General features: G+C 49.9%; 55 protein-coding genes and 1 tRNA gene (1 of these 56 running past the window's edge). 27 read left to right on the plus strand and 29 right to left on the minus strand.

Annotation, left to right across the window (positions count from 1 at the left end; genetic code table 11):
* Window positions 1-190 precede the first annotated feature (190 nt).
* Window positions 191-1417 (minus strand): hypothetical protein, encoded by a 1227-nt coding sequence (locus AX755_RS23345; protein ID WP_040117035.1) that lies wholly within the window; start codon window positions 1415-1417, stop codon window positions 191-193.
* 365 nt (window positions 1418-1782) lie between these two features.
* Between AX755_RS23345 and AX755_RS23350 the strand changes: the two genes are divergently transcribed.
* From AX755_RS23350 to AX755_RS23400, 11 genes are all read left to right on the plus strand, one after another.
* Window positions 1783-1986, plus strand: a complete 204-nt coding sequence (locus AX755_RS23350; RefSeq protein WP_023305185.1) for a helix-turn-helix transcriptional regulator — start codon at window positions 1783-1785, stop codon at window positions 1984-1986.
* Between the two features lie 349 nt (window positions 1987-2335).
* A complete protein-coding gene (locus AX755_RS23355; protein ID WP_040117036.1) occupies window positions 2336-3358 on the plus strand; it encodes a YagK/YfjJ domain-containing protein in 1023 nt (340 codons plus the stop codon).
* Window positions 3359-4330: 972 nt separating this feature from the next.
* Window positions 4331-5809 carry a SulP family inorganic anion transporter gene (locus tag AX755_RS23360; protein ID WP_032620715.1) on the plus strand — a complete coding sequence of 493 codons (1479 nt, stop codon included), beginning with the start codon at window positions 4331-4333 and terminating at the stop codon, window positions 5807-5809.
* 18 nt (window positions 5810-5827) lie between these two features.
* The gene (locus AX755_RS23365) at window positions 5828-6655 is read left to right on the plus strand and encodes a universal stress protein (protein WP_040117037.1); all 828 of its coding nucleotides are present in this window, start codon (window positions 5828-5830) and stop codon (window positions 6653-6655) included.
* A 182-nt stretch (window positions 6656-6837) separates the two neighbouring features.
* The gene (locus tag AX755_RS23370; protein ID WP_040117038.1) at window positions 6838-8043 is read left to right on the plus strand and encodes an MFS transporter; all 1206 of its coding nucleotides are present in this window, start codon (window positions 6838-6840) and stop codon (window positions 8041-8043) included.
* A gap of 451 nt (window positions 8044-8494) precedes the next feature.
* The gene (locus tag AX755_RS23375; RefSeq protein ID WP_032620711.1) at window positions 8495-8818 is read left to right on the plus strand and encodes an ArsR/SmtB family transcription factor; all 324 of its coding nucleotides are present in this window, start codon (window positions 8495-8497) and stop codon (window positions 8816-8818) included.
* Between the two features lies 1 nt (window position 8819).
* Window positions 8820-9533, plus strand: coding sequence for an arsenical resistance protein ArsH (arsH, locus tag AX755_RS23380; RefSeq protein WP_040117039.1), 714 nt, complete (start codon window positions 8820-8822; stop codon window positions 9531-9533).
* An 8-nt stretch (window positions 9534-9541) separates the two neighbouring features.
* A complete protein-coding gene (locus AX755_RS23385) occupies window positions 9542-10087 on the plus strand; it encodes a sigma-70 family RNA polymerase sigma factor (RefSeq protein WP_040117040.1) in 546 nt (181 codons plus the stop codon).
* Window positions 10088-10162: 75 nt separating this feature from the next.
* Window positions 10163-10525 carry an arsenic metallochaperone ArsD family protein gene (locus AX755_RS23390; RefSeq protein WP_032620707.1) on the plus strand — a complete coding sequence of 121 codons (363 nt, stop codon included), beginning with the start codon at window positions 10163-10165 and terminating at the stop codon, window positions 10523-10525.
* Between the two features lie 20 nt (window positions 10526-10545).
* The gene (gene arsA, locus AX755_RS23395) at window positions 10546-12303 is read left to right on the plus strand and encodes an arsenical pump-driving ATPase (protein WP_032620704.1); all 1758 of its coding nucleotides are present in this window, start codon (window positions 10546-10548) and stop codon (window positions 12301-12303) included.
* 124 nt (window positions 12304-12427) lie between these two features.
* Complete coding sequence (locus AX755_RS23400; RefSeq protein ID WP_032620703.1) at window positions 12428-12964, plus strand: GNAT family N-acetyltransferase; 537 nt, start codon at window positions 12428-12430, stop codon at window positions 12962-12964.
* A 34-nt stretch (window positions 12965-12998) separates the two neighbouring features.
* On the opposite strand, the gene arsC is transcribed toward AX755_RS23400, so the two are convergent.
* From arsC to arsR, 5 genes are read right to left on the minus strand one after another with little or no spacing between them, the layout of a single operon-like run.
* A complete protein-coding gene (gene arsC, locus AX755_RS23405) occupies window positions 12999-13424 on the minus strand; it encodes a glutaredoxin-dependent arsenate reductase (RefSeq protein ID WP_032620702.1) in 426 nt (141 codons plus the stop codon).
* A gap of 12 nt (window positions 13425-13436) precedes the next feature.
* Window positions 13437-14726 carry an arsenite efflux transporter membrane subunit ArsB gene (arsB, locus tag AX755_RS23410; protein ID WP_045614486.1) on the minus strand — a complete coding sequence of 430 codons (1290 nt, stop codon included), beginning with the start codon at window positions 14724-14726 and terminating at the stop codon, window positions 13437-13439.
* A gap of 47 nt (window positions 14727-14773) precedes the next feature.
* Entirely contained in the window at window positions 14774-16525 is a 1752-nt protein-coding gene (gene arsA / locus AX755_RS23415; RefSeq protein WP_040117042.1) for an arsenite efflux transporter ATPase subunit ArsA, read from the minus strand.
* 17 nt (window positions 16526-16542) lie between these two features.
* Window positions 16543-16908 carry an arsenite efflux transporter metallochaperone ArsD gene (gene arsD, locus AX755_RS23420; protein ID WP_040117043.1) on the minus strand — a complete coding sequence of 122 codons (366 nt, stop codon included), beginning with the start codon at window positions 16906-16908 and terminating at the stop codon, window positions 16543-16545.
* Between the two features lie 47 nt (window positions 16909-16955).
* Window positions 16956-17306, minus strand: a complete 351-nt coding sequence (gene arsR / locus AX755_RS23425) for an As(III)-sensing metalloregulatory transcriptional repressor ArsR (protein WP_040117044.1) — start codon at window positions 17304-17306, stop codon at window positions 16956-16958.
* A 205-nt stretch (window positions 17307-17511) separates the two neighbouring features.
* Between arsR and AX755_RS23430 the strand changes: the two genes are divergently transcribed.
* Window positions 17512-19212: an ATP-dependent nuclease gene (locus AX755_RS23430; protein ID WP_040117045.1), complete on the plus strand. Its 1701-nt coding sequence runs from the start codon at window positions 17512-17514 to the stop codon at window positions 19210-19212.
* A gap of 1 nt (window position 19213) precedes the next feature.
* Entirely contained in the window at window positions 19214-20839 is a 1626-nt protein-coding gene (locus AX755_RS23435; RefSeq protein WP_040117046.1) for a UvrD-helicase domain-containing protein, read from the plus strand.
* 95 nt (window positions 20840-20934) lie between these two features.
* On the opposite strand, the gene AX755_RS23440 is transcribed toward AX755_RS23435, so the two are convergent.
* Together AX755_RS23440 and AX755_RS23445 are read right to left on the minus strand one after the other, a co-directional pair.
* Window positions 20935-22158 carry a tyrosine-type recombinase/integrase gene (locus AX755_RS23440; protein WP_040117047.1) on the minus strand — a complete coding sequence of 408 codons (1224 nt, stop codon included), beginning with the start codon at window positions 22156-22158 and terminating at the stop codon, window positions 20935-20937.
* A gap of 162 nt (window positions 22159-22320) precedes the next feature.
* Window positions 22321-22415 (minus strand) — tRNA-Sec (locus AX755_RS23445).
* Between the two features lie 328 nt (window positions 22416-22743).
* On the opposite strand from AX755_RS23445, the gene yicI reads away from it, so the two are divergent.
* Window positions 22744-25062 (plus strand): alpha-xylosidase, encoded by a 2319-nt coding sequence (gene yicI / locus AX755_RS23450; RefSeq protein WP_062857557.1) that lies wholly within the window; start codon window positions 22744-22746, stop codon window positions 25060-25062.
* 60 nt (window positions 25063-25122) lie between these two features.
* On the opposite strand, the gene AX755_RS23455 is transcribed toward yicI, so the two are convergent.
* Both AX755_RS23455 and xanP read right to left on the minus strand, forming a co-directional pair.
* A complete protein-coding gene (locus tag AX755_RS23455; protein WP_029881892.1) occupies window positions 25123-26826 on the minus strand; it encodes an AsmA family protein in 1704 nt (567 codons plus the stop codon).
* Between the two features lie 119 nt (window positions 26827-26945).
* Window positions 26946-28337: a xanthine/proton symporter XanP gene (gene xanP / locus AX755_RS23460; protein ID WP_014830139.1), complete on the minus strand. Its 1392-nt coding sequence runs from the start codon at window positions 28335-28337 to the stop codon at window positions 26946-26948.
* A 225-nt stretch (window positions 28338-28562) separates the two neighbouring features.
* Between xanP and gltS the strand changes: the two genes are divergently transcribed.
* On the plus strand, window positions 28563-29765 hold the full coding sequence (gene gltS, locus AX755_RS23465) for a sodium/glutamate symporter (protein WP_013094878.1): 1203 nt from the start codon (window positions 28563-28565) through the stop codon (window positions 29763-29765).
* Between the two features lie 2 nt (window positions 29766-29767).
* Here gltS and recG read toward each other — a convergent pair whose 3' ends face one another.
* The 5 genes from recG to gmk are packed head-to-tail and all read right to left on the minus strand — an operon-like array spanning window position 29768 to window position 35634.
* Window positions 29768-31849, minus strand: a complete 2082-nt coding sequence (recG, locus tag AX755_RS23470; RefSeq protein ID WP_062857558.1) for an ATP-dependent DNA helicase RecG — start codon at window positions 31847-31849, stop codon at window positions 29768-29770.
* Window positions 31850-31852: 3 nt separating this feature from the next.
* Complete coding sequence (gene trmH / locus AX755_RS25635; protein WP_020686483.1) at window positions 31853-32542, minus strand: tRNA (guanosine(18)-2'-O)-methyltransferase TrmH; 690 nt, start codon at window positions 32540-32542, stop codon at window positions 31853-31855.
* Between the two features lie 4 nt (window positions 32543-32546).
* Window positions 32547-34661, minus strand: a complete 2115-nt coding sequence (gene spoT, locus AX755_RS23480) for a bifunctional GTP diphosphokinase/guanosine-3',5'-bis pyrophosphate 3'-pyrophosphohydrolase (protein WP_013094882.1) — start codon at window positions 34659-34661, stop codon at window positions 32547-32549.
* A gap of 19 nt (window positions 34662-34680) precedes the next feature.
* On the minus strand, window positions 34681-34956 hold the full coding sequence (rpoZ, locus tag AX755_RS23485; RefSeq protein ID WP_000135058.1) for a DNA-directed RNA polymerase subunit omega: 276 nt from the start codon (window positions 34954-34956) through the stop codon (window positions 34681-34683).
* Window positions 34957-35010: 54 nt separating this feature from the next.
* The gene (gene gmk, locus AX755_RS23490) at window positions 35011-35634 is read right to left on the minus strand and encodes a guanylate kinase (RefSeq protein WP_013094883.1); all 624 of its coding nucleotides are present in this window, start codon (window positions 35632-35634) and stop codon (window positions 35011-35013) included.
* Between the two features lie 251 nt (window positions 35635-35885).
* On the opposite strand from gmk, the gene ligB reads away from it, so the two are divergent.
* A complete protein-coding gene (ligB, locus tag AX755_RS23495; protein WP_062857559.1) occupies window positions 35886-37556 on the plus strand; it encodes an NAD-dependent DNA ligase LigB in 1671 nt (556 codons plus the stop codon).
* A 2-nt stretch (window positions 37557-37558) separates the two neighbouring features.
* On the opposite strand, the gene AX755_RS23500 is transcribed toward ligB, so the two are convergent.
* From AX755_RS23500 to AX755_RS25015, 3 genes are all read right to left on the minus strand, one after another.
* A complete protein-coding gene (locus AX755_RS23500; protein ID WP_013094886.1) occupies window positions 37559-38176 on the minus strand; it encodes a trimeric intracellular cation channel family protein in 618 nt (205 codons plus the stop codon).
* 269 nt (window positions 38177-38445) lie between these two features.
* Window positions 38446-39525: a hypothetical protein gene (locus AX755_RS23505; protein WP_062857560.1), complete on the minus strand. Its 1080-nt coding sequence runs from the start codon at window positions 39523-39525 to the stop codon at window positions 38446-38448.
* A 113-nt stretch (window positions 39526-39638) separates the two neighbouring features.
* Window positions 39639-39872: a helix-turn-helix transcriptional regulator gene (locus tag AX755_RS25015; RefSeq protein WP_072065282.1), complete on the minus strand. Its 234-nt coding sequence runs from the start codon at window positions 39870-39872 to the stop codon at window positions 39639-39641.
* A 283-nt stretch (window positions 39873-40155) separates the two neighbouring features.
* Here AX755_RS25015 and AX755_RS23510 point away from each other — a divergent pair, with 283 nt between their 5' ends.
* Window positions 40156-40782: a hypothetical protein gene (locus AX755_RS23510; protein ID WP_048253619.1), complete on the plus strand. Its 627-nt coding sequence runs from the start codon at window positions 40156-40158 to the stop codon at window positions 40780-40782.
* A gap of 52 nt (window positions 40783-40834) precedes the next feature.
* Here the strand turns inward: AX755_RS23510 and AX755_RS23515 are convergent, their stop codons facing one another.
* Entirely contained in the window at window positions 40835-41212 is a 378-nt protein-coding gene (locus tag AX755_RS23515; protein ID WP_048253620.1) for a helix-turn-helix domain-containing protein, read from the minus strand.
* A gap of 237 nt (window positions 41213-41449) precedes the next feature.
* Here AX755_RS23515 and AX755_RS25020 point away from each other — a divergent pair, with 237 nt between their 5' ends.
* The 4 genes from AX755_RS25020 to AX755_RS23525 all read left to right on the plus strand — a co-directional run bounded on the left by AX755_RS25020 (window position 41450) and on the right by AX755_RS23525 (window position 44069).
* Complete coding sequence (locus AX755_RS25020) at window positions 41450-42034, plus strand: hypothetical protein (RefSeq protein ID WP_072051492.1); 585 nt, start codon at window positions 41450-41452, stop codon at window positions 42032-42034.
* Window positions 42035-42056: 22 nt separating this feature from the next.
* Window positions 42057-42890 carry a lysozyme inhibitor LprI family protein gene (locus AX755_RS23520; RefSeq protein ID WP_062857561.1) on the plus strand — a complete coding sequence of 278 codons (834 nt, stop codon included), beginning with the start codon at window positions 42057-42059 and terminating at the stop codon, window positions 42888-42890.
* Window positions 42891-42901: 11 nt separating this feature from the next.
* Complete coding sequence (locus tag AX755_RS25025; protein ID WP_073971506.1) at window positions 42902-43261, plus strand: acyl-CoA dehydrogenase; 360 nt, start codon at window positions 42902-42904, stop codon at window positions 43259-43261.
* Window positions 43262-43547: 286 nt separating this feature from the next.
* The gene (locus AX755_RS23525; RefSeq protein WP_000429952.1) at window positions 43548-44069 is read left to right on the plus strand and encodes a hypothetical protein; all 522 of its coding nucleotides are present in this window, start codon (window positions 43548-43550) and stop codon (window positions 44067-44069) included.
* A 53-nt stretch (window positions 44070-44122) separates the two neighbouring features.
* Here AX755_RS23525 and AX755_RS23530 read toward each other — a convergent pair whose 3' ends face one another.
* From AX755_RS23530 to AX755_RS23545, 4 genes are all read right to left on the minus strand, one after another.
* A complete protein-coding gene (locus AX755_RS23530; protein WP_062857562.1) occupies window positions 44123-45445 on the minus strand; it encodes a DUF6575 domain-containing protein in 1323 nt (440 codons plus the stop codon).
* Complete coding sequence (locus AX755_RS23535; RefSeq protein WP_062857563.1) at window positions 45446-45871, minus strand: hypothetical protein; 426 nt, start codon at window positions 45869-45871, stop codon at window positions 45446-45448.
* A 176-nt stretch (window positions 45872-46047) separates the two neighbouring features.
* Window positions 46048-47310 (minus strand): tyrosine-type recombinase/integrase, encoded by a 1263-nt coding sequence (locus AX755_RS23540; RefSeq protein WP_012126240.1) that lies wholly within the window; start codon window positions 47308-47310, stop codon window positions 46048-46050.
* A 191-nt stretch (window positions 47311-47501) separates the two neighbouring features.
* Entirely contained in the window at window positions 47502-48365 is an 864-nt protein-coding gene (locus AX755_RS23545) for a YicC/YloC family endoribonuclease (protein WP_013094887.1), read from the minus strand.
* 125 nt (window positions 48366-48490) lie between these two features.
* Between AX755_RS23545 and rph the strand changes: the two genes are divergently transcribed.
* Together rph and pyrE are read left to right on the plus strand one after the other, a co-directional pair.
* Window positions 48491-49207, plus strand: a complete 717-nt coding sequence (gene rph, locus AX755_RS23550) for a ribonuclease PH (protein ID WP_013094888.1) — start codon at window positions 48491-48493, stop codon at window positions 49205-49207.
* 67 nt (window positions 49208-49274) lie between these two features.
* Window positions 49275-49916, plus strand: coding sequence for an orotate phosphoribosyltransferase (gene pyrE / locus AX755_RS23555; protein WP_013094889.1), 642 nt, complete (start codon window positions 49275-49277; stop codon window positions 49914-49916).
* Window positions 49917-49999: 83 nt separating this feature from the next.
* On the opposite strand, the gene slmA is transcribed toward pyrE, so the two are convergent.
* From slmA to coaBC, 3 genes are all read right to left on the minus strand, one after another.
* Window positions 50000-50596 carry a nucleoid occlusion factor SlmA gene (gene slmA, locus AX755_RS23560; RefSeq protein ID WP_013094890.1) on the minus strand — a complete coding sequence of 199 codons (597 nt, stop codon included), beginning with the start codon at window positions 50594-50596 and terminating at the stop codon, window positions 50000-50002.
* 120 nt (window positions 50597-50716) lie between these two features.
* Window positions 50717-51175, minus strand: a complete 459-nt coding sequence (dut, locus tag AX755_RS23565) for a dUTP diphosphatase (RefSeq protein ID WP_015570042.1) — start codon at window positions 51173-51175, stop codon at window positions 50717-50719.
* A complete protein-coding gene (gene coaBC, locus AX755_RS23570) occupies window positions 51153-52364 on the minus strand; it encodes a bifunctional phosphopantothenoylcysteine decarboxylase/phosphopantothenate--cysteine ligase CoaBC (protein ID WP_029881894.1) in 1212 nt (403 codons plus the stop codon). Before coaBC ends, dut begins: the two co-directional genes overlap by 23 nt.
* 172 nt (window positions 52365-52536) lie before the next feature.
* On the opposite strand from coaBC, the gene radC reads away from it, so the two are divergent.
* The 4 genes from radC to mutM all read left to right on the plus strand — a co-directional run bounded on the left by radC (window position 52537) and on the right by mutM (window position 54733).
* Window positions 52537-53205, plus strand: a complete 669-nt coding sequence (gene radC / locus AX755_RS23575; RefSeq protein WP_062857564.1) for a RadC family protein — start codon at window positions 52537-52539, stop codon at window positions 53203-53205.
* A gap of 217 nt (window positions 53206-53422) precedes the next feature.
* Window positions 53423-53659, plus strand: coding sequence for a 50S ribosomal protein L28 (rpmB, locus tag AX755_RS23580; RefSeq protein WP_002436699.1), 237 nt, complete (start codon window positions 53423-53425; stop codon window positions 53657-53659).
* A gap of 22 nt (window positions 53660-53681) precedes the next feature.
* On the plus strand, window positions 53682-53849 hold the full coding sequence (gene rpmG, locus AX755_RS23585) for a 50S ribosomal protein L33 (RefSeq protein WP_013094893.1): 168 nt from the start codon (window positions 53682-53684) through the stop codon (window positions 53847-53849).
* A 74-nt stretch (window positions 53850-53923) separates the two neighbouring features.
* Window positions 53924-54733: a bifunctional DNA-formamidopyrimidine glycosylase/DNA-(apurinic or apyrimidinic site) lyase gene (gene mutM, locus AX755_RS23590; RefSeq protein WP_062857565.1), complete on the plus strand. Its 810-nt coding sequence runs from the start codon at window positions 53924-53926 to the stop codon at window positions 54731-54733.
* A gap of 2 nt (window positions 54734-54735) precedes the next feature.
* On the opposite strand, the gene coaD is transcribed toward mutM, so the two are convergent.
* The 3 genes in view from coaD to waaA are tightly spaced (at most 3 nt apart) and all read right to left on the minus strand, a layout consistent with a single transcriptional unit that may run on beyond the window.
* Window positions 54736-55215 carry a pantetheine-phosphate adenylyltransferase gene (gene coaD, locus AX755_RS23595; RefSeq protein WP_013094895.1) on the minus strand — a complete coding sequence of 160 codons (480 nt, stop codon included), beginning with the start codon at window positions 55213-55215 and terminating at the stop codon, window positions 54736-54738.
* A 3-nt stretch (window positions 55216-55218) separates the two neighbouring features.
* Window positions 55219-55989, minus strand: coding sequence for a glycosyltransferase family 2 protein (locus AX755_RS23600; protein ID WP_014830152.1), 771 nt, complete (start codon window positions 55987-55989; stop codon window positions 55219-55221).
* On the minus strand, window positions 55989-56777 hold the 3' portion of the coding sequence (gene waaA, locus AX755_RS23605; protein WP_013094897.1) for a lipid IV(A) 3-deoxy-D-manno-octulosonic acid transferase. It continues 486 nt past the right edge of the window; 789 of the gene's 1275 nt are visible here — the last part of the coding sequence; its start codon lies off the right edge, out of view; it ends in the stop codon at window positions 55989-55991. Before waaA ends, AX755_RS23600 begins: the two co-directional genes overlap by 1 nt.

The raw sequence follows: 56777 nt of genomic DNA on the forward strand, positions 1-56777 counted from the left end.
ACGCTTCTTCATGGGGATGTCCTCATGTGGCTTATGAAGACATTACTAACATCGGGGTGTACTAATCAACGGGGAGCAGGTCAGCACGGCTTCATGTGGGTAATATAGATGTGAAATGATCTGGAATACTTTCAAGGAACTTTTATGGGGTAATTTATACTAAGTTATAAGTTCACCAGTTGCCCACAGACTAATTCATCTCCTGTAATTTATTTCTGATTATTTTTATTTTTTTTCTTTTACGGGTAAGGTATGTATCCCTGGCACGCTTAAACTGGTTATATAGTTCGGGTTCCAAGAAAGTTCCTCCAACATAGAAAATCCAGACTGCATGGATAGCTAAATATGTTTCTCTTGGTGTCGATGGCTGAATGATCTCAAATGCATCATGCCAGCCAATTCTGTTAATACTGGATAGAGAACTGCCGTTTTCCGGAGAAAGGTCTATGGTTTTGTAACTCACCTTTTTTATGCCACTTTCATGCTCTGAACTCTTGTCATTATCGGCGTCATTGTTAGCTGATTTATTGTAATCCTCCTGTGCCGTACTTTCTGACATATTCTTATTGCAGATGCCATCTTTGTCATCAGCAGAACGTATTGAGAGTGAATAATCTTCACCAGATAATTTAATGCCCCCCTCTGGCGCTTCTGTGCCTTGAATGTAAACACGCTTCCTCATGGATGGTTTATTTTTCATATAGTCCCAGGCCCACTGGCATAGACCTGTATTTTCCACGGGGATATTTAACTTACGTTTTGCTTTAAACTTAACATCCCATTGAGACCTTATGTTTTTTATAAATGATAATTTATCAATGAAGTATGATGGAACCAGATCCATGAAATACAGGATAGAGTTATAACGTTCTTTGTGTGATGCGGGATGTACATGCAGCGAGTTTATTTCTGAAAGAAAAGGTTCTGATGCAATTGCATGCTGAATATTTTGGCTAAAATTATCAAGACCTGACAGGCCAACCAGAGAATGGACATTGCTAAATTTTTGTGGCGCAACCTCCTGTTGAATATTGAGCATTTCAGAAGATAGTTGAGGGTAGTGTTTTTTAATACTTAGCCAAACAAAATAACAAGCATGCTCATTTTTCCTGAACCATTCAAACTCTGATTCTGGAAGAAGTGAGTCAAGAAAAATTTCTATTTTTCTTTCATAATGAAGTATCGCGTCAAGGACACCTGAATAATAGTCGCTGACAATTTCAGATAATAGTAAAGAGGCATCCCGTATATTCATTCGGTAAATTGAATTTATTCTTTTCATGTTTTTTAGAGGTGAGGAACGGTAGCGATCGATCATAGATTTATTTTCCATTACAAACCAATAAAAAACGGATAATTCTCTTTTCGTTTTTATTTTTAGCCTGTAATCCTCATTCTTTCCTTTGCTTAAATTCATCTTTTACCTCTTTGAGTGCCGGTCTCAACTTACAGCATATCCATTATTTTTATACTGATACTAGATGTAGTGTATCACGTAGTCAACAAGTAGATTTTTCGTAGTTTTTTTGTAGTGTTTTTTTTGATGAAACGTCCAGCAATACTGACAAATTACATAGAAAGTGGCTTTTTATAGACAGAGATGTAAGGAGAGTTTCCTTATCGCAATAGTGAAAGGCCGTAACCTGTCCCTGCATGCTTTCAGTAATGACTCTTCAACCACTATGGAGACTCTCCATAGAAATGTAAATCCATACATACCTGACCTATCCATTTGAAAGGATGCCCCCCAGCGTCCTCATGTTAAATTCTTTTGGAGAAGTCATGAAAGAGATTGATATTTATAAAGACCGGTTCGTTGATATGGTTTTCATTACCGAGCTGACCAATCTGTCTGATAAGTGGTTTTATAAAATGGCACAGCAAGGGAAATTTCCAAAACCTGTAAAGTTTGGCCGCAGTTCCCGCTGGATTGAACGTGAAGTAAAAGAATGGTTAGAAGCCCGCATTAATGACTCGAGAGTATAAAGAAAATTAAATATAGTGATAAGAAGGTCACTAACTTTACACCATGCTTTTATACTTCCGTGCCTTGTTGCACATGGGTTTTATGTGATTTATAAAGGCGGTTTATTTATTATTGTATTTAATTCATTATCAATTATTCATTAATACACTCAATCATCAAACAATATCACCCCATTTAAACACTTTATACCCATCTCATTGAGGTGTTATACACTTATACTTTGTTATTACACAGATGCTACCTCTGATATAACTATTCATACTGAATATTAGACAAAGACACTCATCCAATAACCACACTAATACATTGCCGGTCAGCAATGGCTGACCGGTCTCAGAGAAATACATTATGGCCTTACCAGAATCATTCCTGTTATCTCATGCTGAATATCACATTGAGAATAACACTCCCTATGTCACCATATCCGATGACAATGAATTCAGATTCAGATTAGAACAACTGGACAGTTGTCTTAAAACTATCAGCAGAGGACGTAAGTTACCTTTCGCTATTCTGTATAACCGTTCAGGATACAAAGAGAGTGCTGAGTCAGTCACCATTCTTGATGCCATCCGTTATCTCAATATGTTGCCACAAGATGCAATGAAAGTACGAATAGCTAATCCACGTATAGCTACCTTCCAGCGTTTATTTACTAGCGCCGATTTATACTCGCGTGTCCATAACGGGAAAATAGCAGGGGCAGACACTGTTACCACAGCAGAAATGCTGAATAAGCTGATACAGGATTACCGATTTACTGTGAGCCAGGCAGGATTTAAAAAAGCATGCAGAAAGTACCAGAGGGCTTCGGTTAAAAATCTGAAAGGAGTGATGAATTACATCAGACATCTGCAGGAGCGTCATTCCCGGCTGCTGGTCTTGCGGGTTGATTTATCATGGGCAAATGAGCACAAAGCTGATATCACTGCTGATGATGCCCGTAAGCACCGTCAGCAGCTGTTTCGCAATATGCAAAAGAATCCAATCTTTCGCCATGTCCTCGGGACGGTATGGAAACTGGAATATGGCTCACAACGTAAATTTCATTACCACATGCTATTTATCTTAAATGGTAATAAGGCACAACAGGATGGCGTGATTGCTCATGCTTTCGGGAGATACTGGAATGAAACTATTACTAAAGGTAAAGGCATGTTCTACAACTGCAACGCTTACAAAGAGCGTTATGAGGACTGCTGCCTCGGCAAACTGAAACGCGGTGACAGTAGTAAGGACAAAGGGTTACTTAAGGCGCTAAGTTACATCACCAAAATCGATGCCTGTGCACGTCTGGTTCTTCCGGGTAATGCCAGAACCTTTGGTCGCGGAGAAGTACGTTCATTGAAAAAAGGAAGAGAGCATAAATAGGCCGGTAAACCTAACCTGTTGTAATCGTCGATAATGCTGCCTTCCCCCCTTCTATCTACAAAGCCAGCTAACCATGCTGGCTTTTTTCATTTGTTACGGAGTTCATGATGAATTACTTCGTCTTAGCCACTCACGCCGTCACCGTAGATGGTGAATGGGTTATACCAGAATCTGTTCAACAGGTTGATTTTGATTCATTGCTTTGTATTTACTGCAAACTGCAGATCGGTGTTCAGTTTGATCCTCTGACATCTACAAGAACGTTTGTGCACATACCGAGGCATATCAACAATGTTGCTCGGCTTAAAACATGTCGATTTAGCAAGCTCCAAACAGTACCAGAACAAAACTCGCCAAAAACTATCCCGCCTTCAGAAATGCGCCTTCGACCTACTAGGGGTCGGTTTGGATATCGAAAATTATTGTACGTTAAGGGTGTTTTTTGGCCTTACTACTTTAGCTGGCCTTAGCCGACGAAACGTCCGTTGTGGGCTGTAAGTTCAATGGGTCAACGCAACACTAAACTTCAATTCCTGTATCTCTCATGTCAGGCATATTGAAATGACCGGCAATACCTGACAAAAGGAAGCGAAATGGTGCTGATTTATACCGGTTATAGCGTGCTTTGTGGGCATCCTTTATCTTCCGAACATTGACCCCGTTTACGTTTCGTGTAGAGTAAAAAGGCTTTTAGCCGGGGAATGTCTGATTTTTATCAGCCCGGCGGGCATTCGTGACCAGTGCTGAAAGCTCATGCAGCCGGTCTTTCTGGTTCCTTAAGGTGCATAAGCCCCCCGTAAAGGAGTTATAAAAAAACCATCATGCGTATTACGCCACCATAAGTCGTCCCCCTCTCTGTCGCACTGAGTGACCTCAGTCGCGCACTCAAAAGCATCCCGTCTGCGGATGTGCTTTTTCGTACATAAACTTTGCCTTCACGGGCTGACTGTCTTCAAAAACTGAGAAACTACTATGTTGCTGTCCTCGACGCGTAAGGACTGGCTGGGTAACGTCCGTGGTGACGTCCTCGCCGGTATTGTGGTCGCGCTCGCGCTTATTCCGGAAGCGATCGCCTTTTCCATCATCGCTGGCGTAGATCCGCAGGTCGGTCTCTACTCCGCCTTCTGTATTCCCCTGGTTATGGCCTTCTTTGGTGGCCGCCCGGCGATGATTTCGTCCGCCACCGGTGCGATGGCGCTGTTGATGATTACGCTGGTAAAAGACCACGGCCTGCAGTACCTGCTTGCCGCCTCGGCACTGACCGGCGTTCTTCAACTGATTGCCGGCTACCTGAAGCTCGGCAGCCTGATGCGCTACGTGTCCCGCTCGGTGGTCACCGGCTTTGTGAACGCGCTGGCGATACTGATATTTATGGCGCAGCTGCCGGAACTCACCAACGTAACCTGGCACGTATATGCTCTGACCGCTGCCGGTCTTGGTATAATCTATCTTTTCCCGTACCTGAATAAAACCATCCCCTCTCCCCTGGTCTGCATCATCGTGCTGACCGCCATTTCCATGTGGCTGCACCTCGACGTGCGCACCGTGGGCGATATGGGCAAACTGCCGGACAGCCTGCCGGTATTCCTCATTCCTGACATCCCGCTTAACCTTGACACGCTGCGGATTATTTTGCCGTATTCAGCCGGGCTTGCCGTGGTGGGGCTGCTGGAGTCGATGATGACCGCAACCATCGTGGACGACATGACCGACACGCCAAGCGACAAGAACCGTGAGTGCAAGGCGCAGGGTATTGCCAATATCTGCACCTCGTTCATCGGCGGCATGGCGGGCTGCGCCATGATTGGTCAGTCGGTGATTAACGTGAAGTCCGGCGGACGTGGGCGTCTTTCCACGCTCACGGCGGGCGTGGTGCTGCTGTTAATGGTGGTATTTCTGCGCCAGTGGGTGTCACAGATACCGATGGCGGCCTTGGTTGCGGTGATGATTATGGTTTCCATCGGCACCTTCTCCTGGCGCTCCATCAGCAACCTGCGCTCTCATCCGTTCTCAACCAGCGTGGTGATGCTGGCAACCGTGGTGGTGGTGGTGGCCACCGATAACCTGGCATTTGGCGTGCTGACCGGCGTGCTGATTGCCGCGCTGAACTTCGCCACCAAGGTCGCCCGCTTCATGGCAGTCTCCTCTGAGCTGAAGGGCGATACCCGGACCTACACCGTGACTGGCCAGGTCTTCTTTGCCTCGTCTGACCGGTTTACCAGCCACTTCGACTTCCGCGAGGCGCTGGAGCGCGTGGTGATCGACGTGACGCACGCCCACTTCTGGGACATTACATCGGTCAGTGCCCTGGACCGCATCGTGATCAAGTTCCGCCGCGAGGGCACGGAGGTGGAAATCAGGGGCATGAACGACGCAACCCGCACTATCGTTGACCGCTTTGGCGTGCATGACAAGCCCGAAGAAGTTGAAAAGCTGATGGGCGGCCATTAATCCACAGGAGAATTCATCATGAATAACACCGTTATTGCCTGCGTGGACGGTTCGCCGTCAACCCGTTCGGTCTGTGAGTATGCGGCCTGGGCGGCCGGGAAACTGGACGTGCCCCTTGCCCTGATGCACGTGCTGGAAAAAAATGACCCTCCCGCTGTGTCCGACCTGACCGGCACCATCGGTATCGACAGCCGGGAGCAGCTGACTGAAGAGCTGGTCCGCATCGAGGGCGAGCGCAGCCGCCTGATGATGGCACAGGGAAAGGCCGTGCTGACTGACTGTGCGGCGCTGCTGAAGCAGGCCGGACAGCCGGAGGTCCAGCTGATGCAAAAGAACGGCGCGCTGGATGAGATCCTGGCAGAGCTGGGCGATATCCGTCTGATGGTGCTGGGCCGCAGAGGCTCCCGGAATCCGGTTGGCAGCCACCTGGAAAGCGTCATCCGGCTGCAGAAGCGACCGGTGCTGGTCGTGCCGGAAACCTTTTCGACGCCGTCACGGGTCATGTTTGCGTATGACGGCAGTGAGGCGAGCCGGGAAAACCTGATGCGCCTGACCGTCAGCCCGCTCCTGAGCGGTCTGACCTGCCATCTTGTCATGGTTAACGGCGAAGCGTCGACGCTGCAGGATGCACAGGCGATCCTGCAGGAGGCTGGTATCGTCACGGCAGCCCAGCTACTGGAGGATAAATCTGTCACCGGCGCGTTATGCCGGTATGCCGATGAGAATGGCATCGACCTGACGGTGATGGGGGCTTATGGGCATTCACGGTTGCGGCGATTCTTTATCGGCAGCCACACCACTGAGATGCTCTCAGAAAGTCGCCAGGCTCTGCTGATGCTGCGATGAAGCGCACGGGCCTGTCTTTCAGGCCCGTCTTATGCCATCTGAAAGAAGTGCGGCGCAGCCCGCTGCGCCTGCGTTAGCTATCATTCAGGCTCTGTAAAAGCCGCAGTAATCAGGCTGGCTGGATCAGCGTGCCTGATTAATACGCGGGCTTTACGGGATAAGAGCCAGTACACAGGGAAAATATGCGTCAGCTATTTCGTTTTATGTTTCAGCACGGCAGCCATCTGATTTTTGGCGCGATCCTGATGGCCATGTCGAGCTTTGGACAGACCTACTTTATTTCGCTTTACGGTCAGGAATTCAGGCAGACTTTTGGACTCAGCGATGGCGGACTGGGCGGGCTGTACGCCATCGGCACCGTGATGAGCGCGGTGACGCTGACCTGGGCAGGCAGGCTGATTGACTACACGACCACCCGGCGTTTTACGCTGGCCGTTACTCTGCTGTTGACCATTGCCTGCCTGCTGATATCAGGTGCGCAGGCGGCATGGATGCTCGGCATTGGTTTTTATTTTCTTCGTTTTGGTGGTCAGGGCCTGATGGTGCATACCGCGCTTACGGCGACGGCGCGCCAGTTTCCACTCGATGCAGGCAAGGCGCTCGGGGCCATTGCGCTGGGATTATCGCTGGCGCAGGCTGTTTTCCCTGTCGTGGCGGTGCAGATAAGTAATCTGACAGGCTGGCGTCTCGCATGGAGCCTCAACGCCGCCATTCTTATCGCCGGCATCGCGATCGCGCTGATGTTCCTGCCGCGCGGTCGGGAAGCCCCGCTGCGAAACTTCAGAAATCGGGGCGAGGCGGTGATAAAGGAAGCGTCCATATGGAAAAACCGCAACCTCCTGCTGGCGCTGCCGGTCGTTCTCGCCTCGCCATTTATCACCACCGGCTTCTTTTTTCATCAGGCCAGGCTTGCAGAGGAAAAGGGCTGGGCACTGTCGTGGGTGGCAGTGTGGTTTATCGCCTACGCTCTGACTCAGGCCGTATCGCTGCTCTCTTTCGGACCTATGATCGACAGACTGACGCCGCGCCGGCTGCTCCCCTGGTTCCTGATGCCGCAGGCGGTCGCCATGTCTGCGCTCTGGCTCAGCAACGGCCAGTGGGTGACGCCTTTTTACCTCATCATGACCGGCATATCCTCGGCGATCGCCTCAACGCTCGCCACCGCGCTCTGGGTACAGCTCTTTGGTCCGGCGCAGCTGGCGAGGGTGCGATCGGCGGTTGAAGCCGGGATGGTAGTAGTCAGCGGGGCATCACCGGTAATTATGGGCGTGCTCATTGACCACCAAGTGACGCTGCGACTGCAGGCGATGCTCTGTCTGATTTACATTGTCAGTGCCAGCCTGCTCGCAACCCGCATCAAAGCAGATGTGCCGGATATAAACTTCTAGGCCGACGCGGTACATGAGACCAGTGAATTCAGTAAAATTCGATTCTGAATAAGGTGTAAATCGCATGGATAATCCAGGCACTCCAGAGCTTGATGGAATATCCGAACGTCCGCTTTTCGCGGTGAGTTTAACGTGATCAAGCCCCTACCACAGCTCAGGAGTACAAAAAATCACCTTAACGTACAATAATTTTCGATATCCAAACTGACCCCTACTAACACGACGATACGGCAATGGCGATGCTGCTGGTGAGATATTGGCTGGCATGGGGACAAGGTTTGTCCGAAATGTAGCGACTTGATTTATGTGTTAGACGTTTAAGAGACAGTTTCGGTCGGTAGAGTTCGTAGATTAAATCTGAGCGTGCCGACATCGACCATTGCCCCTCTTTTACCAGGGAAGGAAATTAGATATATTTCTACAATTCCGGAAATATAGAAATGAGATACAAATGGAGCTTTCAAAAGCAGCAGATACCCTGAAGGAGCTGGGGCATCCTACGCGCCTGAGCGTGTACAGAGAATTGGTTAAAGCCGGACATGAAGGGTTACCGGTTGGTGAACTGCAGAAGCGGCTCGAAATCCCAGCGTCTACGTTGAGCCATCATCTTTCCTCGTTGATATCAGTTTCTTTGGTACGCCAGGAACGTCAGGGCAGAACGCTTTTTTGCCACGCTCGATATGAAAACCTTGAAGCTCTGATTACCTTCCTGACAGAAGAATGCTGCTCAGGGACTGACAACTGCCTCACCATGCCCCAGAAAACGGAGAAGTAAAATGACAGGTGATCTTAAGAATGTTGATGCGGGTTTGTTCGACACCTCAATCACAGAAGCAAGATTCGGTGTTCCTGCCGTTCCTCATCCGCCGCGAATCCTCATGCTATACGGCTCTGTACGTGAACGCTCTTACAGCCGATTGGCAACGGAAGAAGCGGCAAGATTGCTGACAGCCATGGGCGCAGAGGTTCGGATCTTCAGTCCCTCAGGCTTGCCTCTTCCTGATGATGCGCCTGACTCGCATCCTAAAGTCATGGAACTGCGCGAGCTGGTTCGTTGGTCCGAAGGGATGGTGTGGTGTTCCCCTGAACGCCATGGTGCGATGACCGGCATCATGAAAGCCCAGATTGATTGGATACCGTTATCAGAAGGCGCTGTTCGCCCTTCGCAGGGTAAGACACTGGCCGTTATGCAGGTCTGCGGTGGCTCTCAGTCTTTCAATGCCGTAAACCAGATGCGAATTCTTGGCCGCTGGATGCGGATGATCACCATCCCGAATCAGTCCTCTGTGGCAAAAGCCTGGCAGGAATTTGATGAAGATGGACGAATGAAACCGTCGTCTTATTACGACAGGATCGTGGATGTGATGGAAGAACTGGTGAAATTTACTCTGCTGACCCGAGGTAACTCCGCCTATCTCGTTGATCGCTACAGCGAACGAAAAGAGTCTGCAGAAGAACTTTCACGGCGGGTTAATCAGAGCAAAATTTGAGGGCTGGTATGAGTGATGTAACGGCATTCAACAACTGCATGAGCGTGTTCTGGCGGCTACATGAAGCAGAACTATCTCGCTTTCTGACATCGAAGACAGGTGATAGCGAAAAAGCAGCAGACCTTCTGCAAGAGCTATTCCTGCGTGCCCGCGCTCATTCAGACAGTTTCTGCGAAATGGAGAATCCGCGAGCCTGGCTGTATCGGGCGGCGAGGAATCTGCTGATTGATGAGTACCGCACCACCAGGGAATTCGTTGAGCTGGAAGATGATGCCCCATTAACTGATGCATCCCCTGATGCAATCTCAACGCTGGATATTTGCCTGCCTGAAACATTGCAGGCATTACCTGAAGATGAGCGGTGGTTGATTGAAGAATCCGACCTTAACCGGCGTCCCCAGCAGTCCCTGGCCGATGAACTGGGAATCACGCTTACGGCGTTTAAATCCCGACTACTTCGGGCCAGAAAACACCTGAAAGAGACGATGACAGAACTTTGTCAGATTGAGGCGGATGACACGTCTTCCGTCTGCTGCCACAAAAAAATGAATTAATCGCGCATCTTTTCCCCACCACCTTCGTTTACCTCAGTGTAAAGCCAAATGACTAAACACTGAGGTAAACAGTCCATGTCAAAAATTGAGATCTTTGAAGCAGCAGGCTGCTGTGCAACCAGCAGCGTTGTAGTCAGTGACGAAGCCGTCAAATGGAACGCCAGCGCCGAATGGGCGAAAAAGAATGGCGTTGATATACAGCGCTACAGCCTTGCGAAGAACCCGCAGCAGTTCCTGAATTCGCCGGTCATTAAAGAGTTTCTGAACACATCAGGGATGGAGTCTCTCCCTGTCACATTGCTCGACGGCAAACTCGTGATGGCAGGCAAACTCCCGACTCGTGAAGATATCGCCCGTTGGGCAGGTATTCCGCTTAGTCAGGACTGGAGTGAAGACAGCACGCAACCACGCTGCTGCAGCATTCCACGTATGCCTTAATTCCAGAGGAGCAATCACTGATGAATATGCCATTTTTGAAAGACATTCCCCCGTTCATCTTCTTCACTGGCAAAGGTGGCGTGGGTAAAACATCCCTGGCCTGTGCTACTGCGGTATGGCTGGCCGATCAGGGTAAGAGAACGCTTCTGGTGAGTACCGATCCGGCTTCCAATGTCGGCCAAGTCTTTAGCCAGACTATCGGCCACCGAATCACAGATATCAGTACCGTAGAAAATCTTGCCGCGATGGAAGTTGATCCGATGGCTGCAGCACAGGCATATCGTGACCGAGTACTCGACCCGGTTCGCGGGCTGATGCCAGCCGATGTGGTCAGCAGCATTGAAGAACAGCTCTCCGGTTCATGCACTACGGAAATCGCGGCATTTGATGAGTTTACTGGTCTTCTTACCAACCATGAGTTGCGGGAAAAGTATGACCATATCGTATTTGATACTGCGCCAACCGGTCATACCATCCGTATGCTTGAGTTGCCGGGGGCCTGGAGCGGTTATCTCGAAGCGAACCCTGATGCCGCCGCTAACCTCGGGCCGCTGGTGGGGCTGGAGAAACAACAGCACCAGTACTCAGACGCGGTTAAGGCGCTGTCTGATGCAGCTCTCACGCGCTTGGTTCTGGTTGCCCGAGCCCAAGCTTCAACACTGAAAGAAGTCTCTCATACGCACGATGAGCTTTCTGCTATCGGTTTGCAGCATCAACACCTTGCCATTAATGGCGTGCTGCCGCCGTTTGCGGGTGAAAATGATCCACTGGCGCAAAGTATTCTGGCTCGAGAAGAAAAAGCATTACAGGCAATGCCAGAGAACCTGGCGAACCTTCCCCGCTCGCAGCTGTATCTGAAGCCATTTAATCTGGTCGGTCTGGAAGCCCTGCGTCAGTTATTTACGGAGAACAAAGCCTCGCTGCCGCTCCCTGCTACCACGCTGGATACTTTGGATTTACCGAAACTTGCCTCTCTGGTAGATGAACTCAGCCTGGCAGGTAAAGGTCTGGTAATGACGATGGGTAAAGGCGGTGTGGGCAAAACGACTGTTGCAGCATCGGTGGCTGTATCGCTGGCAAAACGAGGCCATAAAGTTCATCTGACCACGTCCGATCCGGCAGCACATCTGTCTTATACGCTGGATGGCTCGTTACCAAACCTTCAGGTCAGCCGTATTGACCCGAAAGTTGAGACAGAACGCTATCGTCGCTTTGTTCTGGAAAATCAGGGGAAAGGGTTAGATGCAGAAGGGCTGGCGGTGCTGGAGGAAGATCTCCGCTCGCCATGTACTGAAGAGATCGCGGTATTCCAGGCATTCTCGCGGATCATCAAAGAGGCAGACGATCATTTTGTCATTATGGACACTGCGCCAACAGGTCACACTCTTCTGCTACTGGATGCAACAGGAGCCTATCACCGGGAAATGGTGCGCCAGATGGGGCAAACGCATGACCATGTGTTGACGCCAATGACGCAATTGCAGGACCCGGAGAAGACGAAGGTGATTATCGTGACGCTTGCCGAAACGACACCTGTACTGGAAGCGGCAAATCTGCAGCAGGATTTGCGCCGGGCCGGAATTGAACCATGGGCATGGGTAATCAATAGCAGTCTGGCTGCTGCGAAACCGTCCTCACCGTTCCTTGTAACCCGAGCCAGTCGCGAACTGCCGCTGATAAATGAAGTTACAGAGCAGTATGCAAAGCGTATTGCATTAACGCCACTGCAGAATGAAGAGCCCGTGGGTACGGCTTTGCTGGCAGAAATGGCGGGCTAATAGATGGGGCTGCGGCCCCATTTACTGCAGCCAAACTTTTGCTTATACAGATTATAAGTTTAAGTGCTTAACCTGCTGTCGCGAATTCCGGTAGTTTGTAAAACACCATTACTGGAGCAATTCGATGCACATTATTAAAGCTGAAGAACAGCACATTACCGCGATACGCAATATCTATGCTCACCATGTTATGCATGGTACAGGTAGCTTCGAAACCGAACCTCCGGATACGCAGGAAATGCTTAACCGGCTGAGGAGCATTCAGTCTCGGGGATTCCCTTGGTATGTCGCTCTACAGGGCGATACGGTCATCGGCTACTGTTATATTTCCCGTTACCGCGAACGCCATGCCTATCGGTTTACTGTCGAAAATTCGATATATATTGATCCGGCTTATCAGCGACAGGGCGTCGGAAAAGCACTGCTCGATCATGCATTAAAATGGGCCGAATCTCAGGGATATCGTCAGATGATTGCTGTTGTGGGTGACAGCGCTAACGTCGCTTCTGTTGCGCTGCATATCCGCGCAGGATTTACTGAAATAGGCACATTAAAGGACATTGGTTTCAAACATGGCCGCTGGCTTGACACGGTTTTGCTGCAAATGAAACTTGGTGAAGGGAATGGTACTCTGCCAGAAGATTCAGATCTTATGCTCTGAGGCAGGAATAAGGGGGCGTCTGCCCCCTTTATGTTTATTTCAATCGCTTACCTGTTTCATCAACGACTTTCTCGCCGTCTTCCTTAGCAAATGCGCCTTTTTGCGCATCCGGAAGAATATCCAGTACCACTTCGGAAGGGCGGCAAAGGCGCGTTCCCAACGGTGTCACCACAATCGGGCGGTTAATCAGGATCGGATGCTGAAGCATAAAATCGATTAACTGATCGTCAGTAAACTTGTTTTCGGCAAGCCCCAGTTCTTCATAAGGCTCGACATTTTTACGCAGCAGCGCCCGTACTGTAATCCCCATATCTGCGATAAGTTTGACCAACTCATCGCGTGACGGTGGATTTTCAAGGTAATGAATGACGGTCGGTTCATTACCGCTGTTGCGGATCATCTCCAGCGTATTACGCGACGTGCCGCAGGCTGGGTTGTGATAAATGGTGATGTTGCTCATATCGGTATCTCATTACAAAGTGAAAGAGAGACGTAGCGCCAGCGCGGCTAGCGTTACAAACAGCACAGGCAGAGTCATGACGATCCCGGTGCGGAAATAGTATCCCCAGGTGATGGTCATATTCTTCTGTGAAAGAACATGCAGCCAGAGCAGCGTTGCCAGGCTACCAATAGGTGTAATTTTCGGGCCCAGATCGCAGCCAATCACGTTGGCGTAGATCATCGCTTCTTTGATAACTCCTGTTGCGGTGCTTCCATCGATAGAAAGAGCGCCAACCAGCACGGTAGGCATGTTGTTCATGATGGAAGACAGGAAAGCCGTCAGGAAGCCAGTACCCAGCGTCGCAGCCCAGAGCCCTTTATCCGCCAGTACGTTCAGCACACCGGAAAGGTATTCGGTTAGCCCGGCGTTGCGCAGACCGTAGACCACCAGGTACATCCCCAATGAGAAGATGACGATCTGCCATGGCGCACCGCGCAGCACTTTGCCGGTGTTAATGGCATGGCCTCGTTTAGCTACTGCAAACAGGATCACAGCTCCAACAGCCGCAATCGCGCTAACGGGAATACCGAGCGGCTCGAGGACAAAGAACCCAACCAGCAGTAAAATTAAAACTATCCAGCCGGTTCTGAAGGTTGCCAGATCTTTAATCGCCTTTTCCGGTGCTTTCAGGAGAGCCAGGTCGTAAGTCGGTGGAATATCTTTGCGGAAGAACAGATGCAGCATCACCAGCGTGGCGATAATAGCGGCAATATCCACCGGCACCATTACCGACGCATACTCAGTGAAGCCCAGTCCAAAGAAGTCCGCCGAGACTATATTCACCAGGTTCGACACGATAAGCGGCAGGCTGGCCGTATCGGCAATAAAACCGGCAGCCATGACGAATGCCAGCGTGGTGCCTTTGCTGAACCCTAATGCCAGCAGCATGGCGATGACTATCGGCGTCAGAATAAGTGCCGCACCATCGTTGGCAAACAGTGCCGCCACCGCCGCACCGAGCAGAACGATATACGTAAAGAGCAAACGTCCACGACCGTTACCCCAGCGGGAAACGTGCAGCGCTGCCCATTCGAAAAAACCGGACTCATCAAGCAGCAGGCTGATAATAATTACGGCAATAAAGGTCGCCGTCGCGTTCCAGACAATATTCCACACCACCGGAATATCGCCCACATGCACAACGCCTGATATCAGAGCCAGTCCCGCGCCCAGCATTGCACTCCAGCCGATCCCTAATCCCTTCGGTTGCCAGATAACCAAAACAATGGTCAGGACAAAAATAGCGCCTGCCAGTAACATAAAACCTCCTGACAGGGCGACTTTGCCGCCCTGTATATGCCAAAAAATTAATTCATCAACTCTCTAAGCTTTTCAATACCGGCGGGCTCTGACGCCAGCACCGGAACAAGCGCTATACGCTCAGCGTGCTGATTCTTAACAGCCTCAATCTGAGGCCATTCCTGCCGGGCGCGCTGGCAAAGCAACGGAGAACGCGTATCCGCAATGGAAAGGCTGTTATTGATAATCCAGCCCCACGGATCAATCCCCGCTCTTTCAAGGTCAACCTGCAGGTTTGCCGCTTCCAGAACCGGTGTGGTTTCAGGAAGCGTAACAAGCAGAACTTTGGTTCTATCCGGATCCTGAAGCTGCATCATTGGGGTAGTAAAATGACCTTTATTCCCCATTTTTTTGGCAATCTCTCGGTGGTAAGCCCCGGTCGCATCCAGCAGCAACAGCGTGTGTCCGGTAGGGGCGGTATCCATGACAACAAACCGTTTACCCGCTTCACGAATCACCCTGGAAAAGGCCTGAAACACGGCAATCTCTTCAGTACAGGGAGAGCGCAAATCCTCTTCCAGTAGCCGTTTCCCTGCTTCGTCCAGATCTCTTCCCTTCGTCTCAAGAACATGCTGGCGATAGCGTTCGGTTTCATCGTGAGGGTTGATGCGGCTGACCTGAAGGTTTTTGAGGCTGCCGTTCAGCGTTGTACTCAGGTGCGCAGCAGGATCAGAGGTCGTGAGATGCACGTCAAATCCCATGTCTGCCAGCCTTACGGCGATGGCAGCAGCCATTGTGGTTTTCCCTACGCCACCTTTGCCCATCAGCATAATCAGGCCGTGTTCACTGCGAGCGATATCATTGACCAGGCCAGAGAGCGATAAGTTTTCAGGCGTGTATTGGATGTTCGTTACCGGGATCGGTAATGCCTCAGAACCGGTATCCAGCAGTCCCTTCAATGCTGAAACACCAACCATATTGACTGGCTGTAGTAATAGGGTATCTGTCGGTAGCCCAGATAAACCGGCAGGAAGATTTGCCAGTGCCTCCTGCTCACGTTGCCATATCGCAGCTGCCAGGGCGTCATGTTCAGCTTCGGCTTTAGGCAGCACACCATTAATGACCAGATATTGGTTTTTCAGGCCAATTGCGGCGAGTTCTTCATGAGTGCGGGCGACTTCCTGCAGCGTAGATTTTTGTAGTCGCGCAACCAGAACCAGGCGGGTACGTTCAGGATCGGATAACGCCTCTACCGCATGAGCATACTGCTCACGCTGCTTTTCCAGCCCGGCCATTGGGCCAAGACAGGAAGCACCATCTGGATTGCTTTCAATGAAGCTACTCCAGGCACCGGGAAGCTGGAGAAGGCGAATCGTGTGGCCCGTCGGCGCTGTATCAAAAATGATGTGATCGAAGCGGGTCAGCAGGGAAGCGTCTGTTAGCAAGCCAGTGAATTCATCGAACGCTGCAATCTCAGTGGTACAGGCTCCTGAAAGCTGCTCGCTGATACTGTTAACAACGTCATCAGGCAAAAGACCTTTGATAGGATCAACGATTCTGGAGCGGTATTGTTTGGCGGCTTCCTGCGGGTCGATTTCCAGAGCGGAAAGTCCATGAACTGCTGCCACAGGGCGAATGGTGTTACCGATAGCCTGTTCGAATACCTGGCCGACATTGGAGGCTGGATCGGTACTGACCAGCAAAACCCGCTTACCCTGTTCAGCAAGGCGGATTGCCGTCGCGCAGGAAATAGAAGTTTTTCCTACGCCTCCCTTACCGGTAAAAAACAGGTAAGGCGGGATATTCTGTAAGAATTTCATATGTCCTCCTGACATACTCAGCAACAGGAAGTATTACCACCACTACAGCAGCTGGTGGGAGCTAACCCTACCTTCTCCAGCGGTATACCGAACCAGCGAGCCAGCTCAGCGCGTTTTGGGTATCGCCCTGCCATCACCGTTTCACCGTCCAACAGCAGTAGCGGAAGCCCTTCTGCTCCAGATGCTTCGAGGAATGCTTTCGCTTTCTCATTCTGAACAAAGCTCATGGGCTGCTGCGCCAGGTTGTAACGTTCAACCTGTACACCACGTCCTTTCAGCCACTGCACATCAGCAGAAAAATCAACCAGAACCTGATCGACATCTGAGCCACATACGCCGGTACTGCAGCACATTGCCGGGTCAAACACCTTTAACGTTTTCATTCTGAATACCTCACATTCGAAAAATCATATATATTCAGGCAAATTTTTTAGATGCAAACAGCCTTACCGCTACCTGAGCAGTTTGACGATGCCAGCTTACGGGCGATGGCCTGTACGTCGTCCTGTTGGCTTAACCAGGCCTGCTCAATCACCTGAGCGGCCCAGGAAGGAATATGCGGGGATAAGCGGTAGTGAACCCACTTGCCCTGTTTACGGTCCAGCAATAGACCACTTTCCCGGAGCATTGCAAGATGACGGGAGATCTTGGGCTGCGACTGCTCCAGCGCCGCGCAGAGATCGCACACGCACAGCTCTCCCATCTCCCTGAGCAGAAGCACAATGCCCAAGCGGGTTTCATCGGAGAGATTTTTGAACAGTTGTAATGCTATGATTTTCATTAAATTTAACGAGGCCTTGAAATTGTGTTGCTTAAAGAACAGAATCAATGCATATGGTAAATCATATATTTATAATCATAGTAGACCCTTCGTTTCACCAAATCAACTAATAGATCTGCTGCAAAAAATGAGCAAAATTAGGTTGCATACTTTACGTGAAACCTCATTATAAATATGATTTTTTACTTTAAAGAGGGATTTTAAGTTGGAAATATCATATCTGAAACTTAAAGGTTTTAGAAATTTTAAAGATGCACATATCAATTTTAATTCGAACACTCTGATTATCGGAGCTAATGATGTTGGCAAAAGTAATATGCTGCATTCGCTAAGAATGCTATTAGATAAAAGTGTATCAGATTCAGGAATTGAACCAAATGAGCTTGATTTCCATTTAGAAAATGGAAATTCATGTGAAGAGTTTGAGATTATTCTTCATTTTAAAGATATCAATGAAGATGCGGTCCTTTCAATTTTGAAAGGTAATGTCAGTGACTCTGGTGAATCTTTTATCAAGTATGTTGCACAAAAATCTGATCTCAGCTACAAACTTTTTATAGGTGACTCTTTAGAGTCTTTACAAGAAATTAACTCTCGTTATTATCTTAAGTTCGTTAATCTAAAATACATTCAGTCACAACGAGATTTAGAAAGATTTATCCGCAAAGAAAAAAGACAACTCTTAAAAATTGCCCAACAATCATTGAACTCTGATGAAAGAAAAGAAGATGAAGATTTATTAGGAGAGATAAGTACAGATTTGCAGTTGATCAATGATAAGATATCTCAGCTTGTATATGTAGAAAGAGCTACAAAAGAAATCAACGATGAGTTGAAAAAACTTGCACATCATTATTCAGAGTATTCTGTGCAACTAGATACTGGGGCAATTGGAATAAATGATTTTATTGATAATCTACAACTTGGAGCTAATACAAATGGTTCTAACGTAATGCTTGGAGGAGACGGACGGAACAATCAAATATTATTAGCATTATGGAAAGCGAAAAGTATTAAGGAACATGATATCGATAACGAAGTCATCTTCTATGTTATCGAAGAACCTGAAGCACACCTACACCCTCACCAACAAAGAAAATTGGCTGATTATTTGATAGCTGAAATCCCAGGTCAAACGATCATTTCATCACATTCTCCCCAAATAGCGGTAAACTTTGAGCCAGACTCTATAATAAGATTGCTTGACCGTGGGGGACACACTGTAGCCGCAAGTGAAGGATGCTCAAAAGGTATTTCAGATGGCTGGGAGGATATGAGCTATCGGATGAGTATATTACCAGCAGAATCATTTTTTTCAAATGGCGTTTTCTTAATCGAAGGGCCATCCGAAATTTTGTTTTATCATTCCTTAGCTAAAAGTTTGAATATTGACCTAGATTATTTGAATATTTCATTGATTTCAGTTGATGGAATATCATTTAAAATATACGCAGCAATTCTAGATGCTTTAGAAATTCCATGGGTAATGCGCACTGATAACGATGTATCAAAGCTAAAAGATAAAGAAAAGTGGCACTATGCAGGTATTAATCGATGTTTAGATATAGCTGGTATAGAAAAGTTTGAGCATAGCGACAAAAAAATATCTTCTCAAGATACTCTTGCTAACGGTGATTGGCAAAGAGTTTCTGATGAAGTGAATAGATCTGGAATATATTTATCAAAAATTGATTTGGAAACTGATCTTGTAGAAGAATTAGGTGCTTCAATATTAGATGCACTAGATAAAAAAAATAACCAAAGCGCAATAGAATATTTACAAAAGAAAAAAGCAATAAGAATGCGCATACTTCTTAAGAAAATTAAAAATGACCTTGATAAACTTAGTATGGGTGATTTGGTTAAACCGTTACACCATCTTGTAAAAATAGTTAAAGGTGAATGAAATGAGCGTTTTTTCACCAACCACTCAGCAAGCATTAGCCATTGATTACCCTAAAAGTATGGTAATAACAGCATGCCCTGGTAGCGGTAAAACTACAGTTATAAAAGAGAAAATTAGAAATATTACTGGTTGTCTTCCTGAGCATAAAGGAGTCATTGCTATTACTTTCACAAGGAAAGCAAGTGCAGAACTGGAGCGTAGATGTAAGGCCGATGGGCACGATATAAAACATAGTTTTTTTGGTACGATTGATAGCTTTTGCTTAAATGAAATAATCATTCCGTTTCTTCCCAAAATATGGGGTGGCAAACTAACAGAATGTAAAGTACTTAAGAAATTAGATTCTCCATATAAATATTACTTAAAGGAGGATTTTTTTGGAACACCATCAATTGTTAATGTCAATGAAGACGCTGGCTATAAGAGACTGTATGATGAGGGAATGCTGTGGATGAGTTCATTTGCTGCCTTATCTTTAAAAATACTTAATGAATCTCCTGCAGCACAACGATATATAAAAGCGAGATATAGCCATATATTTATAGATGAATATCAAGACTCATCCTTATCACAGCATCAATTATTTTTAAAAATAAATGAGATCGGTTTATGTTCTATTGCTGTTGGTGATGTTTGGCAATCAATTTATGAGTTTCGAGGTGGAAATGCAGAGTTGTTACTTGACTTGGTTAGAGATAAAAGTATTTTTGAACATTTTGAGATAAATTTAAATCATAGATGTCATTCATCAATAATTAATTATGCATCTCGACTACTAGATTCAAATTTCGTATTATTGCCAAGTGAAAGTATTAATGTTTATAGGAAGAGATTGCCTGGAAATCTTAAAGATGTTTCGATGACATTATCATCATGGATTTCAAAATGGTTAAATGTAGGTCAATGGGGCGTGGACCAAGCAAGCCAAATAGCTATTTTTGCAAGAAAAGAACAGTCATTACTATTGCTATGCTCGGGATTGACATCAAATTTTAGGGTTTATATTGATACGCCATTAGATAAATTGGGCACAGAATGTTCAGATTTATATAAAGATCTTCTAGCGTATAGATACAAGGCAATAGGTACTGCGCAAGAATTAATTAATAAAGTATTTGATGGCTTAATCATGAATGACAACCATCAGTTTTCATTAAGGAAAAAAATTAAAATTCTCAGGAGTAATCTAACAGATGAGGAACTAATTAATTACTTCCATGAAATCGCTGGAATGCTAAACATTCAGTTTACTGAATCTAATGATAATGCAGTTTTGGAAATTATATCAGATAGTATGTACTTAAAGCAGTTTATGCCATTAGATAAAAATGAAGTTCAAGTAATGACACTTCACAAGTCTAAAGGACTTGAATTTAAAATAGTATTACATTTGGATATGGATGAATGGTCTTTTCCATATAGATTAGTAAATGAGGTTGATAGAAATATAGCACTTTATCCCAGTCTTCCACAAGAAATAAACCTTCATTACGTTGGTATTACAAGAGCTGAGAAATGCTGCGTATTAATTAATGCAGAGTTACGCCAAAACTCGACTGGTGCATTTAAGAAGTCTGAAGCATCTTACTTTTTTAAATTGCCCCAACTAGAGGGTCTTTATCGTTAGGAAATACTGGTGCATATTTTAATATGCACCATATTTGTTCTTATCTGCTTTAAATACCCACAATGGCTTATACATTAATAAAGATAATTAACACATTACATATTAATGGTTTTTAGGTCTGGAAAGTATATTGAACTATCTCTATCAACAATAAGGTTGTCAAGATAGTTCCCATACCACTGCATCATCTCCCTACGTCCCTCCAAATACTGAGCATGGTTGTAAGTCCCACGTATCGCATTCTTATCCACATGCGCAAGCTGCGTTTCAATCCATGCCGAGTTAAAACCTTCTTCATGGAGGATGGTACTCATCGTGTGGCGGAAACCATGTCCTGTCAGCCTTCCTTTATATCCCAATAACTCAATAACCTGATTAACGCTTTCCTTTGAGATCGGCTTCGTTCGATCGTTACGTCCGACGAATACCAGTGGGTATAGCCCGGTAATAGGTTTAAGTGACTCAAAGAGCTCGACAACCTGATCCGACATCGGAACGATGTGTGGTCGTTTCATCTTCATCACTTCAGCAGGGATCTCCCAAAGCCGCTTTTCAAAATTGATATCCCCCCAGCGGGCAAAACGTAATTCCTGAGTTCGTACCCCTGTAAGCATGATGATTTGAGTCGCAGTCTTGGTAATAACGCTACCGGTGTAACCGGCAAGATCCCTAAGAAAGTGAGGGAGTTCTTCGGCTGTTAGGAATGGAAAATGTGTTTTCTTTGGTGTTGCGAGGGCTGTGGCGAGATCGGGTGCTGGATTGTATTCAGCGCGTCCGGTCACAATCGCATGACGGAATACTTCACCGCAGCGCTGTCTGACTTTGCGCATCTTTTCTAATGCACCACGCTTTTCCATACGACGAAGGGTTTCCAGCAATTCCATGGGCTTAATTTCAGCTATAGGGCGCTTACCGATGTAGGGGAAAATATCCTTTTCAAAGGTATCAATAATTTCATCGCGATAGCGTAATGACCAACGATCCGCTCTCAACTGATGCCATTCACGTGCAATAGCTTCGAAGGTATTTTCATAGTTAAGCTTTTGGGCAATTTTCTCTGCTTTCTTTACTTCACCGGGATCGCTTCCAGCAGACAGCAGCTTTTTCGCAGCATCACGCTTTTCGCGCGCTTGGGCGAGAGAAACCTCGGGATAAACGCCGAAAGCAAGACGCTTTTCTTTACCTGCGTAGCGATACTTTAAACGCCAGTAACGTGAGCCGTTGGTAGTTACTTCAAGGTAGAGGCCTCCACCATCAGATAGCTTATACGGCTTCTCTTTAGGCTTGGCTGTGTCGATTTGTCTGACTGTTAGCTTCATTGGGGGCATCTCAAAATGGGACTATAAATCATGCCCCCCATTATGCCCCCAGAATGCACTTGATTCTGGTAGAGACAGTAGACCTCGGGAGAACATAATCAGCTTTAATTGCGGGTATTATAGGGGATTTACTTGAGACAGTGGAGTTCAGTAGAGGCTAATTGGCGGAAGATCACAGGAGTCGAACCTGCCCGGGAACGCTGGCGTCCCCAACTGGATTTGAAGTCCAGCCACCTCACCGGAGATGACGATCTTCCGCGCCTGCATTGCTACATGGAGGCGGGGCGCATTATAGCTACTTTCAGACATTTACCACATACCCCGACACACTTTTTTCACCTCTCTTTTGACCTGAACACCCCCATTTCAGTTAATTCTTAAGAAAATCCTCAGGTTAGCATTTCGTGCTCCGCGACATTTACCCCGATCACAAAAAACAAGAAACGTAATTTGCTAACCAGAAAACGCAATACTCGCTCCTGAAACAATGGTTTAAAACCTCTGTAACCGGTCTCAGTGCCCGTATCGCCACACGGCAGGCACCTGACGGCCAGCAAAGGATTACAGAACCAGGAGGACGAAAGTATGAAAATCAGTGATGGAAACTGGCTTATTCAACCTGGCCTGACCGTGACGTATCCGGTCCAGGTGTTCGATGTGGAGCAGCAGGGCAATGACCTGGTGGTGTATGTGGCACCGCGCGACGTCCGCGAACGCGCGTGGCAGCTCGATACGTTAATGTTCACCGTCCGGCTCTTCGCACCGCAGGAAGGGATTGTCGGGGTGCGCATCGAGCACTTCCAGGGGGCGCAGGACAAAGGCCCGCACTATCCGCTCAACGTGCTGAAGGACGTAAGGGTCGAGACGGTAAATAACGCCGAATACGCCGAGCTGAAAAGCGGAAATCTCAGCGTGCGCGTCACCAAAGGCGAGTTCTGGGCGCTCGATTTTCTGCGTAACGGCCAGCGGATCACCGGCAGTGAACTGAAAAACAACGGCTACGTGCAGGACAGCAACACGAATCGCAACTATCTGTTCGAACGTCTGGATCTGGGCGTCGGGGAAACGGTTTATGGCCTCGGTGAGCGCTTTACCGCCCTGGTGCGCAACGGTCAGCAGGTCGATACCTGGAACCGCGACGGCGGCACCAGCACCGAGCAGTCCTACAAAAATATTCCGTTCTATCTCACTAACCGCGGCTACGGCGTGCTGGTCAACCATCCGGAAAATGTGTCGTTTGAAATCGGCTCGGAGAAGGTCTCCAAAGTACAGTTCAGCGTGGAGGGCGAATATCTGGAGTATTTTGTGATCGACGGCCCGACGCCAAAAGCGGTCCTGGACCGCTACACGCAGTTCACCGGACGGCCGGCGCTGCCGCCAGCGTGGTCCTTCGGCCTGTGGCTCACCACCTCGTTTACCACTAACTACGACGAAGCGACGGTGAACAGCTTCATCGACGGCATGGCCGAACGCGACCTGCCGCTGCACGTCTTCCATTTTGACTGCTTCTGGATGAAGGCCTTCCAGTGGTGTGATTTTGAGTGGGACCCGGTGACCTTCCCCGATCCAGAAGGGATGATCCGCCGCCTGAAAGAGAAAGGGCTGAAGGTCTGCGTGTGGATCAACCCGTACATCGGCCAGAAATCGCCGGTGTTTAACGAGCTGAAAGAGAAAGGCTATCTGCTGAAGCGCCCGGATGGCAGCGTGTGGCAGTGGGACAAATGGCAGCCCGGGCTGGCGATTTACGACTTCACTAACCCGGACGCGTGCCGGTGGTACGCTGACAAGCTGAAGGGCCTGGTGGAGATTGGCGTGGACTGCTTCAAAACCGATTTCGGCGAGCGTATCCCGACGGATGTGCAGTGGTTTGACGGTTCCGATCCGCAGAAGATGCACAACCATTACGCCTTCATCTATAACGCGCTGGTGTGGAACGTGCTGAAAGAGACGGTAGGCGAGGAGGAGGCGGTGCTGTTTGCGCGCTCGGCGTCCGTCGGCGCGCAGCAGTTCCCGGTGCACTGGGGCGGCGACTGCTATGCCAACTATGAATCCATGGCGGAAAGCTTGCGCGGCGGGCTGTCGATTGGTCTGTCCGGCTTCGGGTTCTGGAGCCACGATATCGGCGGGTTCGAAAACACCGCCCCGGCGCACGTCTACAAACGCTGGTGCGCGTTCGGGCTGTTCTCCAGCCACAGCCGCCTGCATGGCAGCAAATCCTACCGGGTGCCGTGGGCGTACGATGATGAGTCCTGTGACGTGGTGCGCCACTTTACGCAGCTGAAATGCCAGCTGATGCCGTACCTCTACCGTCAGGCGGCGCTGGCACGGGAGTGCGGCACGCCGATGCTGCGGGCGATGATGCTGGAGTTCCCGGACGATCCGGCGTGTGACTATCTCGACCGTCAGTACATGCTGGGGGATGCCTTGATGGTGGCGCCGGTGTTCTCCGAGGCAGGTGAGGTGCAGTTTTACCTGCCGGAAGGTCGCTGGACGCACTTGTGGCACAACGATGAGGTTCAGGGCTGTCGCTGGCATAAGCAGCAGCACGATTTCATGAGCCTGCCGGTTTATGTGCGCGACAATACCCTGCTGGCGCTGGGTAACAACAAGCACAAACCGGACTACGCCTGGAATGAGGGCACGGCCTTCCAGCTGTTTAACCTGGATGAGGGCGCAACGGCGGTGAGCGAGGTGCCTGCGGCTAACGGCTCCGTGGCGTTTACGCTGAAGGCGTCACGTAAGGGCGACACTGTGACCCTTACCGGCGCGGGTGACGCGCGGAACTGGTCGGTATGCTTGCGCAACGTGCAGAAGGTGAGTGGTGTGAAAGGTGGCTCATACGCGGGCAGCGAGTGGGGCGTGGTGGTGAACGCGGAGGGGGATGAGGTGGTGGTTCACCTTTAATTCCCCTCACCCTAACCCTCTCCCCAAAGGGGCGAGGGAATGGTTTACTCCCTCTCCCTTTCAGGGAGAGGGCTGGGGTGAGGGTGGTGTTGAAACCACACCACCCGTCATGGTCTGCTGAACCTGCTGTTTATCCATATTTACCGCGCTCAGCTTGCCATTTACCGTCGGCTTCAGCGGGGCATTCGCCTGCACACTCCCGCTGGCAGTCAGCTGAATATTGCCATCGCCGCTCACCGGCAGTGCGGGCCAGCCCCACTGCTGCAGGATGTTGAGCGGCACGCCGCGCCCGTTCAGGCTCACCGTGGTCTGTCGTTGCGCAAGCTGAGAAACCGTCGCGGTGGCTTCCAGAATGCCTTTCTCGGTAAAGGCGCTCAGATCGGTGATATTGACCGTGGCGGCGTTAGCGTTCAGCGCCAGCGACGGACGTCGCACGTCCACGCGGTTAAAGGTGGCTGCTGCGCCGTTTAGCGTGGCGCTGCCGCCCCATACGCCCCATTTGTGGTCCTGCGCCAGCTGCAGGTTAGCCCCATAGCCATCAAGAGAGGTGATCTGCCACGGGAATGCGGGATCAATGTCGATCACCAGGTTGCGGCTCAGGCCGAATTTCTTCAGCGTCACGCTGTTCAGCCATTCCGGCAGCGGATCCATCCACAGCGTTTTCCAGTTCTGCGGCAGGGTGTACTCCAGCCCGGCGACGGCGACATCGTCCAGTACCAGCGCTTTACCGTCGCGCAGCCAGTTGCCGGAGGTGCGCACCATGCCCCCTTCCCAGCGGGAGGTGAACTGGCGCAGCGCCACGCCCTGCGGAGAGAATTCCGCATTCAGGATCGGGTCGAACAGATGCAGCGAGCCGTAAATAAATTCGCTGGCATTCATGGATAAACGCCCGTCCTGGCTCTGCCAGTCTCCTTTGCTCAGCGTCAGGTTGCGCAGGCTGAGATCCAGATCGGTTACGGCCCAGTCTGGCCCCTGCAGGCGCGCATCGGTGACTTCCAGGCGGCCAATCTGCAAGGAAGGGATGGTATTGAGCGGCGCGAAGAAATCCAGCAGCGATTTATCGCTCTGCAGGCGGATCTCGTTCAGGCGCATGGTGTCGATGACCCAGCTTCCGTCGGCGTTGCGCAAGGCGGAGCCGGTAAGCGAGCCGCGCGCCATATCGGCGCCGATGGTGTTCAGCACCACCTCCTTGCCGTTCAGCTGGCCCTGGATTAGCACGTTAGTGGCCGGTACCCCGTTCAAGGTGAGCGAACCCGCGCTCATCTGGATCTGCGCATTTTTGCCCAGCACGTTACCCGCTTCTGGCTGCCACGGACTGACACCGCCCGTCACTTTTTGCGCGCTTAAATCCCACTCCGTGTTGGGGCTGTTGAAGGCCATGTTGTTTAGCTGCAGACGGTCTGCCTGGAAGGGCATCGGCGCGGTCTGCGGAGAGAGGTTCAGCGTGCCATCGACCAGGGTGATGGTGTCCATATGCAGTGGATCGGTGAGCTGTCGGCTGCCAAGACCAATATCGACTTTTTTAGCCACCAGCGTGGCGGGCTGACCGTCGCGGCCAAAGGTGACGTTTTCCAGAAGGATGTGGGAAGGCGACGAAAAGCGGTGGTCCATCAGGTCGAAACTGAGTTCGTAATCGGTGTTCACCGTTACCCAACTGCTGACCTGTGACGCACCCCAGCGGGTCTGAAGCAGAAAATAGAGTGCCAGCAGCACAAGGAGCAGGGCTACCAGAAGATAGACGAGCAGCTTTCCAATAAATTTCATGGTCTTCCTTCCCGCGAAACGTACATAAAGGAGTTATGCACGATTTATGCGCAATGCTCAAGGCGGGAATGGTGTAAAGAGATGTCACGGCAGGCATTGACAGCCTGCCGTGAGGACAATCAGTTTTTCTCTGGCGGGAAAACGAGGTTCAGCACGATAGCGGTGATACCGCCAGCGGCGATGCCGGAAGAGAGCAGGTTTTTCACCCAGTCCGGGGCAAACTGCAGGATCAGCGGCTGCTGAGAAACGCCCAGACCCACGGCCAGCGACAGGGCAATAATCATGATCGCGCGGCGGTTCAGTGGCTCGCGGGAGACGATTCGCACACCCGAGGCCGCGATAGTACCGAACATCACCAGCGTTGCTCCGCCCAGAACCGGCTCAGGGATGTGCTGTACAAAGCCACTCACGGCCGGGAACAGGCCAAGGACAATCAGCATCAGCGCCACCACAAACCCGACATAACGGCTGGCCACGCCGGTCAGCTGGATCACGCCGTTGTTCTGCCCGAAGCAGGAGTTCGGGAATGTATTAAACACGGCAGAGACAAAGGAGTTCAGACCGTTTGCCAGCACGCCGCCTTTCAGACGCTTCATGTACAGCGGGCCGGACACCGGCTGCTCCGAGACGTCGGAGGTGGCGGTGATATCGCCGATGGTCTCCAGGGAGGTGATCATAAAGACCAGCATCAGCGGCAGCAGCAGACCCCAGTCAATGCCCAGGCCGTAGTACAGTGGCGTTGGAACGGTAATCAGCGCGCTGTTGGTCGGCGCGGTGTTTTCCGGCAACATGCCCAGCGCCCACGCCAGCAGGTAACCGGCCGCCATGGCGATCACCAGCGAGGCCACGCGCAGATACGGGTTACGCTGACGGTTGAGCAGAATAATGATGGCCAGCACCACGCCAGCCAGCAGCAGGTTTTTTGGTGCGCCAAAGGTGTGGTCGCTCATTGCGGCATAACCCCCGCCGATGGAGGTCAGCCCCACCTGGATCAGCGACAGACCGATAATCATCACCACCACGCCCGAGACCAGCGGGGTGATGACGCGGCGAGCCAGATGCAGAACACGGGAGATCACCATCTCCGTGCAGCTGGCCAGCATCAGCGTGCCGAACAGCGCCGCCATCATGGTCGGGACATCCGCCCCGCCGGTTTTTAACGCCGTACCGCCCATGATCAGCGGTGCCACAAAGTTAAAACTGGTACCCTGGATCGACAGCAAGCCAGACCCCACCGGACCCCAGGCTTTAATTTGAATAATTGAGGCCACGCCGGAGGCGAAGAGGGACATGCTGATGATGTGCTGCGTATCCTGAGCCGGTAAACCCAGCGCCTGACAGATCAACAGTGCCGGGGTGATCACCGCAACAAACATGGCCAGAAGATGCTGGCAGGCAGCGAAGAGCGTCTGCGGAAGCGGTGGGCGGTCTTCAAGACGGTAAATCAGTTCGCTATTTTGCTTCTGCGCAATCGGTTGCGCATCAGGAGACTCTATGCTGTTAACGGACATCGACGGTAATCCCACGGTGGAAAAGCGGGCATTTTATCTGACCACCTGGTAAAAGCAAACGATTGCCAGCAAAAAAAAGAGAGAAAATCTGCCGGTATGAGCAGGTTTTCTACAACGTGGAGGAAAAAAAAATTACACTTTTCGCGCCGGTAGCTCATGACGAGCATAAGCCGGCCCAGGATAACGCCGCGTGTGTATGGAACACGCGCATAACAGGAGCCTCTTATGATTCATCTCGATACGTTGTCGACCCTTGTTGCCGCAACGCTGGTTCTTCTGCTTGGTCGCAAGCTGGTACACAGTGTTTCCTTTCTGAAAAAGTACACCATTCCTGAACCTGTCGCCGGGGGGTTGCTGGTGGCGCTGGCCCTGCTGGTGTTGAAAAAAAGCATGGGCTGGGAAATCGATTTCGATATGTCCCTCAAAGATCCGCTGATGCTGGCCTTCTTTGCCACTATCGGCCTGAACGCCAACCTGGCGAGCCTGCGCTCGGGCGGTAAGGTGCTGGGCGTGTTTCTGATTGTCGTGGTTGGTCTGCTGCTGATGCAAAACGCCATCGGCATCGGTATGGCGTCTCTGCTGGGGCTGGATCCGCTGATGGGTCTGCTGGCCGGATCCATCACCCTGTCCGGCGGGCACGGTACCGGGGCGGCGTGGAGTAAGCTGTTTATCGAGCGCTATGGCTTTGAAAACGCAACGGAAGTGGCGATGGCCTGCGCGACCTTTGGTCTGGTGCTTGGCGGTCTGATTGGCGGCCCGGTAGCGCGCTACCTGGTGAAGCACTCCACCACGCCAGACGGCAGACCGGACGATGAACTGGTCCCCACCGCGTTCGAAAAGCCGGACGTTGGCCGCACCATCACCTCGCTGGTGATGATTGAAACCATCGCCATGATCGCCATCTGTCTGACGCTGGGTAAAGTGGTTGCGCAATGGCTGGCGGGCACGGCCTTTGAACTGCCGACCTTTGTTTGTGTGCTGTTTATCGGGGTGATCCTGAGCAATGGTCTGGCCCTGATGGGCTTCTATCGCGTGTTTGAACGTGCGGTCTCGGTGCTGGGTAACGTCTGCCTGTCGCTGTTCCTGGCGATGGCCCTGATGAGCCTTAAGCTGTGGGAACTGGCGTCGCTGGCGCTGCCGATGGTAGCCATTCTGGCGGTGCAGGCGCTGTTTATGGCGCTCTATGCCATGTTTGTTACCTGGCGCATGATGGGCAAAAACTACGATGCCGCGGTGCTGGCGGCGGGGCACTGTGGGTTTGGTCTGGGTGCCACGCCAACGGCAATCGCCAATATGCAGGCAATTACCGAGCGTTTCGGGCCTTCGCACATGGCGTTTCTGGTGGTACCGATGGTTGGGGCATTCTTTATTGATATCGTCAACGCGCTGGTGATCAAGCTGTACCTGATGCTGCCGATGTTCGCCTGAGATCAGGCGTTGGAGTAGCGCTCAGTTTCCGGCATCCAGCGCTCAATTAACGCTGCCGCCTGTTCGGGGTAGCGTTCATGAATATGGCGGGCAAGGCGCTGAACTTCTGGGATCATGGCCTGATCGCGCAGCAAATCTGCCACTTTGAATTCAGCGTTCCCGGTCTGACGTGTGCCCAGGAGCTCGCCCGGGCCACGGATCTCCAGGTCTTTTTGCGCAATGACGAATCCGTCGTTGCTGTCACGCAGTACCTGCAAACGCATCTGCGCGGTTTTTGAGAGCGGGGCTTTGTAGAGCAGAACGCAATGTGAGGCCACCGCACCACGGCCCACACGGCCACGTAGCTGGTGCAACTGCGCAAGCCCCAGACGCTCCGGGTTTTCGATGATCATCAGGCTGGAGTTTGGCACATCCACGCCCACTTCAATCACCGTTGTGGCGACCAGCAAATGCAGCTCGCCCTGTTTTAAGGATTGCATGACGGCCTGTTTTTCTGCGGGCTTCATGCGCCCGTGCACCAGGCCCACCTTCAGTTCCGGTAGCGCCAGCTTCAGCTCTTCCCACGTTGCTTCTGCGGCCTGCGCTTCAAGCAGGTCAGACTCCTCAATCAGCGTGCAGACCCAGTACGCCTGACGTCCTTCATGGGTGCAGGCGTTGCGCACGCGATCGATGATGTCGCTGCGGCGGGTATCCGGGATGGCCACCGTCGTGACCGGCGTACGGCCCGGCGGCAGCTCGTCAATGGTGGAGGTGTCCAGATCGGCGTAGGCGGTCATCGCCAGGGTTCGCGGAATAGGCGTGGCGGTCATGATCAGCTGGTGCGGATGGAAGCCCTGCTGCAGCCCTTTTTCCCACAGCGCCAGGCGCTGATGCACGCCAAAGCGGTGCTGTTCATCGATGATCACCAGCGCGAGGCCGTTAAACTGCACCTGCTCCTGGAAGATGGCATGGGTGCCGACAATCATCTGCACCTCACCGCGAGCGATGGCGTCCTGTTGCGCAAGACGCGCTTTGCCCTTTTGTTTTCCGGCAAGCCAGCCCACCTCAATGCCCAGCGGGGCGAACCAGGCGCGGAAGTTATTCGCGTGCTGCTCTGCCAGCAGTTCCGTCGGCGCCATCAGCGCCACCTGCTTGCCGTGGGCAATGGCGCGCAAGGCTGCCAGGGCGGCAACCAGCGTTTTACCAGAGCCTACATCGCCCTGCACCAGGCGCATCATGGGCACATCAAGCGCCATATCGCGTTCGATCTCGGCGGTGACGCGCGCCTGGGCACCGGTAGGTTTAAACGGCAGGGAGGCCAGCAGCTTATCCTTGAGCTCATCACGCGGGCTTAAGGGCTGGGCATGAAAACGCTGCGCACCGGCGCGCAGCGCCAGCATGCTCAGGTTATGCGCCAGTAATTCTTCAAGGATAAGACGCCGTTGGGCAGGGTGTTTGCCGCTTTCTAAATCGCTGAGCTGCAGCGTGGGCGGCGGGCGATGCAGCGTACGCAGCGCTTCCGGCAGGCTCATCATTCCCTGCGCCAGCTCAGGCGGCAGCAGTTCGGTGATGGCGCAGGTATCGAGTAACTCCAGGGCCTGGTCGGTGAGCTTACGCAGCGTCGCCTGTTTGATACCTTCCGTTGTCGGGTAGACCGGGGTGAGCGTCTCCTGCAGCTCCGGCGTGCTGAGATCGCCCTGCACGCGGTACTCCGGGTGGATCATCTCTGCGCCATATTTCCCGCGTTTGGCTTCGCCATACGCCAGCACCCGGCGGCCCGTCGCAAGGCTGTTTTTCATCGCCGCGTTGAAGTTGAAAAAGCGCATGGTGAGAATGCCGGTGCCGTCGCTGATTTGACAGGTCATCATCCGGCGGCCGCCAAAGGTGATGTTGCAGTTCAGCACCTCGCCCTCAACGGTGGCGTAAATCGCGGGCAGCAGATCGCCAATCTTATAAAGTTGCGTGCGGTCTTCATAACGCAGGGGGAGGTGGAGCAGGAGATCCTGCACGGTGTGCAGGCCAATTTTGCCCAGTTTACTGCTTTGTGCCGCGCCCACGCCCGTCAGGCTATTGAGCGGGATGGCATCCAGCAGGCGGCCTTTCATCGGTTACCCTGCGTACTGCATGGTGGCCCACCACCCGGCATCGGCTTCAATTTCGCCCTGCGCGTTGACGTGGGGGTAAGGCAATTTTTTCTGCTTTGCAACACGAGCCAGCACCGGATAGCCGCCTTCAAACAGCAGGCGCTGCTGTTCGTCTTCCGGCAGCATGCTGTTGCTGCGCTCGTACATCCCGGCGTTCTGACGCTGGCGTTGGGCTTCATACAGAATGAGCGCGGAGGCCACAGAGACATTCAGGGACTGCACCATGCCGATCATGGGGATGATGATGTCCTGATCCGCCAGATCCAGCGCTTCCTGAGTGATCCCGGTTTTCTCCTGGCCCATCAAAATGCAGGTCGGACGGGTGTAGTCGATCTCGCGGAAATCGACCGCTTTGGCAGACAGGTTGGTGGCAAGAATTTGCATACCGCGACCTTTCAGGTGCGATACGGCTTCTCCGATGGTCTGATGGGTTTTGACGGACACCCAGCTGTTACTGCCTGCGGCTGTCGACGCCATGGTGCGCATGCGGGCACCGGGCCAGACGGCGTGCACTTCATGCACGCCGACGGCGTCTGCGGTACGGACAATGGCAGAGACGTTATGAGGTTTATGGACCTGCTCCATGCAGACCGTCAGATCAGGCTGACGCCTGGCGAGCATTTCGCAGATACGTGCATAACGTTGTGCATTCATAAAACTAGTTTCGGTTTCGGGTGACTTTAATGACGTCCGGCATGACGCGGATCTTGCGCATAATATTTGCCAGATGCACGCGGTCGCGGGCGGTCAGACGAATAAAGGCGCTGTACACGCGGCCATCTTTTTCTTCCGTATTCAGGCTCTGAATGTTGGAAGAGGCCGTGTTGATCGCTGCCGTCAGGTTCGCCAGGGCGCCCTGGTGGTTGAACATATCCACCTTAATTTCGGTGATAAATTCCTGCGCCGTCTCTTTATCCCACTCGACCGCCATAAACTTCTCCGCCTCTTTTTGATAGCCGCGGATGTTACGACAAGATTCATGGTGGATAACCAGCCCTTTGCCCGGGCTGACGTGCGCAATAATCGGATCGCCGGGAATTGGACGGCAACACTTCGCAAAGGTGATAAGTACCCCGTCCGCGCCTTTGATCGGCAGATGCGCGTGGCCGGATGCGCCAGGTGCGGAAGGTATTGCTTCGCCCTGCTGCAGGTTTTTGGCCACCACGACGCTCATGGCGTTACCCAGCCCAATTTCCGCCAGCAGATCGTCCAGAGAGGTGAGCTTCATCCGGTCGAGTTCACGCTGGATATGTTCTGGTGGGATCTCTGCCAGCTTACGGCTGCCACCCAACGCATGGTTGAGCAGACGACGCCCAAGGCTGACGGAGTCATCACGCTTGAGGTTTTTCAGCAGCTGACGGATTTTGGCGCGCGCTTTGGAGCTCACAACAAAGTTCAGCCAGGCCGCGTTTGGACGTGCGCCCGGTGCGGTGATGATTTCGACAGTCTGGCCGCTGGCGAGCGGTTGAGACAGCGGATAAGGCTGTCTGTCTACGCGTGCGCCTACGCAGGCGTGGCCGATATCGGTATGCACGGCATACGCGAAGTCGACCGGGGTCGCGCCCGCAGGCAGTTCGACAATACGCCCTTCAGGCGTGAAAACGTAAATCTCATCCGGGAAGAGATCGGATTTTACGCTCTCGATAAATTCAAACGAGCTACCCGCACTCTGCTGCAGCTCCAGCAGGCTCTGCATCCAGCGCTGGGCGCGAATTTGTGCCGTGGTGCTGCTTTCACCACCGTGCTCTTTATAGGCCCAGTGTGCGGCGACACCCATCTCCGCCATCTGGTCCATGTCTTCTGTGCGGATCTGCACTTCAACAGGGACGCCGTGCGGGCCGATCATCGAGGTATGCAAAGATTGATAGCCGTTCGCTTTTGGTATGGCGATGTAATCTTTCATGCGCCCTGGACGCGGCTTGTAGAGGCTGTGCATCTGCCCCAGCACGCGATAGCAGGTGTCGGCGTCGTGGACGATCACGCGGAACGCGTAGATATCCATGATCGAGTGAAAACGCTGCTCCTTGAGCACCATTTTGCAGTAAATGGAGTACAGGTGTTTTTCGCGACCGCTCACGCGGCAGGGAATGCCCGCTTCCTGTAAACGTCCTTCAATTTCCGAGAGGATCTTTTGAATCATCTCTTTACGGTTACCGCGGGCGGCTTTCACCACCTCTTTAATGACGCGATAGCGGTTCGGGTACAACGCTTCAAAACCCAGCTCTTCCAGCTCGGTTTTAATGTGATGGATACCTAAACGGTGCGCCAGCGGACTGTAGATTTCGAGGGTTTCACGGGCAATGCGGCGACGTTTGTCCGGGCGGAGTGAGCCCAGCGTGCGCATGTTGTGGGTACGGTCAGCGAGTTTGATGAGAATGACGCGGATATCCTGCACCATCGCCATAATCATCTTGCGAAAGTTTTCGGCTTGCGCCTCTTTCTTGTCGCGGAAGTTCAGCTTATCAAGCTTGGACACCCCTTCCACCAGTTCGGCAACGCTTTTGCCAAACAGCTGTTCCATATCCTGGTAAGTGGCAGGGGTATCTTCGATCACGTCGTGCAGCAGAGCGGCCATCAGCGTTTCATAGTCGAGTTTCATCTCGGCCAGAATACAGGCCACCGCTACCGGGTGCGTGATATAGGGTTCACCGCTTGAACGTGTCTGGCCCTCGTGAGCGTCACGTGCAACGAGATAAGCCTGCTGAAGACGCTTAATCTGGTCTTCAGGCAGGTAGGTTTGAATCAGTTGATTCAGGCTTTCAAACAGATACAAGGGCGACCCGCAGGTTTAATTAACGACGACCTTCAGCAATGGCGGTTACGGCCTGCAGTTCTGCGGCTTCCTGCTCTTGCTGCTCCTGGCGCTCACGCACGTCGAGGATCTGGTTGTTGATCAGACCTTCTTCGATTTCGCGAAGTGCAATTACGGTGGTTTTATCGTTTTCTTCCGGTACCAGCGGATCTTTTCCGCCTACCTGCATCTGACGAGCGCGACGCGCGGCGACCAGTACCAGGTCAAAACGGTTACCAATTTTCTCTACAGCGTCCTGAACAGTTACGCGTGCCATACTTAAAATGCTCCACAGGTGAAGAAATGACTGGGCATAATACTGAAAGTGGGTTCAGTCTGCCAACAGTTTGGTGATTAATGCGTCATGTCGCTGCTTCTGGCGGCTCATACGCAGACGTTCTGCGCGAAGGATGGTTTTGAGATCGCTCAGTGCGGCATCAAAATCATCATTCACAATAAGGTAATCATATTCGGCGTAATGGCTCATTTCTGCAACTGCCTGTTCCATACGCTTTGCAATGACCTCTTCGCTGTCCTGACCGCGGCCACGCAGGCGGCGATCCAGCTCATCTTTCGACGGCGGTAAAATAAAGATACTGCGCGAATCAGGCATTTTCTTGCGAATTTGCTGTGCGCCCTGCCAGTCGATATCCAGGAACACATTCACGCCGGTTGCCAGAACCTGCTCAATGGTTTCACGCGAAGTACCGTAGTAGTTCCCGAATACTTCTGCGTGTTCAAGAAACGCATCTCGGCCAATCATCGCTTTAAATTCGTCGTGATCGACAAAGAAATAGTGTTCACCGTGCACTTCACCCGGACGCGGTTTACGCGTGGTGTGTGAAACAGAAACCTGAGTGTCATACAACGGTTGGGTTTTTAACAGTGCCTGAATAAGGCTGGATTTACCCGCGCCACTAGGGGCAGAAACAATATAAAGCGTGCCTTGAGCCATGAGAGTCTTTTGTATGTGTTAACGAAGAAGTCCTACATACGGGCTTATTATACACGTCGCCGCTGTGTGACGTAGCCTTTGTCACACTTTTTCCCCTGGATTATTGCATTTTGCGTGTCGTTTTCAGGTTTTACCTGTGTTTTGCAGCAACATAAATTCACTCTGGATAGCGCCTCGCAAAGCCCAATGTTGCCATTAGCGTGGTTTTCGTCGCCGGGTTATACCTCCAGCAACGTAAAGGAGGGGTAGCGATGTGGCGATGGATAAGCGGCTTCATGCTGTTGTGGTGTGGTTCTGCGGCGGCGGTGTGCCCGGTGTGGTCTCAGGCGAGGGCGGAGAAAGAGATTGCGACGTTAAGTGCGCAAATCAAACGCTGGGATGACGCCTACTGGCAGCAGGGTATCAGCGAAGTGAACGATGAAGTGTATGACCAGCTCAACGGGCGGTTAAAACAGTGGCAGCACTGTTTTGGGCATGCATCACCTGACGCAGCACTTCCCGCCTTGACGGGACGTATCAAACACCCCGTCGCCCATACAGGGGTTCATAAGGTGAGCAGTAAAGAAGAGCTTGGCCAGTGGATGCATGCCCGGCGCAATCTCTGGATGCAACCCAAAGTTGACGGTGTAGCGGTAACGCTGGTGTATCGGGGGGGAACATTGGCTCAGGCCATTAGCCGTGGCGATGGGCTAAAAGGTGAAGACTGGACATCGCAGGTGCGTTTAATACCGTCGGTGCCACAACACCTTTCCGGCGCGCTGGCGAACAGCGTGTTACAGGGAGAGCTTTTTTGGCAGCGTGAAAACCACATTCAGCAGCAGATGGGCGGAATGAATGCACGCGCAAAAGTCGCAGGTGCGATGATACGCCAGCAGGATAACGCGTTTTTGAGAGAGGTTGGGGTATTCATCTGGGCCTGGCCAGACGGGCCAAAAGAGATGAAAACCGCACTGGCGGAACTGTCTGACGCGGGGTTTACCCTGACGGCGCGCTATACCTTGCCCGTAGAGCATATTGAGGCCGTCGAAAAGCAGCGCTCAGCGTGGCACACCGCAGCATTACCCTTTGCCACGGACGGCATTGTGGTTCGCTCGGCGGATGAACTGCCGGGTGAAAACTGGCTGCCTGGAGAAGGCAGTTGGGTTGTTGCATGGAAATATCCCCCTGTCGCGCAGGTTGCTGAAGTACGGGATATTCACTTCACTGTGGGCCGTACGGGTAAAATTGCCGTTGTGGCGGCGCTGGAGCCAGTACGGCTGGATGATAAACAGGTGCAGCGGGTTAGCCTCGGGTCCGTTGGCCGCTGGCAAAGGCTGGATATCGCGCCGGGCGATCAGATCCAGGTAAGCCTGGCCGGACAGGGGATCCCCCGATTCGACAAAGTCGTCTGGCGAGGGACCGACCGGCAAAAACCAGAACCTCCAGTCCCGCAGTACCATTCTCTCAGCTGTTTTTACGCTTCACCGGAATGTATGGAGCAGTTCTTTGCCCGGCTGACGTGGCTCAGTTCTAAGCAGGGGCTGGATATTACCGGTTTAGGCGAGTCAGGCTGGCGGTCGCTCTGGCAGGCACATCGCTTTGAACATATTTTCTCATGGCTGTTGTTAACCCAGGCGCAGCTGCAAACCACGCCGGGGTTTTCGGCTGCACGCGGACTGGCGCTCTGGCATCAGTTTAATCTGGTGCGCGAGCGTCCTTTTATTCGTTGGATCATGGCGATGGGTGTTCCGCTGGCTCAGGCGACCCTGAAAGCCGCCGGAGAGCTATCATGGCAGACCATGCACCAGCGTAGCGCTATGGACTGGCAGACCTTGCCGGGGAACGGAGAAGAGAAAGCGCGGCAAATCGTTAACTGGCTCCACGCGCCGGAGGTGGATGTGCTGGCAAAGTGGCTGGCTGAACAGCACATCAAGGGATTCTGAAATTAGTGAGCGCTGTGTTTGTAGTGAAACACTGGCAGGCCGAGCTTCAGTCGCAATGCCAGCATGCGGGCCGTAAAGCCGAACAGCAGCGTGGAGATGACCACCACATCATGGTTCGAAACATAATGCTGCAGGGCAATATAGAGCACCGCTGCGGCGAAGGAGATGCCGGCATACAGCTCTTTTTGAAAGACCAGAGGAATGCGCTTGCAGAACATATCGCGTAACACGCCTCCAAACACCCCGGTCACCACGGCGGCAATGGTGGCGATAACTGGCCCTTCGCCCATATCGAGTGCGATTTGTGCGCCAATGATAGAAAAGACAATCAGCCCGAGCGCATCAAGCACCAGAAACAGGCGACGCAGATGGGTCATAACGGGCGCGACAATGGTGGTTACTACGGCGGCGGTCGCCACAATAATCACGTACTCGGGATTTTTCACCCAGCCCAGTGGGTAATGGCCCAGCAGAATATCGCGCACGGAACCGCCGCCCAGCGCGGTCGCTGTGGCAATAATGATCACGCCGAAGGTATCCATTCGGCGACGACCGGCTGCAAGCGCGCCAGTCATGGCTTCTGCAGTAATGCCAATGAGATAAAGAGTGTGAAGCAGCATATAACCTCCGGTGTGAAGCCGGGAAGGTTAACGTTTTGTGCGCACGATCACGATTGAGATTTTCTAAAGTGAGTGGGTTTGCCCTATAAAATTTTATCAACCCATAGTGGAGAGGGTTGATTGGTGGCGGCACAGCGAGAAAAGATGGGTTAAAATGGATTAGAAATAGTAATGGGTGACGTCGGTCGACGCCACCCGAATAGTATTACTCAATATTGGATCTGAATGTTGAGTAGTGGTGTATGCTTCTTGATTACATTGATTTTTCTCTACTCAGGCTTTTCATTATGTACACGTCTATGTACACAGAAAACAGACGCTACACTGAAAATGCCACTTAATTGAGCAACGCAGCGTGACCACTGCGTCCAGACTGTATGTTTATCGAACAGCTCTATCTCGTACTCTGCAATGAGTCTATCGACTTTGCGAGGCAAGCGTGAGCATTGCATAGTTGCCAGCATGTAGCGCTTCATTTCAGCGATACTGGGAGCGTGTGGCAGCGTACAGAGAAACCCTCTTTCCAGTAGCTCATCCCCCAAATCTTTCGAGTAGACCCGGAGTCGCTCGAAGGGATTTTTCATCTCTAAAAGGTCTGCCAACTTCAAAGCATTACCATTTTTGCTGGTAGGTGTAGCGTTTGGCCTGTACCGGGCCTCAATACGCAAGAATTGTTGATACTCATCAAAATTGATGTTAATGAATTTGGTTCTTTCCCTGTATACAAGCTTTCCACCACTCGGAGCATTCACCTTCCCATAAAAAAGGATATGTAATAGGGAACGGCAACTACCAATCCTTAACCCCGGCAAACCATTTTCTTTATCGAAGTATGCTGTTTTGCCTGCACGGTCTAAGCCCCATAAGTAATCATCTAACTTGCAGTTGTAGACATCGAGAGCTACATCTATTTGCGTAATCCAGGCTCGTTCTAGGAGTTGGTAAAATATTCCTCCTAATCGACAACTTATCCACGATAACAAATGATCTATTTTTTGCGGGGGCATATGTTGGGGGCGAAAATCTAAACGTATCCCTCCTGTATTGCGATTTATTGGCGAGTAATCGATACGTAACAGCACTGGTGAGTTTTTCTTCTTTCCTCTAATCAATAATGCTTTTCTGTAGGGTTTTTTTTCTTTGTTTCGGATATATTGAACACGGTATTTTTTAAATTCCTTTTGTCTCATTTTTTTTAGTCTTTTATAAGTAATCTTTTTTTCTTCACTGTTATGGAAACTGCTTACAACACTGAGTTTATCAGCTCTCATTTTTAACTTTTGATCTCTAGTATTCCTCCCAATATCCAGTGAACAACAAAAATCTATGTTGCGTTTGTTGAGTTTCATTTATATCCCTTAGATAAATAACTATTGGTATGGGATAGTGAGTACTGAATGAGATAATCACTATCCATATAGATGCGCATATAACGTGCTATTAGAGCGATGAACTTTTTCGCTCAATTTCTTTTTGTTTCCGATAGAGGTACTTTCTGACGGCTGGCTATCCATTGCAGTATTTCTTCCTCTCTCCACGCAACTGAGCGAGAAGCGGCGTTAGAATCATCCCAACCACCAGTTAGACGAACAGGCTCAGGGAAATGGCCTGCTTTGATTTGGCGATAGAGCGTAGCTTTTGAGAAAGCACAGTATTCAAGGACTGTTTTCAGTTTGATCAGACGTGAGGCATTCATCGTAAAAACCTGTTCGATTTACGCATCCAATTGATGCGAACCTCCTTTACAGATTTTCAAAATGAATGATTTTTGCGATGAAAAATACTTAGTTATCAGTGCTAGCAGAATAGTGTTTTTCTGTAAGTTGTTGTTATATAGGTGAATATTTTTATGGGCATTTCCAGTGACGTTTTAATCTGATCATCAGAAATTTTACATAGTGATCTGATCATCAGATCAGAACTTGACAGTTCGAAGCTTGTTTGTAATCTGATGATCAGAAAATTCTAAGGAGCTGGCTATGACGTCAAAACATAGAGAATTGAATGAGCTTGATGAGCTTGAGCTTTTGATAGCTAAGACGGTTGAGGAAGTAGCAGAGGTTGGCGAATCAGGAGAGTTTGATGAATCAGAAGAGATTGATGATTCTGAAGATCTTGATGAAGTCCTAAAAGCGCGACGTAAGGCCAATATTCAGTATCAGAATGCACGCAAAAAAAAATTGAAAAAATTAGGTGAGCATCAGATTCAAATTAGGCTCGATGAAGAAAATTTTCAAAGATTGTGTGACTTGTGCGAAATGCTCGGATACAGGAAACCTAAGAAAGGAATGTACAATCTTGTAGAAACATATTCGGCAATTTTTAAATATCTCTTAAGAACAAGTGAGGAAAATTTTGAATACATTCCGAGCACCCAACGATCAACCAAGATATTGAGTACATATAAGTATGTTGATCATCTCAGAAATGAACAACAATTGCCTAAAGATATCATCATTTCAGAACTTCATAAAAAGAATGCGAAAATTCCAGTCAGAAAAGCTGTTAATGGAGCCATAATATTTGGAAAAGGGGAATATCTTAAACGGTATTTTGATAAAGTTGAAGTTATTAGAGCGCTTAGAATAGCAGATAAAAAGGAATGAAAAGCACGCAATAATCATTTTTCTGGAAGAAATGAGACTTTACTTTCAAGTCTCATTTCGTATATTCATCTAAGAGCATAATCAGTACACGTCTTTGCTCATGGGTCAATTGAGGCCAAATTTGATCAAAGCGATGTTTCAAATCTGCATCTTTTACGGGCACAAAATCTTGTTTATTCTTTGATTTATTATCAAGCGTTGAGAAGCAATCAATAAAAAACCAACTGATCGGTGTATTGAGCTTAATCGCTATGTTCACAAGGTGGGCCACATTAATCTTGTTAGTTCCCCGTTCATAGCGGGAAAGTTGCTGATGAGAGATTTCAACAAGCTCTGCCAGGTGCTGAGCAGTCATTTCCAGTTCCTTGCGGCGCATCTGGATGCGCTGACCTACCAGCTTGTCTGCACTATCTGAAGATAACTGAGCCATAACCACACCTCATTCCCTTAAATGTCTATAAATGGAATTTTGTGGCCTTTTTGCTCTTGCATGAACATCATCTATGGATTATAAATTTATTTTTGCTCTTCTATGGCGGTTAGTTGAAGTGCTGAACTGAGATGTACGGATTTATATCGCTTTTACTTTAACCATGCTTATCGAGGATGACCTATGTTGATACACCGGTTACAAGGACATGATTGAAGGTCTTTGCGGGCAAAATTAATGAAAAAACAAAAAATACTTATTATTGAATCACGCAGCGATCTGGATATTTATGATGAAAGATGCGAGGGAAATACGCTAAGGAAGGTTTTGGAGCTACAAGGAGTAGCTGCAAAATGTACTGAAGTAGTTAATGAGGGAATGCTAGTAAAAGCATTGAAGATAGCGCAACGAGAGCACATAAAATATGTACATATCAGTGCTCACGGCTCATGTGATGGTTTTATTTTAACAGATGAGGGTTTTATTACATGGAAAGATTTTGATCGTATAGCATGGCCTATATTAAGAGGTAAATGTATTTGTTTTTCTAGCTGTTCAGTCGGTAGGGGCGCGGAACAATTATTTGATTTTCATAAGTCTTTTTGTAACGCAATCGTTGGACCCACAAGAGATATTACTTGGGGGGAGGGGCTTGTCGCATATTCTGCATTTTATCACCGAGCACAATCGTATGAGAAATCATCCTTACAGGATGTTCGGGTAATGAATCATATTGTTGGCGCGGGTACGTTCAGGCTCATAGAATCACCATATATATCATCTACCTACACAATTGATGGTTCTCCAAAATATGTTTATTAAGTTCGTAAAATAAGGGCTTCTCATGGTAAATATCATAAACAAAAAATCTTTATTCGTTCTATCAATGATGGCTTGCAGTACAAGTTATGCAGCTTCTTTTGATTGTAATAAAGCATCTTCAGATGTGGAAAAAATCATTTGCTCCGATCATAAGTTAGACCGCTTGGATGATTATCTATCTCAAAACTATAAAATAGCTATGAGTCCAGATATGCCTGAAGGATCCAAATCTAAGATTAGAGAATCGCAAATAGCTTGGCTTAATAAGAGAAATGCTTGTACTGATGCTCAATGCATTGAGAAAATGTATTCTAAGCAGATAGATTATCTTTGGAATGAATGCTTCGAGCATCTTCATGGAAAAATTGAATACGTCAAATACTCTGAAGCGATAGATAAAATTAAAAGAGATCTTGATTCTCAAGAGTATAATAAAACTCATAAGAAACCTGAGGAAGTTATCAGGGAATTATCAAGCAAAAATAATAATAAAGTCCAACAATTAGGATTTAATGATAAACAATTAGAATCAATTTTATATTTAGATGGATTTGGTAGTTACTTTGAATATCATACTCTCAAGGAATGTTTGTCATTGATTTTTGAACTTCCGGATTTAACCTCTTTGGAGAAGATAAACTATAAAGGTTATGCTGGATTTAAAATAAAAACAACAGGGAGACCTTCTTCTGGGTTTATTTTTAGAGAAGAAAATGGTGAGATTTATTTAAATGGTCTCATATCTGGCGATAAAGTTATTGAGGCTACTACTGAAAATGACATGCGAGAGTTAGCTCGTATTTTTTTGAGCTATACAGGTTATGTTATTGACAATAATAACTTCAAAGATTTATGACAGGTATTATAATGAGAAGGTTTTCTATTATTTTTATTTTTGTTACAGGTTCTTCTTTGGCTAATACTTTCGTTTTTACGAAAAATAATAATGTTCTGTCATTATCTCCGGGAGTTGAGATTGCCGAGTTTAGTATTAATGGATCTCATAGTAATACTTCTAGTTTATGTATTATAGGAGGTATGGCTGAATCTGTTAGGGCTGGAGAAGGACAGAGAAATCGCTGGATCTACAGTGATTCTTCGAGTGCATGTGTGGCGGTGATCAGTGAATTGAAAGATGGCACAGTTAATGTTATGACTCGTAGCTGTGAAAACTATTGCGGTGTCTCTGCTGTTGGTTCATTGGATGGGAAATATGTTCTAAAATAGTTAAACGAATAAGAGCCATAATTTACTGTGGCTCTTATCCGAAGTGCCTTGCTGAATGATTTTATAAATCATCGGTAAGTTAATTTTAAGGGCTGCTAACCACTGGGTAAATCTATACGGTGTGATTGTGGCATAATACATTGATGCATTATATAATAAACGGTGGTATAGTAAACATAAACGTAGTTGTATAATAATGCTTGCTTTTTCTAGCTCGTGATCAACCAGTCTTTCAATATGAGTAAAAATCACATTTTTAATCTAAAAAAATAGTAAGAGATAAATAATGGAAAATAATCCTGAAGAGATACCTTTTAGTTGGGGAAGGCTGATTTTAGCTTTCATCATTTTTATTTATTTGATGACCTACTCTTTTCTTTCGATAAAATATTTATTCCTATCGTGGTCAGGCGATTTTTCTTTTTTAGGGAGGATATTGCATTTTAATAATACATTTACTGTTAATGAGGAAATAAAACTTGCGATTTTTACTACATTTGGTGCTATTTTAGGTGGTGCAACATTAGGTATTACTTCATTGCACAAATATGCTGCTGTAAATAAAAAGTTAGATATAGATCATTTATGGGGCTATTTGATGGCTCCAATTCTTTCTGTAATTATTGGGATATTGATATTTTGCCTTCTTTATAGTGGGTTGATAATTCTTACAGGTGGTTCTAATCCTGATACAGAAAAGAATAGTGTAAAGATTGGTTATTTATGTATGGGAGCAATTTGTTCTTATAACTGGGATGTGTTTATTAAAAAGCTCCAACAGTTATCTAAACATGTATCTGAAGGATAATGCTGGATTAAAAGAATAAAGAGAGGCAAGCCTCTCTTTATTCTTTGCTTTAATTAAACTCCGTTTTTTTGATGTTTCTCGTCATTGACAGCTTTAACATCTAAATAATGTGGTATGAGCTGTTTCCACCATGATGATAGAGTGTTTGCTCTACGGCTAATCGTTTGACCAGACAAAGTCGGACAGCGTTCAGTCAGAAAATCCTTTGCAGTATTAGGATCTATCTCGGCTATATTAGTTAAATCAAAATGATTTATCCATGCCCATACACACTCACTGGCTTCAAAGGCATTAGCAGTAATCCTATATTTTGTATTATTATCTGAAAGAGCAATTCTTTGCCCCTGAGGGGTTAGCTCACCATTATATTCAACAAATCCAAGTATATGAGCAGATTGTCTATAGTAAGCAACTAGTCTTGGTTCCACATTCAATGACATAGCATTTACTGGTTCATTATTCCATTTTAAATCAATAAGCTTGAATACTTTCTCTATATCATTTCCTTGAGGAACTTTGATAGATGAGATATATGTAAGTGCTCTTTTTTTAAGGCGAGATAAATATATCTCTGCATCTATTTTGTATATTTTTATGATTTTTTCTGGTTCTGCTGAAGAGCGCAGCTCAAAATCAATACTTGAATTTTCTATTGCTTTTAATAAATTCAGAAAAACTTTAATATCTATATCCCATTCTTCTAAGAAGGAAGTGATATCTTTTTTATGTATCATTAGTTCTGATACTTTTGCCAAAAACTCTTCGAATTTCGTTAAGTTTTCTGCGTGGAGAGAAATAGCAAAAGAACCATATCTAGCATTCAACGGTTGTAAACTACTAACAATATCATGAGATTTATTAAAGCCAAAAACCAGCTCACTAAATCTATCACACACAAGGCTCATATGTTCTAATAAAACATTTTTCTTAGATTTCTTGTTTGTTTTAGATACAATTAACTCATGTGTTGGAATGAGATCGTTTTCAAGAATACTAGGCGCGTAAATTTTTATGTTTTTTACAAATACATTTTCCTTAGGGAGTTCTATCTCTGCTATTTTATTTCTATGTTTAAAATCAACAATTAACTCTTCACTTGAAGAGAATGGCAATTTAACATCGTAAAAATACTCTTGTTCCTGTTGCTCGAGTATTGTTTTTAAATTTAATTGTTTCTTTTCAAAAGCTATTATTTTAGATTTTGAACACGGAATTACATACCAGTTTTCGAAAGCTTCTTCGTCACCAACCCAGTATACAAAAAAAGTTGAGCCGCTTTCATTTTCGGCATAGAAGATTTTTGGACCATCAAACTCGAGGTAAACATTTATTATTCTTAGTTTACCAAATCTTGGATCACTAGCGAATAATTCCATTTATTTAGCCTCGCTAAAATTTATATGAATGTGGCTACTTTTTTTTAGCCACAATGTAATATGACCTTCTTCAAGGGTTTTACGCATTTTCCCCATACTAGCGTTGACTACGCCGCAGGCCAACTTGCGTTGTTTCAAGGCTTCCGGTAGCGATTCCATCGCCTCCAGTAAGAGGTCTTTACTAGCCCACATACTCGTACCATAAACCGCCTGCTTTTTTTCTAAGGTATTACATTTTTCATGCCTATTAGGCTGTTCTTGATGGGTTGACCAAAAACACTCTTCTGTCGGAGGTAATGATTTAACCAGTCTGTATAAGGTTCCAGCCGCATCGACAGCATCCTTCGGTGGTAACTCAAGATCAGATGGATAAAAGTCGGGCCAACCATCTTTTTTTTCGTTCTTAGTTTCTTGTTTTTTTAACATAAGTGTAACGGTCGGTAGATTTTACAGATAGCTACATTTACCCTCAAATTGGCCGTTAAATCAAGAACACATCTCACAAGTGTTGACCATTTAGAAGGATATGGCGCGAGAAGAAGATTGAAAACCCAACTGTTGACATGTAACACCCCCCACTGTGCGTTACTTACTGGTGCATTTCATGCAATCCCCTTTCTCAACGGCATCACGTTATAGCCTTCACCTCTTTCTAAAGAAACCAGCAAGTCAGCCCACAGCTCCAACGCCTGCTTCCTCTCATCGAAATACTGATAACGGTTGTATATCCCCTCAACACCTTTGATTCTGTGGTTCAGGCAGCGTTCTGCAACTACTGGATCAATCCCTAATGCAGCCAGGTGCGATCGCGCGGTACGTCGAAAATCATGAATAGTAAAATTAGGTACGTCGGGGAGGTTACCCTTCACCTTGCTCAATGCTACGGGGAGTGTACTTTCCTGAATGTGAGGAATCATCCGGTGCTGCATCTTTCTTGCTGGCAGCACCCACTGGCTATTGCAGGACATTTGATGCAGTTCCTTCAGCCATTCAAGAGCTACTGCCGGGATAGGTATATCAATCGCATCGCCATTCTTTACCCGCTCTGCGGGTAAGCGCCAAACTGCTTCATTAAAATCGAACTCTTCCCAACGTGCACCGCAAAGCTCCATTTTGCGGCAGCAGAACACCAGCAGAAGTTTCATTGTCAGTTCGTTCTGACGTGAGAAACCTTTTGTCATCGGCATTGCCTGTAAGAATCGCGCAAGCTCTTCTCGGCTGAGCCAGCGTTCCCTGCTTTTTTCCTGCCCACCTGCATCATCAATTTCAAAAGCACTAGTAGGATTCGTTTCTAGCATATGCCGTCTTATCCCATAATCGAAGATACGACGAGTCCATCTGAGCACATCGTTAGCGACTGTAGGTGCACCACGCTGAACTATTTTTTGCAGCATGTCATCAATATCCCTGGCTTTAACCTCTTCAATTCTGAGGCGACCGATTGCCGGATTAATGTCCTTATCTATGCGACGACGTAGGATGTCTGGATGCTTCCACCGATTGAGAATCTGGCGTTCAAAGTATTCAGCTGCAAGTTCTGAAACACGTAGCGCGTGCTTTTCATCCTCCATCTTCCTCAGCGCTTCAGCTTTGCGTTCTTGCTTTTCCCCCGCAACGTCATAACCCAATGCAACCCGTGCTGACTGTTCTTTAGCTTTTGCTCGTGCTTTAGCGAGTGACAGCTCGGTGTACGTGCCTATGACCAGCGATCGCTGTTTGCCCGCAAAACGATAACGCAAACGCCAAAAGGGTACTGAGTAATTTTCTGGGAAGCACAAATACAGCCCACCCCCATCAGAGCGACCAGCAAAATGCTCACCCGATTTTATCCATGCTCTGATTTGTAAGTCTGTCAGTTTTGCCATGCTTATCTTGTCTCATTGCTGTGTACATAAACTGCGTGTCATAAATGCCAGTATGTACACGTCTATGTACATACGAAACACGCGCTCTAGTGATACGATATGAGACTATATAAAACAAAAAAGGCCATGATTTACAATGGCCTTTTTGTCCAGGTAAGACTTAATGAGACAACACGAGATCGCGTGAAACGTTACTCGATATTCTGGATCTGCTCGCGCATTTGCTCAATCAGTACCTTGAGCTCAATGGCGGAATTCGTTACGTCGGCATTGATTGATTTAGACGCCAGGGTATTCGACTCGCGGTTGAACTCCTGCATCATAAAGTCGAGACGACGGCCAACGGCTTCTTTCTTCTTCAGAATGTTGTAGGTCTCTTTAACGTGTGCTTCCAGACGGTCCAGCTCTTCGGCCACGTCAACGCGCTGCGCCATCAATACCAGCTCTTGTTCCAGACGGTTATTTTCCAGCTGAACTTCCGCTTCTTCCAGTTTGGCAACCAGACGCTCGCGCTGCCACTGCAGCACTTCCGGCATATGGGTACGTACTTTTGCCACTTCGGCGCTGACGCCTTCAAGGCGCTGTTCAATCATCGCTTTCAGCGCCTGGCCTTCGGTTTCGCGAGCAACGATAAAGTCATCCAGCGTGCTGTCGAGGGCGGCAAGGATTTCAGCGGCAATTGCATCCAGATCCTGCTCTCCGGCAGCCATGACGCCAGGCCAGCGCAGAATATCAACCGGATTAATTTCGCCTTCGTCGCTTTGCATTTTGACCCAGTTCGCCGCATTGACGAGCTGTTTTGCCAGTTTTTCGTTGAGGATCAGTTCGCCCTGTGCGCTGGCATCCGGCTCAAAACGCAGGTTACATTCCACTTTGCCGCGCGTCAGACGCGTACGGATACGCTCACGCACCACAGGCTCAAGGCTGCGGAACTGCTCCGGCATACGGAAATAGGTTTCCAGATAGCGCTGGTTTACCGAACGCATTTCCCAGGTAGCGCTACCCCAGCTACCCTTGATTTCACGCCGGGCGTAGGCGGTCATACTGCGGATCATAGATATTCCCGTTTTTAAAGGAGAGATGGGGGGATTATAGCTTTCAGGGGCTTCTCAGGATAGGAATAAGCGTCCTTTATCCGTATAATGCGCAGCCACATTCGTTTCAAGCCGGAGAATTCATCATGCGTCCAGCAGGTCGTAGCGCCAATCAGGTGCGTCCCGTCACCCTGACCCGTAACTATACAAAACACGCTGAAGGCTCCGTTCTGGTTGAGTTTGGTGACACCAAAGTGCTGTGCACGGCTTCCATTGAAGAAGGCGTTCCGCGTTTCCTGAAAGGTCAGGGCCAGGGCTGGATCACGGCTGAATACGGCATGCTGCCGCGTGCAACGCATACCCGTAATGCCCGTGAAGCGGCAAAGGGTAAGCAGGGCGGCCGTACCATGGAAATTCAGCGCCTCATCGCGCGTGCGCTGCGCGCCGCTGTTGATCTGAAAACGCTGGGCGAATTCACCATTACCCTGGACTGCGACGTCATTCAGGCTGACGGTGGCACGCGTACCGCATCGATTACCGGTGCCTGTGTGGCGCTGGCGGATGCCCTGAATAAACTGGTTGCGGCTGGTAAGCTGAAAACAAACCCAATGAAAGGGATGGTTGCCGCGGTGTCCGTCGGTATCGTTAACGGTGAAGCGCTTTGCGATCTTGAATACGTAGAAGACTCCGCCGCCGAAACTGACATGAACGTGGTGATGACCGAAGACGGACGTATCATTGAGGTGCAGGGCACCGCAGAAGGCGAACCGTTTACCCACGAAGAACTTCTCACCTTGCTGGCTCTGGCCCGAGGGGGAATTGAATCTATTGTAACGACGCAGAAAGCGGCGTTAGAAAATTGATTTTAAAGGCGACCAATGAGTCGCCTTTTTTTTGCCTGTAAGACAGAAAAGACAAAGGAGCGAATCCATGAAACCGTATCAGCGCCAGTTTATTGAGTTTGCGCTTAACAAGCAGGTCCTCAAGTTTGGCGAGTTTACGCTGAAATCCGGGCGCAAGAGCCCCTATTTCTTCAATGCCGGGCTGTTCAATACCGGGCGCGATCTGGCGCTGTTAGGCCGTTTCTATGCCGAAGCGCTGGTGGATTCAGGGATTGATTTCGACCTGCTGTTTGGCCCGGCCTATAAGGGCATTCCGATTGCGACCACCACCGCGGTTGCGCTGGCAGAGCACCATGACCGCGACGTACCGTACTGCTTTAACCGTAAAGAGGCCAAAACCCACGGTGAAGGCGGCAACCTGGTCGGCAGCCCACTGCAGGGGCGCGTGATGCTGGTGGACGACGTCATCACCGCGGGTACCGCCATTCGCGAATCCATGGAGATTATCCAGGCCAACGGCGCGACGCTGGCTGGCGTGTTGATTTCTCTGGACCGTCAGGAACGGGGGCGTGGTGAAATCTCGGCCATTCAGGAAGTTGAACGTGATTACAGCTGCAAAGTGACGTCAATCATCAACCTGAAAGACCTGATTGCGTATCTGGAAGAGAAGCCAGAGATGGCGGATCATCTGGCTGCGGTGCGGGCATATCGCGAAGAGTTCGGCGTGTAACGGAATCGCCCGGTGGCGCGTTGCTTGCCGGGCCTGCGCAATTTGTGGGCCGGATAAGGCGTAGCCGCCATCCGGCAACGACGCTACTGCAACTGCGCCGCCACTAACGGCCAACGGGCGTCGAAATCGTCCGTTGGGCTGTATTTGAACTCACTGCGTACAAAACGAGAGAGCATCCCTTCGCAAAACGCCAGGATCTGGCTTGCCAGCAGTGTTTCATCCGTGCTGTAACCTTCGCCTTCACGCATTTTCTTCTCACGCAGTACCTGGCGCAGCTGCGCTTCAATACGCTCGAAAAGCTGGTTAATGCGACCCTGCAGTCTGTCCTGCTCAAACATTAGCGCATGGCCAGTCAGAATACGGGTCAGGCCCGGGTTACGTTCTCCAAATCCCAGAATCAACTGCACAATCAGACGCAGACGCGCGGTGGTGTCTTTTTCGTCTTTCAGAATCAGGTTGATGCGCGTGATCAGACTGTCTTCGATAAACTCGATCAGGCTGTCGAACATCCGGGTTTTGCTCGGGAAATGACGGTACAGCGCCGCTTCAGACACGCCTACAGAGGCGGCCAGTTTTGCGGTGGTGATGCGTTGACTGCCATCGCTGGATTCAAGCATCAGAGCCAGAGATTGAAGTATTTCTTCGCGACGGTTCCTTTTCGCGGTTTGTTTTTCTGCCATGTTGCAAAATACCCCTGAAAATAAGCACTTGTCAGGCTGGCATCCACACAGCGACCGCAAACTGGCGTTTGCGGTTTGTTATGACATTATGGCGCTGTGAGATGCGTGTCTGTCGGGCGGTTATTTGCGCCCGGAATGGCCGAAGCCGCCTTCGCCACGGTCGGTGGCATCAAAGTCTGCCACCAGGTTAAATTCTGCCTGCACCACAGGTACAAAGACCATCTGCGCGATACGCTCGCCCGGTTCAATGGTGAAGCTGTCCTGACCCCGGTTCCAGACGGAGACCATCAGCTGGCCCTGGTAGTCAGAGTCGATCAGGCCGACCAGGTTACCCAGTACGACACCATGCTTATGACCCAGGCCTGAACGTGGCAGGATCACCGCCGCCAGTGAAGGGTCGGCAATGTGAATCGCCAGGCCCGTTGGGATCAGGGTGGTCGCACCCGGAGCCAATTCTACGGCGTCATCGAGACAGGCGCGCAGGTCAAGACCGGCAGAGCCGGAGGTGGCATAGGTTGGCAGCGGGAATTGCTCGCCAACACGCGGGTCCAGAATCTTAACGTCGATTTTTTTCATCATAACGGGTAACGATCTCGTCCAGTAATTGTTGGCCCAGGAGTTCCTTGCGCTCAAGCGGTAAGATTTTATCTCCATCCTGCCAGAAAAGGTGCAGTGCGTTGCTGTCGCTGTTAAATCCTTGCGTGGCCAGCGATACGTCATTCGCGCAAATCAAATCGAGGTTTTTGCGGGTACGTTTTTGCCGGGCATATTCTTCCACATTATTTGTTTCTGCGGCAAACCCAACAACGTAAGGACGATGGGTTTTCAGCGCGGCGACCCCAGCAACGATATCCGGGTTTTTAACCATTTTTAGTGTTAATTCATCGCCTTGCTTTTTGATTTTTGCATCGGAAATGGTCTCTGCGCGGTAGTCCGCGACGGCAGCACAACCGATAAAAATCTGCTGGTTTTGCGCATGGGCCTGTACCGCGGCCTCCATTTCCAGCGCGGTGGTGACGTCAATACGCTGCACAAAAGGCGGCGTAGGTAACGAGACCGGGCCACTGACCAGCGTGACGTTCGCGCCGCGTTTCGCCGCTGCGGCCGCAATCGCAAAGCCCATTTTACCGGAGCTGTGGTTGGTAATGTAACGTACCGGATCCAGCGGCTCGCGCGTTGGGCCGGCTGTAATCATGATGTTGAGATGTTGCAGGTCGTTGACAGGCGAAAAATGGGCCGCGGCCATATCGACAATAGTCAATGGATCAAGCATACGGCCTGGGCCGACATCGCCACAGGCCTGGCTCCCGCTGTCCGGCCCCCAGATCAGCAGGCCGCGCGAGGCCAGCGTCTGTAGATTATGCTGGGTCGCGGCATTGCGATACATCTGCTGATTCATAGCCGGCACGACGGCAACAGGAGCGGGCGTAGCCAGACAAATGGTCGAAACCAGATCGTTCGCCATCCCGGCGGCAACGCGGGCAATTAAATCGGCCGTGGCGGGGGCAAGGATAACCAGGTCTGCCCATTTCCCAAGCTCAATATGACCCATCGCGGCTTCTGCGGCAGGGTCAAGCAGGCTGTCAGATACCGGGTATCCTGAAACGGCCTGCAGGCTCAGAGGAGTGATAAAGGCTTTTCCACCTTCGGTTATCGCGACCCGTACGTCGGCCCCGCGCTCGCGCAGACGGCGCACCAGTTCCGGCGTTTTATAGGCTGCAATGCCGCCGCTAACGCCAAGAACGATTTTTTTACCGGCCAGGCTCATCATGATTCTTTCCTGTTGGGTTTCATCAGAGAGCGGGCATTTTATCACAATCCCAAAAACGGGGTGATCTTGTCCTTCGGTCACTTTGCGAGGCGTTACGCAAGAACGAGACGCGAGAGTCAGGTACCTGAGTAGCCTATGGCAAGATGGGCAAAAAACAGGGAGAAAAAGCATGGAAGACGAGGATGATCTGCTCTTACCGCGCGAAAAATTGCTGCGCTATGGCGTCACTTTGCTAAAAGATGAGGAACTGCTGGCGCTTTTTTTGCGCACCGGTACGCCGGGCAAAACGGTCTTTACGCTGGCAAAAGATCTGATAGGCCATTTTGGCTCACTCTACGGTTTGATGACGGCGGAACTGGCGGAGTTTGCGCATGTGGAGGGTATCGGTGTGGCGAAATATGCCCAACTCAAGGGGATTGCCGAACTGGCCCGCCGTTTTCAGTGTGTTCGTATGCAGGAGGAGGACCCGATACTGACTCCTGCGATGACGCGCGAGTTTCTGCAAAGTCAGTTAACCGATATTGAACGCGAGATCTTTATGGTGATCTTTCTCGACAACCGGAACCGGGTGCTCAAGCATAGCCACCTTTTCTCGGGCACGCTAAGCCATGTAGAGGTTCATCCGCGTGAAATTGTGCGCGAAGCAATAAAATTGAATGCAGCCGGCGTGATACTCGCGCATAATCACCCTTCTGGCTGTGCAGAACCAAGCAGAGCTGACAAAGAGATCACCGACCGCATTGTCAAATGCTGTCAATTCATGGACATTCGTGTGCTGGACCATCTGATAATTGGCCGCGGAGAGTACCTTTCTTTTGCAGAACATGGCTGGATTTAGGCTATTTCTCGCGATCCATCGGGATCTTTGTCTGTTCGGGACTTGAGCACACCGCCGAGTCAGCGTATACTACGCCACCTTTGAGAATCTCGGGTTTGGCATTTGGGCCTGGCAATCGAGAGTTCAATAGAACTATGCGATGACCGGGCTGTAAAGCCTGACGAGGCGCCGATACCCCATACGAAGCTCGAGCTAATTTGATTTTTGGAGAATAGACATGTCCCGAGTCTGCCAAGTTACTGGCAAGCGTCCGGTGACCGGTAACAACCGTTCCCACGCACTGAACGCGACTAAACGCCGTTTCCTGCCGAACCTGCACTCTCACCGTTTCTGGGTTGAGAGCGAGAAGCGTTTTGTCACCCTGCGCGTATCTGCTAAAGGTATGCGTGTAATTGATAAGAAAGGCATCGATACAGTTCTGTCCGAACTGCGTGCCCGTGGCGAAAAGTACTAAGTACTTAAAGAGGAAATAAATCATGGCTAAAGGTATTCGCGAGAAAATCAAGCTGGTTTCTTCTGCTGGTACAGGTCACTTCTACACCACCACGAAGAACAAACGTACTAAGCCGGAAAAACTGGAACTGAAAAAATTCGATCCAGTTGTACGCCAGCACGTAATGTACAAAGAAGCTAAAATCAAATAATTTTAGCCTCCTTGTATTGAAAAACCCCGCAACTGCGGGGTTTTTTGCATTCTGCATCTTACTACGGAGGAATCATGCCTGAATTACCTGAGGTGGAGACCAGCCGCCGCGGTATTGAGCCGCATCTGGTCGGCGCGACTATTCTTCATGCTACCGTGCGTAACGGCCGCCTCCGTTGGCCGGTTTCTGATGAGATCCATGCGTTAAGCGATAAACCGATCCTCAGCGTCCAGCGCCGCGCGAAATATCTGCTCCTGGAGCTGCCCGATGGCTGGATCATCATCCATCTTGGCATGTCCGGCAGCCTGCGGATCCTCACTGAAGAGCTGCCTGCGGAAAAGCATGACCATGTCGATCTGGTGATGAGTAACGGCAAAGTGTTGCGTTATACCGATCCCCGCCGCTTTGGCGCATGGTTGTGGACCAAAGAACTGGAAGGACATAGCGTACTGGCACATCTGGGGCCAGAGCCGCTTTCAGAAGCGTTTAACGCGGAATACCTGAAAGCGAAGTGTGCGAAAAAGAAAACCCCGATTAAACCCTGGCTGATGGATAACAAGCTGGTGGTCGGCGTGGGGAATATCTATGCCAGCGAATCGCTGTTTGCAGCCGGGATCCATCCCGATCGGTTGGCCTCTTCGCTGTCGGCGCAGGAGTGTGAGCTGCAGGTACGGGTGATTAAAGCGGTGCTGCTTCGCTCAATTGAGCAGGGGGGAACGACGCTGAAGGACTTCCTGCAAAGCGATGGTAAGCCAGGCTATTTTGCTCAGGAGCTGCAGGTGTATGGCCGCAAAGGCGAGCCGTGCAGGGTGTGTGGAACGCCGATCATCGCAACAAAGCATGCCCAGCGCGCCACATTCTATTGCCGTCAGTGCCAGAAATAGCGCTACTTTAGCTTGTCCATCAACGCCTGGTGGACGTTAACCGGCAGGAAATGGGTAACGTCCCCGTGATGACGCGCCACCTCTTTCACCAGCGTGGAAGAGATGAACGACCACTCCTTGGATGGCATCAGAAATACGCTTTCCAGCTCCGGCATCAAATGACGATTCATATGCGCCAGCTGCATCTCATACTCGAAGTCTGCCACCGCGCGTAAGCCACGGATCAGAATCGTCGCCTGCTGAGCGCGGGCAAAGTTGGCCATCAGATCGCTGAAGCCCACCACTTCCACGTTTGGCAGGTGCGCAATGGCCTCGGTGGCAAGCGCGACGCGCTCGTTCAGGTCAAACATCGGTTTTTTACTGGGGCTGGCAGCAATCGCCAGAATCACCTTGTCGAACATGCACGCCGCACGGGTGATGATATCAAGATGACCATTGGTGATCGGATCAAAGGTACCTGGATAAATCGCTTTTGTGCTCATGGCTCACGTTTTCTCTGAGTAGCCGCGGCTGAGCGCCCACAGCTCGGTGTATTTGTTGAAAGTATACTGGGCATTTACTACGGCCAGTAACCAGCCCTGTTTGCCGTCCAGCACGCCGCCACGCAGCAGCAGCGTTTTCAGAAACGCCCCCAGCGTATGGGTGAAGATACCCGTCAGCGTGGCCTTCTTGCCGCGCTGATGGCGCTCCTGTGCCCAGGCGGTGGCATAGTTGAGCTGTTTACGCTGGAAGCTGGCGAAATCCCGGCAGGTCAGGTGCAAAAGATCGCCCGTCAGAGGGACGACTGGTGCACTGTCGCAGGCCAGGGATTCATGGACCAGATTATCATTGTACTGATACCGCTCGCGCTCGTAGAGGCGCGTGACCCGGTCGGGGTACCAGCCGCTGTGACGCATAAAACGGCCAAGGAAATAGTTACGACGCGCAATGCTGTAGACCGTGCCCGGCGTTGGTGCGGCGAGCACCGCCTGAATAGCCTGACGCAGCTCCGGCGTGATGCGCTCGTCTGTGTCGAGCATCAGTACATAATCACCGGTGGCATATCCCTGCGCGCGCTGGCGCTGGATGCCATAACCTTGCCAGTCGGTGTTGGTATAGACTTTTGCACCCGCTGCGCGGGCAACGTCCGCCGTGTTGTCTTCACTGCCGGAGTCGAGCAGGATAATTTCGTCAGCCCAGGCAACGGAGGCCAGGCAATCCGGAAGCAGGTCGGCAGCGTTTTTGGCGATCAGAACGACCGACAGGCGCGTTGACATTAGTGGCTCCGCTGCGGCAGATAAGGTTGCAGAAGCTGCAGCAGACGGGTGAGGGCACCCTGGTTCTGATGCAGCACTTCGACGGCATGACGACCGTACCACAGGCGGTAATCTTCGTCGGTCAGCAGAGTCGAGACCTCTTTGACCACCGAATCCGCATCGGTCACGGTAATTAGCCCTTCCGCTTGCTGCAATTTCGCACAGATATCTTTGAAGTTGAAGGTATGTGGACCCATCAGTACGGGAATGGCATGGGCCGCTGGCTCCAGCGGGTTATGGCCACCACGCTCCACCAGGCTGCCGCCAACAAAGGCCAGATCAGCGATGCCATACAGCAGCATCAGCTCGCCCATGGTATCGCCAATAACCACCTGCGTGCTGGTGGAGGGGATCTCACCGCTGCTGCGCAGGGTGAAGCTGAAGCCGCCTTTTTGCACCATTTCACGGGCGTCTTTAAAACGCTCGGGATGGCGAGGCACCAGAATCAGCAGCAAATCGGGGAATTTCTCCAGCAGCTTACGATGCGCCTGCAGGATAATCGCCTCTTCGCCATCATGGGTGCTGGTCGCAATCCAGACCTGGCGACGCGGTGCCCACTGGCGGCGCAGCGTGATAGCACGCGCGGCAAGTTCAGGCGTGACGGAGATATCGAATTTCAGGCTGCCTGTCACCGCCAGCTGGTTGCGTTTCAGGCCAAGCGAGATAAAGCGCGCTGCGTCTTCTTCGTTTTGCGCAGCAATCAGTGTGATTTTGCTGAGCAGGCGGCGCATAAATTTCCCCAGCTTGCC

Origin of the sequence: Enterobacter sp. SENG-6, assembly GCF_001605945.1 — a bacterium.
GTDB classification, from domain to species: domain Bacteria; phylum Pseudomonadota; class Gammaproteobacteria; order Enterobacterales; family Enterobacteriaceae; genus Enterobacter; species Enterobacter cloacae.

Excerpts from the sequence above, each read along its gene's own strand:
- rpoZ (WP_000135058.1), bottom strand. The coding sequence starts at position 34,956 with ATGGCACGCGTAACTGTTCAGGACGCTGTAGAGAAAATTGGTAACCGT.
- yicI (WP_062857557.1), top strand. The coding sequence starts at position 22,744 with ATGAAAATCAGTGATGGAAACTGGCTTATTCAACCTGGCCTGACCGTG.
- mutM (WP_062857565.1), top strand. The coding sequence starts at position 53,924 with ATGCCTGAATTACCTGAGGTGGAGACCAGCCGCCGCGGTATTGAGCCG.
- AX755_RS23365 (WP_040117037.1), top strand. The coding sequence starts at position 5,828 with ATGAATAACACCGTTATTGCCTGCGTGGACGGTTCGCCGTCAACCCGT.
- coaBC (WP_029881894.1), bottom strand. The coding sequence starts at position 52,364 with ATGAGCCTGGCCGGTAAAAAAATCGTTCTTGGCGTTAGCGGCGGCATT.
- arsH (WP_040117039.1), top strand. The coding sequence starts at position 8,820 with ATGACAGGTGATCTTAAGAATGTTGATGCGGGTTTGTTCGACACCTCA.
- AX755_RS23520 (WP_062857561.1), top strand. The coding sequence starts at position 42,057 with ATGGTAAATATCATAAACAAAAAATCTTTATTCGTTCTATCAATGATG.
- AX755_RS23510 (WP_048253619.1), top strand. The coding sequence starts at position 40,156 with ATGACGTCAAAACATAGAGAATTGAATGAGCTTGATGAGCTTGAGCTT.
- coaD (WP_013094895.1), bottom strand. The coding sequence starts at position 55,215 with ATGAGCACAAAAGCGATTTATCCAGGTACCTTTGATCCGATCACCAAT.
- arsD (WP_040117043.1), bottom strand. The coding sequence starts at position 16,908 with ATGAAAACGTTAAAGGTGTTTGACCCGGCAATGTGCTGCAGTACCGGC.
- arsR (WP_040117044.1), bottom strand. The coding sequence starts at position 17,306 with ATGAAAATCATAGCATTACAACTGTTCAAAAATCTCTCCGATGAAACC.
- AX755_RS23375 (WP_032620711.1), top strand. The coding sequence starts at position 8,495 with ATGGAGCTTTCAAAAGCAGCAGATACCCTGAAGGAGCTGGGGCATCCT.
- AX755_RS23500 (WP_013094886.1), bottom strand. The coding sequence starts at position 38,176 with ATGCTGCTTCACACTCTTTATCTCATTGGCATTACTGCAGAAGCCATG.
- AX755_RS23355 (WP_040117036.1), top strand. The coding sequence starts at position 2,336 with ATGGCCTTACCAGAATCATTCCTGTTATCTCATGCTGAATATCACATT.
- AX755_RS23515 (WP_048253620.1), bottom strand. The coding sequence starts at position 41,212 with ATGGCTCAGTTATCTTCAGATAGTGCAGACAAGCTGGTAGGTCAGCGC.
- radC (WP_062857564.1), top strand. The coding sequence starts at position 52,537 with ATGGAAGACGAGGATGATCTGCTCTTACCGCGCGAAAAATTGCTGCGC.
- AX755_RS25020 (WP_072051492.1), top strand. The coding sequence starts at position 41,450 with ATGAAAAAACAAAAAATACTTATTATTGAATCACGCAGCGATCTGGAT.
- gmk (WP_013094883.1), bottom strand. The coding sequence starts at position 35,634 with ATGGCTCAAGGCACGCTTTATATTGTTTCTGCCCCTAGTGGCGCGGGT.
- rpmG (WP_013094893.1), top strand. The coding sequence starts at position 53,682 with ATGGCTAAAGGTATTCGCGAGAAAATCAAGCTGGTTTCTTCTGCTGGT.
- rph (WP_013094888.1), top strand. The coding sequence starts at position 48,491 with ATGCGTCCAGCAGGTCGTAGCGCCAATCAGGTGCGTCCCGTCACCCTG.
- pyrE (WP_013094889.1), top strand. The coding sequence starts at position 49,275 with ATGAAACCGTATCAGCGCCAGTTTATTGAGTTTGCGCTTAACAAGCAG.
- AX755_RS23390 (WP_032620707.1), top strand. The coding sequence starts at position 10,163 with ATGTCAAAAATTGAGATCTTTGAAGCAGCAGGCTGCTGTGCAACCAGC.
- AX755_RS25025 (WP_073971506.1), top strand. The coding sequence starts at position 42,902 with ATGAGAAGGTTTTCTATTATTTTTATTTTTGTTACAGGTTCTTCTTTG.
- slmA (WP_013094890.1), bottom strand. The coding sequence starts at position 50,596 with ATGGCAGAAAAACAAACCGCGAAAAGGAACCGTCGCGAAGAAATACTT.
- ligB (WP_062857559.1), top strand. The coding sequence starts at position 35,886 with ATGTGGCGATGGATAAGCGGCTTCATGCTGTTGTGGTGTGGTTCTGCG.
- AX755_RS23455 (WP_029881892.1), bottom strand. The coding sequence starts at position 26,826 with ATGAAATTTATTGGAAAGCTGCTCGTCTATCTTCTGGTAGCCCTGCTC.
- AX755_RS23505 (WP_062857560.1), bottom strand. The coding sequence starts at position 39,525 with ATGAAACTCAACAAACGCAACATAGATTTTTGTTGTTCACTGGATATT.
- rpmB (WP_002436699.1), top strand. The coding sequence starts at position 53,423 with ATGTCCCGAGTCTGCCAAGTTACTGGCAAGCGTCCGGTGACCGGTAAC.
- AX755_RS23400 (WP_032620703.1), top strand. The coding sequence starts at position 12,428 with ATGCACATTATTAAAGCTGAAGAACAGCACATTACCGCGATACGCAAT.
- xanP (WP_014830139.1), bottom strand. The coding sequence starts at position 28,337 with ATGTCCGTTAACAGCATAGAGTCTCCTGATGCGCAACCGATTGCGCAG.
- AX755_RS23525 (WP_000429952.1), top strand. The coding sequence starts at position 43,548 with ATGGAAAATAATCCTGAAGAGATACCTTTTAGTTGGGGAAGGCTGATT.
- AX755_RS23540 (WP_012126240.1), bottom strand. The coding sequence starts at position 47,310 with ATGGCAAAACTGACAGACTTACAAATCAGAGCATGGATAAAATCGGGT.
- AX755_RS23530 (WP_062857562.1), bottom strand. The coding sequence starts at position 45,445 with ATGGAATTATTCGCTAGTGATCCAAGATTTGGTAAACTAAGAATAATA.
- arsA (WP_032620704.1), top strand. The coding sequence starts at position 10,546 with ATGAATATGCCATTTTTGAAAGACATTCCCCCGTTCATCTTCTTCACT.
- recG (WP_062857558.1), bottom strand. The coding sequence starts at position 31,849 with ATGAAAGGCCGCCTGCTGGATGCCATCCCGCTCAATAGCCTGACGGGC.
- arsA (WP_040117042.1), bottom strand. The coding sequence starts at position 16,525 with ATGAAATTCTTACAGAATATCCCGCCTTACCTGTTTTTTACCGGTAAG.
- arsB (WP_045614486.1), bottom strand. The coding sequence starts at position 14,726 with ATGTTACTGGCAGGCGCTATTTTTGTCCTGACCATTGTTTTGGTTATC.
- AX755_RS23435 (WP_040117046.1), top strand. The coding sequence starts at position 19,214 with ATGAGCGTTTTTTCACCAACCACTCAGCAAGCATTAGCCATTGATTAC.
- dut (WP_015570042.1), bottom strand. The coding sequence starts at position 51,175 with ATGATGAAAAAAATCGACGTTAAGATTCTGGACCCGCGTGTTGGCGAG.
- AX755_RS25015 (WP_072065282.1), bottom strand. The coding sequence starts at position 39,872 with ATGAATGCCTCACGTCTGATCAAACTGAAAACAGTCCTTGAATACTGT.
- AX755_RS23385 (WP_040117040.1), top strand. The coding sequence starts at position 9,542 with ATGAGTGATGTAACGGCATTCAACAACTGCATGAGCGTGTTCTGGCGG.
- arsC (WP_032620702.1), bottom strand. The coding sequence starts at position 13,424 with ATGAGCAACATCACCATTTATCACAACCCAGCCTGCGGCACGTCGCGT.
- AX755_RS23600 (WP_014830152.1), bottom strand. The coding sequence starts at position 55,989 with ATGTCAACGCGCCTGTCGGTCGTTCTGATCGCCAAAAACGCTGCCGAC.
- AX755_RS23545 (WP_013094887.1), bottom strand. The coding sequence starts at position 48,365 with ATGATCCGCAGTATGACCGCCTACGCCCGGCGTGAAATCAAGGGTAGC.
- AX755_RS23440 (WP_040117047.1), bottom strand. The coding sequence starts at position 22,158 with ATGAAGCTAACAGTCAGACAAATCGACACAGCCAAGCCTAAAGAGAAG.
- trmH (WP_020686483.1), bottom strand. The coding sequence starts at position 32,542 with ATGAATGCACAACGTTATGCACGTATCTGCGAAATGCTCGCCAGGCGT.
- AX755_RS23350 (WP_023305185.1), top strand. The coding sequence starts at position 1,783 with ATGAAAGAGATTGATATTTATAAAGACCGGTTCGTTGATATGGTTTTC.
- gltS (WP_013094878.1), top strand. The coding sequence starts at position 28,563 with ATGATTCATCTCGATACGTTGTCGACCCTTGTTGCCGCAACGCTGGTT.
- AX755_RS23345 (WP_040117035.1), bottom strand. The coding sequence starts at position 1,417 with ATGAATTTAAGCAAAGGAAAGAATGAGGATTACAGGCTAAAAATAAAA.
- AX755_RS23535 (WP_062857563.1), bottom strand. The coding sequence starts at position 45,871 with ATGTTAAAAAAACAAGAAACTAAGAACGAAAAAAAAGATGGTTGGCCC.
- AX755_RS23370 (WP_040117038.1), top strand. The coding sequence starts at position 6,838 with ATGCGTCAGCTATTTCGTTTTATGTTTCAGCACGGCAGCCATCTGATT.
- AX755_RS23360 (WP_032620715.1), top strand. The coding sequence starts at position 4,331 with ATGTTGCTGTCCTCGACGCGTAAGGACTGGCTGGGTAACGTCCGTGGT.